The organism is Abiotrophia sp. (assembly GCF_057275535.1).
The window spans coordinates 1-57,381 of the sequence record NZ_DBHIRJ010000006.1 but is presented as its reverse complement, the minus strand read 5'-3'; the positions used below and the strand labels follow the sequence as shown (position 1 = coordinate 57,381).

Below are 57,381 nucleotides of genomic sequence, written 5' to 3'. Positions count from 1 at the left end.
ATGAAGAAACGGCTTTTGCCCTTGACTACTTCAAGGCTCAAGCACCTCGTGTGATTGAATCAGCGGCAGGAACAGGTGCCCATGTGGCCCTAGTGGACCACAATGAAGCCAGCCAGTCTATTGATGATTTAGCTGAGTTAACAGTAGACTATGTCATTGATCACCACCGTATTGGCTTTGAGTCTGCACAGCCTTTGTACTATCGTTGTGAGCCAATCGGCTGTACTGCTACTGTCCTTTACAAGATGTTTGGCGAAGCAGGGATTGAAATTCCAGCGCAAATTGCTGGTCTCATGCTGTCTGCTATTATCTCTGATAGCTTACTCTTCAAATCACCAACTTGCACGCCAGAAGATGTAGATGCAGCACAAGCTTTAGCAAAACTGGCGGGTGTTGATGCACAAGTCTATGGTTTGGATTTATTGAAGGCTGGGACTAACTTAGCAAGCAAATCCGAAGAAACCTTACTCAACTTAGATGCTAAGAGCTTTGACATGAATGGCCACCAAGTACGGATTGCCCAAGTCAATGCCATTGGTTTTGCTGATCTCTTGGCTCGTAAAGAAGCCTTATTAAAGGCTATGCAAGCGGAAGTTGAGGCAAAAGGCTATGAACTCTTCCTCTTAGTAGTCACAGACGTCTTAGATAGTAACTCCTTTGGGTTAGTTGTAGGCCAAGATGTATCTGCTTTGGAAGCCGCTTTTGGTCAGAAGGTAGTGGACCAAGAACTAGAACTGCCAGGGGTAGTATCACGTAAAAAACAAATTGTACCACCATTAACAGATAGCTACGCAGCTCGCTAGTTATCTGTCGAAAGGGAGTTTTTATGAACAAAGTTAAGAAATTGCTTTATCCAGTCCTAGTCATTTTAGGATTAGTAGTGATTGGGACTAGTATCTGGCTAGCCAACCAATTGAATCAAGAACCTGCTTCAGTGGCAGTGTCTACTAGCTCATCTGAGGAATCGAGCTCACAAGTTGCCAAGGCTGATTCTTCCTCTAGTGAGGCGGCAAGTTCCACGTCGTCTAGTAGCCAGGCCGTACGTGGGGTCAACAAGCCTGAACGTAAGGGGACGCCTGCTCCTGAAACTAAGTTGGTAGATGAGCTTGGAAATACCATTGACTTATCATCAAAATTTGGTAAACCAACTATCATCAATATTTGGGCTTCTTGGTGTCCACCTTGTCGGGAGGAAATGCCTTATTTCTTAGAAGCCTACCGCAAATACGGGGATAAAGTTAATTTTGTTATGATTAATGCGACTGGTAGCCGTCCAGATGAGACAGCAGAGAAGGCGCAAGCTTATTTGAAAGAAGCTGGCTTGACTGACCTACCAATCTATTATGACGATCAACGTCAGAACCAAATTGCTTTCAACGCAGTCAGCCTGCCAACAACCTATATTCTCAACGCTAAAGGAGAAATTCTTAAACGCGGCCAGGGTTCTGTGCCTCGGGAAGAACTCTTCAAAGTACTAGAGCAAATGGTGGCTGAGCAGTAGTTTAAGTGACTAAAAGTAAGAACAGTGCCTAGGGCGCTGTTCTTTTATTCAAGTAATTAGAGAGGATGTGATGGGATGAGTTTTGATGGTTTTTTGACTCATGCCTTGGTTAAGGAGCTAGGTAGCCACTTAATAGGGGGGAAGGTTGCCAAAATTTATCAGCCTTTTGAGCAAGAACTGCAACTTGTTATTCGATCTCAACGCCAAAATTTACGTCTTCTGGTTTCTATCCACCCTCAATACTATCGCCTACATTTGACGGACGAGCGTCCCTCTAACCCGGAACACGCGCCAATGTTCTGCATGCTCTTGCGTAAACATCTGGAGCAAGCCGTGCTACTAGATATTCAACAAGTCGAGAATGATCGGATTGTTGAGCTGCATTTTACGGGACGAGACGAGTTGGGGGATAGCCAGGTTTATCGCTTGATTATTGAACTAATGGGGCGGCATTCTAATGTGATTCTGGTTAATGGCCAAGGTCGCATCATTGACTGTCTTAAACATGTACCTATGGCTTTTAATTCCTATCGCTTGTTGCAGCCCGGTGCTGACTATCGCCGGCCACCTCAAGATGAGAAACAAGTCAACTTGTTTAAGCTCAGCCAGGTGGATAGAGCAGAACTAGCAGAACGATTAGCTAGCGCGACTAGCCCGGGTCAGGTTCAAGCCCACATTCAGGGCCTAGGCCGACTAGCCAGTCAATCCTTCTTAGCCCAAGTCCAATCAGGGAAAAAATGGGAGGCAGTTCTAGCTGATTTCTGTCAGGCAGTAGAAGCAGGGGGCGCCTATTTCTTAGAAGCTGAGAAACCTGATTTTTATATGACGCCTTTAGTAGGCGTGACTGGCCAGTGGGTGCCCCATCAGACATTGTCAGGCTTGATTGCCTTCTATTATGCGGAACGCGTTCGATTAGATCGAATTAAGCAAATGACGGGGGACTTGAACCAACGTTTGCAACATTTGATTGAACGTAACCAGCTTAAGCTAGCTAATTTGGATCAAGATCAAGCTGTGGCATCTCAATCAGAAAGCTATCGCATCAAAGGTGAATTGCTTTCTGCCTACGCCTACCAAATCCAAAAGGGGCAGAGTCAAGTCTCTTTACCAAATTATTATGACAATGACCAAATGATAGAAATCGACTTGGACCCGCGTAAGACGGCAATTGAAAATAGCCAGGCTTATTTTAAACGCTATACCAAGTACCGCGATGCTCTCAAGCATATCGAGCTCCAAAGGCAGCTTGCACAAGAAGAAATTGCTTATTTGGAGTCTGTCCAGGTACAACTTAGTCGAGCTGATCTCCAGGATGTGGCGCAAATTCGCCTAGAACTAGCGGAGCAAGGCTACTTGAGTGCCAAGCAACAAAATCTCAAGAAACGCCGTCAGGACAAGGGCTTGGGTCCACGGCTCTATCAAGCAAGTGATGGGACACGAATCTTAGTAGGGCGTAATAATCTCCAGAATGATCAGCTCAGCCTTAAACAGGCCAATAAGAACTTCTGGTGGCTACATGCTAAGAATATTCCTGGCTCACATGTCATTATTGAATCTGAACACCCTTCAGATTCTAGCTTGACAGAAGCAGCCATGCTAGCAGCCTATTATTCCAAGTTTCAACAGTCAGCCAATGTCCCAGTTGACTATTTACAGGTTAAGTTTCTAAGAAAACCAAATGGGGCCAAACCAGGCTATGTTATCTACGAAGGGCAGAAAACGCTAAGTGTCACGCCAAGTCCGGAGCTTATCGAAGCCATGGAAGTCAAAAAATAAAAATTTTCCACATTAGTCTTGACACTGCTTGCAAACAAGGTTAAACTAGGATTATAAAATAATGAAAGGTTGAGGCAAATGTTTCAAAGTCAAACACAAGCAACAAAATACTGGCAATTCTGGCATAGATAGGTTGTAGACTTGGAACATTTCCAATGGATACAGCCCAGTTTAACATACTGCTGTATCTATGTAGCCTAACACCTCTGTTTACTGCATAGACACTGAGTCAAGACTATGCGTAGATGATCCAGAGGTTTTGAGATAGGACTTCTAATCCGACGCATAGCTGGCGTCGGATTTTTTGTTGCTAACTAATTCTTATCAGAAAAAAGGAGATTTATTATGAAAAAAGTAGTTAAATTTGTCGCACTATTCTTTGCTTTAATTCTTATTGCAGGCCAAGGCCTAGTGGCGCATGCAGCACCTGCCAAATTAAAAGTTGCCATCGTTCAACTTGTGACTCATCCATCCTTGGATGAAATTACCAGTGGGATTAAGGAATCCCTTGCTAGCCACGGCTACAAGGAAGGGGATAACTTAGAAATTGACTTCCAAAATGCGGAAGGCGATATGAACCTACTTCATAACATTTCGGAAGAGGTAGTGGCTAAGGAACCAGATTTGATCTTTGCCATCACCACTCCAGTGGCACAGTCTTTACAACAAGCCACCACAAAAATCCCAATCGTTCTTGCAGGTATCACGGATCCTGTCAGCGCCAAATTAGTGTCGGCTTTAGATAAGACAGATGGTAATATTACTGGGGTCAGTGATTTTGCACCTTTAGAAGACCTCTTCAAGCAATTCAAATCCCTTGATTTAGATGTTAAAACTATTGGGATGCTCTACACCACTAGCGAAGACAATGCTAAGGCTGAAGTAGAAAAAGCCAAAGCTATTGCTGAAAAATTAGGCTACAAGGTGGAAGTCAAGACCATTGACTCAACTAATGATATGGCTTTAGTTGCTGAGGAATTGGCAAGCAAGAGCCAGGCCATCTTCATTCCAACGGATAACACCATTGCGAGTTCGATTAGCACACTGCTAGATGTTACCGACAAGGCCAAGATTCCAGTCTTGCCAACTTATGAGAAGGCAGTCAAAGAAGGGGCCCTCTTATCAGTAGCCATCAGCCAAACTAATATCGGTAAGCAATCTGCAGATTTAGGTCTCAAAATTATTGATGGCACCAAAATTTCTGATTTACCAATCGAATTTGCCAAAGAAACAGTCAAAGTCTATAACGGTCAAACTGCTGAGAAGTTAGGTATTCAATTACCAAGTGATTTAACCTCTCAATTCAAGGACTTAAGTAAGGAGTAATTTCTATATGGGAATTTATTATAGTGCCATCGCTCAGGGGCTACTTTATAGCCTAATGGGGATTGGGCTCTACATTACCTTTCGTATTCTCAACTTTGCCGATTTGACCAGTGAAGCTTCCTTCGCGGTTGGGGCGGCAGTCGCAGTCAAGACCTTAACCCTAGGCTTACATCCTGTCTTATCCCTGTTCACAGCTTTTGTGGCAGGGATGCTGACCGGTTTAGTTACTGGGCTATTGATGACCTATTTCGAAATCCCATCTCTTTTAGCGGGGATCATTACCTTAACTGCCTTTTACTCTATTAATCTGCGAATTATGGAACGGGCTAACTTGAGTTTGCGCCAGGTTAAGACTCTCTACGATCTATTAACTGGCCTAATGGCAGATTCTACTAGTCGCATTTTCCTCGTGGGATCCATCCTAACCCTGATTGTCATTCTTTTGCTGGGTTATTTCTTTAAGACTGATTTAGGTCAATCCATGGTTGCGTCAGGGGACAATGAAGTTATGGCGCACAGTCTAGGGATTTCGGTTAAGTTAATGAAATGCTTAGCCCTCATGACTTCCAACGGAATTATTGCTGTAAGTGGGGCGCTGATTGCCCAACAGAATGGTTATGCTGATGTGGATATGGGGACTGGGACGGTGATCATCGCGCTATCTTCCATTATTATTGGGGAGATGCTCTTCAAACAGCTGACCCTATCTATGAGGCTATGTGCCATTGTCGTGGGTTCCGTCCTTTATCGCTTACTCTTGGTGGCCGTGCTCAAGCTAGGCTTTTTACCATCTGACTTCCGCTTGATATCTGCCTTAGTTTTAGCCATTTTCTTGGCTTTGCCAGCTATGCGTAAGAAAATTCAAGCTAAAAATTAAGATAGGAGGATAAGATAATGACCATACAACTGGATGTACAATCTATTAGCAAGACCTTCTATCGTATGCAGGATAGTCCCTTACAGGTACTAAGCGATATTTCTTTTCAAGTCCAAAAGGGCGAAATACTGGGCATTATTGGGACCAATGGAGCAGGAAAATCTACCTTGCTCAACTGCTTGACTGGCCATACGCCTGTGACCTCAGGTAGTATTCTACTGAATGGACAAGTTATTAGTAACCAAGCTGAAAGCAAAAATGCGGCCCTCATTAGCCGTATTTTCCAGGATCCGCGCATGGGGACCGCCCCACGTATGACGGTCTTCGAGAATCTTATGTTGGCCTCTAGGCGGGGCCAAAAACCTGGCTTTAAGCAATCACTTACTAAGGATAACTATGAGGCCATGAGAAATTTATTGAGTCAATTCCATTTGGAATTGGAAGATCGCTTAAATGTGCCGATTGAAGCCCTGTCTGGTGGCCAACGCCAAGCTATCGCTTTAATCATGGCAACACTTAAAAGACCAGAACTCTTACTCTTAGATGAGCATACGGCTGCTTTGGATCCGCGTACCTCCCGTCAAGTGATGCAAATGACCTCTGACCTGATTAAGAAGGAAGGGCTGACGGCGCTCATGATTACTCACCAATTGCCTGATGCCATTCAATATTGCGACCGTATTTTGCTGATGCATAAGGGGCAGATTCAGCATATTTATGACCAGGACCAAGTCAAGACTTTAACGGCGCCTGTCCTTTATCGACATCTGGAAGACTTGATTGAGGCTGAAGCCCAAGCGAGTCTCTAAGGAAAGGGAATTTCTTATGACACTTTTAAAAGGTCGCCATGTAGTGCTCTTAGGGTGTTCTAATGGTAAAGCCAAGACCCTGCAAGCCCAAGACAATCTGGATGCCTTAGTCAAGCTTTTGTCCCATCAATATGGTGCCAAGGTTACGATTAAGCCTAGTATTTGGCTAGATCAGGAAACGGGTGGTCACTGTCCAGCCGAGCTTAGGGCAGACTATTTGGCTAAGGCCTTAGCTGATTCTGAGGTCGACTGGATAATGGATTTAACAGGTGGGGACTTAGCCAACCAAACCTTAGCATCATTACCGACAGAATTTTTCAAGCACTTGAAGCGAGACAAGCCTGTTTATTATATGGGGTATAGTGACAATAGTGTGATGCTTAATGCCTGTTTGGCTCATGACATGATTATACCGGTGAATTTCTTTCCCCTAGCCTTGGTCTTAGATCCTACTTCGCGTGCTAACTTTGAGGCTTTCTTGCAAAATAAGCCTGGAGATAATTTGAAAGCCTTTGGCGGAAATATTCGTTGTTTTCTCAAACTAGCTGGTACCAGCTTCTGGCCACAAGATATAGCAGGGCGACGCTTATACCTGGAAGCTAGTTCAGGTTCCTTAGAACGAATCCAGTCTCTAATGGTACAGCTTAGTCAGCTAGTAAACTTGGATGATTTAGGCGAAATTTGTCTGGGACAATTCAATGAATTAGACGATAAGGGACAGCGACCAATTTTAGTGGACTATCTTAGTAGTATGACTGAGACAGCCATCACCGAAAATTTCTATTTGGGGCATCGTTTTCCACTAAAACCTTTCGATTACCATGGAATTAAGAATGAATTTACGGCTATTAACTAAAAATGATACTTGACTTCCCTCAAAATCACTGAACTTTTACTTGACTTAAAATAGGGAATGTTCGTGAGGTGACACTATATATAGTAGGTAAAATTTATTAAATCAAAAATTTTTACTAGATATAGATTGCCTTTTTCTCCTAATCGAGTTATGATAGTAAAGTAAATTCGAAGGGGGGATCCTACTTATGAACAAAATTACGGTATATTCCAAACCAAACTGCATGCAATGCGACTTTACTAAGCGATTCTTAGATCAACACAATCTAGAATATACAGCTGTAGACGTTATGCAAGACAGCGAGGCCCTAGCTCGTGTCCAAGAGCTTGGCTTCCAATCCTTGCCTGTTGTAGTTGCTGACGGGGTTGAACCATTCTTTGGTTTCCGTCCTGATATGCTAGAAAAATTAGCTTAAGCTAATAAAAAGACCCGCTAATCTCCCAAGTAGGAGTTGGCGGGTCTTTTATAATTCATTATTTGAGGAGCTGTTTGGCGTAATGAGATGGGCTCATACCGTATTCTTGGGTGAAAACACGTGAAAAATACTGAAGCGAACCGTAGCCCAAGGTTTCAGCAATCTCTGACAGGGTCAATTTTGATTCCTTAATTAAGAGCTTGCTACGTTTGAGTCGAAGCTGGTTAATATAGTTTTTAGGCGTCATATTGGCATATTTTTTAAATAGTAACTGTAGGGTAGAGCGAGATAAATTGAAGTGATTGACCAAATCATTAACTTGGTTTTCGGCTTCCACATGGTGGTGAAGATAATCCACGATGGATTGGAATAGCTCATTCTCGTAATTCTCGCGCATGGAAGTGCTAGGCTCATCATAGAAAGCCTGGTCGCTCTTAAGCATCTGAATAATGACAGACTTAAAGAGCGTAATCATTTCATCAGCATAGAATGGTGCGCCAGGGTGATTGGACAGTTCGACCATTTTTTCGATTACTTGGGTATAGTGATTACTGAGGTGGACAATTTTATGCTTGAGCTCGGGACTAATGCCACTAGCCTGAAACATAATGGAGAGATAGGTGGATACGCCGTCGCGTTTAACCATTTGACTATGACGCTGCTTAGGATAGTAGAGCATGCAATCATGGCGTTTAGCAGTGTGTTTGACACCGTCTACTTCGTGGACTAACTCACCTTGATCGACAATGGTCATCTCAAAGTAGTCGTGTTGGTCATTACTGAAGCGATAGGGCGCAGTCTTCACTTGGTAGAAGAAACCGTAGACTTTCTCAATTCTAATTTCTTCAACAAAATCACGTACCTTAAGTGCTTGTTTAGCAGGAACTAATTCTGGTTGGTGATTAAAACGTGGTTCTAAAATAATACTACATTCATCTGTAATAGAGAGAATATTAAAACAAATGTTGGCATGTAGTTCAATAGAGCCTTGAAGAACAAACTCCTGATAGGTATCTACTAGATAAGGATTATGGGTCATAATAATGAGGGCAATCCCGCTTTTAGCAGTAATAGTCACAGTATCAGGAAACTTAAGAAAACTATCTGACTTCTGGCGATTAATAGTCAAGGACTTCTTATGGTGCTTCTGACTATCCATGTCAAAATTAGTGAGGGAATCAAAATAGTCAGCATGAGCAAAGGCAGATGTTTTAATATACATAGGTTCACCCCTTTGTTTTTTCGGGCATTTACTCTTTTAGTATACCTCAATTTTGGCTATTAATCACTAAAAATGTCCTAAAAATTAAAAAGGATAAATTAAAAATGTCTAAGATTCCATCAATAGAGTTGTATCTAGCCTTAAATAGCATTATACTATTGATTGTAGAAAGTAATTAGTCATGAGAGGAAGGAAATCTCAATGCCAACAATCGAAATGGCCAGAGTTGATAATCGACTCATTCATGGCCAGATTTCAGTTCGATGGTGCAGTAAACTCGAAATCAATACAATCATTGTCGTCAACGATGCGGTTGCACAAAACAAGATACAACAAGGCTTGCTAGATATGGCTGTTCCAGATGAATATCATACACGCTACTACACCTTACAACAAGCCATTGACAAGCTGCCTAATCTGTCTTCAGATAAAAAAATGTTACTCATTTTTGAAAATATCCAAGACCTACGTAGCGTGGTAGCTGCAGGGGTTAAAATCCCATATATCAATATTGGTAACTTGGATATGTCGCCTGGTAAACGTCATATTGCAGCCTCAACTTCCTTAAGCCAAGAGGAAATGGATTGGCTGGATAGTCAAGCTCAAGCAGGGACTAAGGTTGAAGTGAGACGAATTCCGTCCGAAGAAGCAACCTATGTATTTTAAGCTTTAGAACAAGTCCAGGCCCTTGGTTTGGGCTTGTTTTTCAATCTTTGTAAATGTTAGGAAGTGCCCTATGATACGCCCAGCCCAGGCCAGTGATGTGCCTGCTCTCTATGATTTGATGGTCATTATCTGGCAAGATATGGAGTTTGAACCATTTGTGGCTTTAGATTCTCAGACTTTTAAAGAGGCTATGATTCAACATCTCTTAGATACTAAGCAAAAATATAATTACCAAAATTGCTGGGTTTATCAATCTAGACATACGGGCCAGATTCAGGGGCTAGTCTTAGGGTACCCGGGCCATTTAGAGCCTAGATATGATCGCCTCATAGAACAGCATTTTGGTGATCACACAGAGTTAGGAGATTTCTCCTTGACTCGCGAAAGTCGTGACGATGAATGGTACATTGATATGCTAGTCGTAGCTCCTCAAGCTCGGGGATTAGGTATTGCGACCGCCTTGGTTAAGCACCTTGAATCTGTTCACTCGGAGGGGACAGTTTTAGGCCTTAATTGTGACTTAGTCAATCCCAGAGCCAAGGCCCTTTACCATCGCTTGGGATTTGAAGTCAGAGACCGAGTCACTTTCTCAGGCCATGACTACCACCATATGCAAAAAACTGTAAAGCCCTAGGAGGATATATGAACTTTAAAGACTATACAAGCAAAGACTGGATTCGCTTAGTAATTGGACTCTTGATTCTAGTCCTAATCTGGTATTTCCGTCCTGGTGGCCTAGATAGCCCTAAGGACAAGAATCACAGCCCTGAGTCTAGCCAAGGAGCGCAAAATTCTGGCTCTACTAGTGAGAAGATTGATATCAAGGCTTTTACTGGGACCAACTATCAAGTCCTGCCAAAAGGCCAGAAAATTCCGGTTAACTTTGTCCGCATTGTAGATGGGGATACAGTTGTCCTCTCCTTAAACGGACATGAATTTCGGACCCGTTATCTGATGATTGATACGCCAGAATCGGTTAAGGAAGGTCTCAAGCCACAGCCATACGGTAAAGATGCTGCCCATCGCAACCAAGAATTACTGACCAATGCTAAGCAGGTTACCCTTGAGTTCGACAAGGGACCCTATGCCGATGATTATGACCGGGCGCTTGCCTATGTCTATGCCGATGACAAGTTAGTATCCCTAGAATTAGTCAAGGAAGGTTTGGCCTCGGTTTCCTATGTCAATCCTCCTAACAACAGTCAAGAAAAGACCCTGAGACAGGCTCAAAAGCAAGCAAAGAATGCCAAGAAGGGTATCTGGTCTATCCCCAACTACGTCAATGATAAGGGGAAATTTACTATCCAAGAATAAGAAAGGAATCGCCTATGCAGCTAAGAAATAAGCAAGCCAAGCAAGTATTCAAAATCAAGTTGAAGCGCAAACTTCTTTTAGTTATGAGTCTATTGACTTTATGGACGCCTCTGTCATTGGTTCAGGCTCAAATGACCATTGATAAAAATGAGTCAGCCATGCAGTCCGTAGGCCAAAGCAGTGAGTCGAGCCAAGAGGGGTCAACAGTCCGCGTGCGTGCTATTGGCGATATTCTCTTGCATGACTTTGTCTATGAACGGGCGCGAACTGCCAATGGCTATAATTTTGATAGCATGTTAGCGCCAGTCAAGTCCTATTTAGAAAATGCTGACATTACCGTTGCTAATATGGAAACTATTGTGGCAGGGGAGTCTGTTGGTTTAGGGACCTATCCCTTCTTCAATGCACCGTCACAGATTGTTGACAGCCTTAAAAATGTTGGGGTAGATATCGTCAACAATGTGTCCAACCATACCATGGATATGGGGGCACAAGGGGTATTAGCTTCCATTAAAGCCCTCAAACAACGAGACATGATGTATGTGGGTTCTTATGAGAGCTGGGAGGACTATAATACACCTCGCATCATTGAACGAAACGGCATTAAGGTTGGTTTTTTGGCTTATGCCTATGGCCTCAATGGTTTGGAACGCCCTCAGAATCAGCAGTATCTAGCAACACTGATCGACAAGCAGCTCATACCACTTGAAATCAAGGACTTGAATAGCAAGGTCGATGTTTCCATTGTTATTATTCAAAATGGTGAAGAGTATGAGACCATGCCGACGGCAGACCAAATAGCTACTCATCAATTGGCTCGTGATGCTGGTGCCAACTTCGTTTTAGGTGGTCATCCACACGTTTTAGAGCCTTTTATCTACTATAATGAATATCAAGCGGGACTCTTCTCACATGGTAACTTCCTGACTGGTCAATACGAGACAGCAACCAAGGTAGGGGGGATCACAGAATTTACTTATCGTAAGCTAAATGATGGTAAGGTGGTTCTAGATAGCATGCGTTTTATGCCAACTTATAATATTGGTCTACCAGAGTCTAGTGAATACCTGGTTGTGCCTCTTGCTGACTGGCAGAAATACAATATTTCCAATGGACAAGCCCTTATGGACGAAATCCGTCAACGTATGACGCGCTTTACTAACAAGGTTCAAGTCGTTGACTACCTGGATTAATCATACATATTTTATATAAAAGAAAAGCCTGATGGAATGGGCTTTTCTTTTTTTATGTCGATTTTTCGGATATATTTAGCCTATTTTGGGTATTTATATAAGAAGGAGGGGAGTAGTATGAAAGTAAAATTTAAGGGCATCTTGACAACTGGCTCCATACTAGTTGTCATGGTGGCTAGTCAGGTGGGGGCACAATCAGCCTATGTTTTATCTCAGTCTGTTAATAAGATACCAGTTGAGGCCTCAACTTGTGTCAGCCTTATTCGACAAATGACCCAAGCAGATGCAAACGACACTAGCAGTTCCCAGGACTTAGCAAGTCAGATGCGGGATCAAGAAGCTAGCTTAGCCAGCCTAGAAGATCAAGCCAAGCAAGTACAAGCTGAGCTAGCTAGCTTAGACGATAAAATCAAAACCCTACACGACCAGTTAGATCAAGTCTTAGATAGTGCCTATCAAGATTTAGTAAAAGAAAATCCTGAATTAGCTCAAGCTAGTGAAGACCAGCAGGCAGCCACTTTAGCCAATCAACCTCAAGTGGCCAGTTTGCAAGATGCTTTATCGAGTGCGCAAGCTGAAAAACAAGAAAATCAGACCAAGTTAGACCAAATCAAGTCAGATATAGCCAATTTGGATTATGAGCATGACCATAAAGAAGACCAATTAGAGCAATCCAAATCCAATAAGACGGCACTTAATGCCTGCTTGCTTTATCCTTACTCTAGTCACTATCTTAGTGCCGAGAGCCTAGCGCTCAATCCTGCTAGTGAGACCTTGGCTGACTATTTGGTACAGGTCAATCAAGTGCTCAAGCAGATTGTTCCCTTAGCCTATCAAAAGCTTAAGTACCAAGAGATTGAGACACTATTTTCACCTGAAACTAGCAATCTTGATGAGGTTAACAAGCTATTGGAGGGCAAACAGGACTTGCGACTTTCACCAGAAGGGGAGACCTATTATCAGTATGCGCAGGAACTATCGTTATTTGACGTAGAAATTTTGGCTAATCTAGCCCTGCGTCACTACTACCAATCAGGTGATAAGGCGACTTTGCAAGCAAAGTTCGATCAAGTCTACCAACTCAAAATCGGCCAATATCGTTATCTGACATCCATTAACAAAGAGGTTTTTCAAGCCCTTAAACAAGGTTTAGCCGACTATCTTAACGCCCACCACTATGGTGCTGAAGCCCAAGGAAAATTGCAAGCCTTAGTGGAGCGTTATCAATTACATTTAGTGAATTATAATGAGACGAGTCAAAAGTGGCAGCTAGTTGAAGATGAGGAGGAAAGCTTCCTGACGATACCGGATTTAATGTCAGAAGATCCTGAGACTAACAGTTCAAATAGTGAGTTGGGTAATAGCAACCAGGCTAATTCTACTAGAGATTGGACACCGTCCGACCATGATAGGCAGACAAGAGACCCTAGCAGTCAAGGGCATCAAGAAACTTCAAGCTCAAGTCAAAAGCAGTCAGAGTCTAGCTCGGAATCGTCAGCGGATAATAATCCCGAGACACTAAAGCGACTTAAGGAGCGACTCAATAAACGGCAGGCTAAGAATTCCAATCATCAGAGCAAATCCAAGCATCAAACCCCGTCTGGCCAATCTAAAAAGCAAGCTAAAGCAAAAGCCAATTCAAATCAAGCCAATGAGAGTAGTCAAGACAAGGGCAAGGGCAAGGGCAGTGTCAAGTTGCCTGATACAGGCGAGCAAGCCTTTTACATGACATTAGCCTTGGCACTTTGTGGCTTAGCAGCTGTCATTGTAGCTATCTATCTCTACCGGCGTTATCGCGAACGCAAGAAACTCAAAGACATTCATTTTGACTAAGCAAAGCATTTTGTGATGGGCAGGAAAAATCGTATAATAAAAGGGTAAAATGCAAAGGAGTGATTAATTCATGAATGAAGTAGCAAACTACCTAGAACAAGTCAAAGTATTCCAAGCTGTCAGCCCTGAAGAAGCCAAGGCAATGATGGACGCCAAAGATGGTGGCATCCTCTTTATTGGCCGTGAAAGCTGCCCATACTGCCGTCGTTTTGTGGCTAAACTTAGCCCATTGGCACAAGAAGCTGGCTTAAAAGTGGCTTATCTGCACTCGCAAAATCCAGAAACTTTGAGCCAAGTGCAACAATTACGCGATCAATGGCAAGTTCCAACTGTGCCAGGTTTCCTCTTTTCAGACAAAGAAGGGGTTCATGTTAAGTGTGACAGCTCCCTAAGTCCAGAAGAGATTCTAGCCTTTGTTAAGCGCTAGTTACTAAAATATTCTTGCTTCCTCTTAGCTGATTCTGCTATACTGAGACTAAGCAAAAAGGAGGAAGAAGATGTCTAAATTACCAAATTGCCCGCAATGTGATTCTGAATATACCTACGAAGATGGCCAGCTCTTTGTCTGCCCAATGTGTGCCCATGAATGGACCCAGGAAGACGAAGTTGCTCGTGCTGAAGCCGGGATTATTCGCGATGCCAATGGCAATCAACTTGAGAATGGTGACAGTGTCACGGTTATTAAGGATCTTAAGTTGAATGCGACGACAACGATTAAACAAGGGACCAAGGCTAAAAACATCCGTTTAATTGATGAGCCAGTTGATGGTCACGACATTGCATGTAAGATTGATGGCATTGGTAGCCTTTATCTCAAATCAATTTACGTCAAGAAATAACCAGCGTCTTAGGACCCGTTCTTACGTCAAGAACGGGTTTTTTGCCGATTAAATCAGCCCTTGGACTGATAAGGACGGACTGATCTTAGGTTACAATAGAAAGTGTTTAAGAAATCATGAAGGGGAGGGGAGACCATGCAGCAGACCATGCGACACTCATTGAAGCAATTGTTCTTGCTTTTATTTCGTCATTTGTTGAGTTTTGTGACGATTGCAGCCCTCCTCCAAATAGCCATTACCTATGTGGGAGGCTATCTTCTCAAACTGATTTTTCGCTTAGCTCTCGTTCTGGGCAACCAGACCCATTTAGATATTAATAATTTTTCTTATCTATTGAGACAACCCGACAGTCTACTAGCTTTTCTCTTGTTTGCCCTCTGTTTTGCGGCGCTTTTCTTTATCGAGTTATCGGTCTTGATTTATGTCATTTATGCTCGCCAGCTCAAAAAGGAAATATCCTATGGAGCTGTGATTCGCCAAGCCCTGGGTCGCTTAAGGCATTTGTTTGGCCTTAGTTTTCTCTATTTTCTTAGCTATGTTTTGCTTACCATTCCCATATCTGGTCTGGTCATGCAGTCTTCACTGACCAATGGCATCAGGGTGCCAGATTTCATTACAGGTGAGTTTCTTAAAACCTGGCAGGGGACAGTTCTTGTGACGCTCCTAGCTATTATTCTCTTCTATCTCAACTTGCGCTTGATTTATGCCATGCCACTTATGATGATTAAGGATCAGAGTTTTCTTCTTTCGCTCAGAGAAAGTTGGCAAATGACCCGATACAAGAAGTGGAAATTGCTTTTAATCTTCGCTATTTTCGGTTTTATCCTTGGCTTAATTAGTATGGGGCTGATTAGCTTATTCATTGAAGGGGCCATGTTCTTAGATCCATCCGGTAATAGTTTTATAGTCCAAGCGCTGCTCTTGTCAATTCTCAAGTTAATTGCCTTCACTGTGATTATCCTGTCCAAAGTCGGGACCTTAATCATTTTAGTGGATCAGGTAGTGGCGCCTGAAGTGACCAATTCGCTGCTCTTAATTGAGCCCAGTCATCGTCGCCACCGTCGCCGTATCTTCCTATTAGTCTTTAGTCTCATATTCTTTAAAATAGGGGAGAATGCCTTTTTACTAGCGGGTCAAACCAATCAGACTCATCAAGCTATTATTGGTCATCGGGGTTATGTGGAAAAGGGTGTAGAAAATACCATCCAAGCACTTGAAGCAGCCGCTGAAAATGGCGCCACCATGGTAGAATTAGATGTTCAAATGACTAAAGATCAAGGTCTAGTCGTTATGCACGACAGTAATTTACAGCGTTTGGCGGGCATCAATAGAGAAGTTTCGGATATGACTTATGATGAATTAGTGGGGCTGACGCTCAGTCAGGGAGACTATCAAAGTCAGCTGCCATCCTTTGAGGAATTTGTTAAGCGAGCTCAGGAGCTAGATATTGATCTTCTAATTGAGCTTAAGCCACATGGCAAGGAGCCAGATAATTATGCTCAACTGATCGTTGATAAACTCCAAGAATTAGGTATTACTAACCGCTATCCAGTCATGTCTCTCAATCATCAAGTCATTGATGACATAGAAGCCCTCAATTCGGAAATTAAGACAGGCTACGTTATACCGCTTCAATTTGGTGCTTTTGCCAAAAATGAGGTTGATTTCTATGTCCTAGAGGCTTTTTCCTACACTAGTGAACTAGCCAAACAAGCCCATCAGGAGGGAAAAGAACTTTACGTCTGGACCATAAATGATGAAGATGAAATCCAAAGCTTTCTCTATCAGCCTGTGGATGGCATTATTACCGACAAATTGGAAACACTCAAGGAGATCCAATACGGTATCTCAGACAATCAAACTTACTTCGAACGTGTATGGCAACTTATTGCGCCACAGTTCTGAAAGGATTAGATTATGACATTTCTCTTTTTACTACTACTTGTCTTGGTCAGCTCGCCATTCTTTTGGGTTTACTGGCATGATAAGCGAACCTTATGGTTGGGATTTTGGTTCTTGGTTTCGGGCTCATTAGCTGGTATTATTGGAATTTACTTGACCTTCGTACTAGAATGGCAATTCTTTGCTGTCATCTTAGTCGTCTTGGGAGCCCTCTTCATTTTGACTTTGATGTTGGCGCCTTTGATCAGCCTAATAGCGCTTTTTTATTCAGGCTTTACCTTGATTCGACGGGAAGGCTTCAATCTGGTCAATTCACTAGCGCTCATGCTAGGATTTGGCATGATTGGCTATATGGTTATCTGGCCTGTTCTAGCAAGTCGTTTGTCACTCAACTGGCCAATCTTTAACGTCATCTATGGGCTCATGGGAAGCACTATTTTCTATTTTGCCGTCTTGGTCGGCATCTTTTTCGTGACCAACATTCTCAACTTTATCCATTTTGTGCGGCCTCGCTATTCTTATATCGTAGTGCTAGGGGCAGGCTTGAATGGGACAGGAGTGACGCCCTTGCTTGCCAGTCGAATTGACAAGGCCATCAAACTCTGGCGCCGTCGCCCACAAGAAGTGACCCTGATTATGTCGGGTGGCCAGGGGCCAGATGAAGTCATCTCAGAAGGGGAGGCGATGAAAGCTTACGCCCTGCGACAAGGCGTGCCCCAATCAGCTATTCTGGTAGACAATCAGTCTCGTAATACCCATGAAAATCTTCAATTCTCCTATAAGCTAATGGAAAAGGGGAGAGAGGACTTTGTCATTGTCACCAACTATTATCATTTGTTGCGTGCCCTTATTCTGGCGCGGCGCCTAGGACTTAAGTGTCAAGGTTATGGCGCTAAAACCAAGCTCTATTTTTCAATTAATGCCTTTTTACGCGAATTTATTGGCTATTTGACCTTAGCCTGGCGCCTACATTTGAGCTTGATAGGGGGCTTGTGGGGGCTGACACTGGTTTTATATCTATTACATGGTTTATTTAACTAAGAAAGGAAGGCTCTATGCAAAAGAAAAAGTTGATTTATCTCATACTTGCCTGCAGCATGTTCTTGCAAGCTTCATTAGCTGTGCAGGCTAAAACAAGCTACAAATTACCTAGTTTAGAAGAAATACAAACAAGCAATAAAGATTTAAAAGTTCAGGATTTAATTGAAAAACTACCGGTGACCGCACATAGTGATGATCCACTGCTTAAGCTAGTTAATAAGAATAATCCTAATGATGATAAAAAAGAGCCAGAACTGGCTTGGGATAGCTACGGTAATATCTATCATCAAGACTTAGTCAAGCCCTTAGAAGACTTAATGGAAGCTGCTGCCAAGGATGGTTTCTATTATCGGGTTGTATCAGGTTATCGGTCTGTTGAAGAACAAGAAAATAACCGTAACCTTAGCATTCAAAACTATCTTGCTCAAGGCTTAAGTCAAGCCGATGCAGAGTCCGTTACCAATCAATATTTGGCGCCAGCGGATGCCTCAGAGCATACGACAGGCTTGGCTATTGATCTTTTAGGCACTGAATGGCTAGATAATGGTGGTGAGCTGGAAGCTAGCTATTCAGAGACAGATTCGGCCAAATGGTTGGCCAACAACGCCCATCGATTCGGATTTATCCTACGTTATCAGCAAAACAAGGAATCCATTACAGGTTATAACTTTGAACCCTGGCATTTTCGTTATGTAGGTAAGGTCCATGCGGGATTTATCCATGATAATGGCTTGACCTTAGAAGAATATCTGGCTTTATTGGCTAAGAAGGAGTCAAACTTGATTCCTTAAGTGGTTATCCTATAATGTATATTATGTTAACTCGTGGATATCAGAAAATATCTAGGTCTCTACTGACCCATCTCCCTTCCACTAGAAAGGATTTCTAATATGAATTTTGAATTTACCAATCAAGCAATCGACTTTATCCAACAAGCGCTATCTCAGCATGATAGCAAATCTTACCGCATCCTTATGGATTATGTGGATGGCAATAGCCCTTATAATGACGAGCCAGTTGGCTGTCACTGTAATGTTATGGGCAAGTATCGTCTGCTCATAGTAGCTGACAATGACCCCAAAGTGCCTTTTGGCCTTTATTCAAGCAAGTTTGAGACTAATTTCCAACCTATTTATCTCAATCCTCTCTATGACATGATGTTTGATCATCAACATAAGATTGGCTTTGATCCGGCTTATCCAGCCTTGACTTTATCAAGTGATGCAGGTCAGATTACACCTAAATTACCTTTAATTCTTGCCCTGCCGGCTTCGTGAAAACGATGACAAGTGGCCACTATCATGCTATAATAGAGTCACTTATAAGCGCAATATTTAGGAGGTTTCCTCTATGGATATTCAGTTATTTATTCAACGGCGCAAGTCATTAGGAATTTCACAGTCTGAATTGTGCCAAGGGATCTGTACCCAAGCCACCCTGAGTCGTTTTGAAAATCAAGGCCAAGTCCCTTCTGTTAAGATTTTACTGGATTTGTGTCAACGATTAGATATGAGTTTAGGCGAGCTCATCCCACGTCAAGATGTCCAATCAACCGAACTTTACCAGCATATTGAAGCGGCGGAAGGTGCCTTTGTTCGAGCGGATTATAAGTTAGCTAGCCAGGAATTAGCAGCTGTGGATGCCAAGCAAGTCACCACCCTATCGCTTAAAAAGCGGTATCTTTATCTCAAGGGTTTCTTGGCTGCCTTGGCCAAGGCTTCTATAAATGATAGTTTTTTCTACTTAAATCAACTAATGACCGATTTACATACCGATTTCGAGCCTCTCTATAGTTCCCTAGCTGCGGCCGGTTTAGGCTTGGCTTATGCTAATGCGGGAGAATCCGAACGGGCCCATCACTACTTCCAAAAAGCCCAAGATGGGCTGCTAGATTATGAGCCAGCTAATAGCCAGGAACTATGGCGCATTCTCAATATTGTCCTGCATTCAGCTAATTTTTATGCGACAGCCCAAGAATATGACCAGTCTAACCGCCTCTTGCTACATGGCATTAATCTTTCTAGCCAAGCTGCGGTTTCCCATTATGTCGATCGTCTCTACTTCCGCCTTGCCCAGAATGCGGAAGCTCAGGGCTTAGAAGTGGAACAGATCAAAGAATATTGCGCAGACGCTTTGGCCTTTGCTAAATTTAATGGTAATAGTCAGTTGCTAGCGCGTATTAAGCAATTCCAATCTCATATCTAAAGCAAAAATCCCATTATATCATATATGATATAATGGGATTTTTTGGTAGTCATAGGTTTTTACTGAAGGCTTTTTGGGTTTTGTAACAATCATAGCCAATGGACTGATAAAAGGCGTGTGCCCCAGTGCGATGGCTACCAGAATTGAGGCGAATGTGGTGGATGTCCTTTGAAATAGCTTGGGCCTCCAAGGCTTGCATCAAAAGCCGCCCTATTCCTTGGTGATGATAGGCCTGATCGACCGCCAGTGCCATGACATTATAGGCGGGGTCGCCATAAAAGGAATAATAGTAGCTAGCGTGGACAATGCCCAAGACCTGTTTAGGAGCTTCTTGAATGCAAGCCACCAGAAGAATCTGCTGGTCGTCCGCCAAGAGAGCTTGCAGTCGTTCTTGACAGGCTTCTAGCGGATAATCATAGCCTAATTCTTGGCTGGCGAGCTTTTGAAGGGCTGCCGCATCCTCAACTTGGGCTGGTCGAATTTCAATAGCAACAGCCATCTTATCACCCTTTCTGACTTGCTAAATTTTCAGCTGGTGATAAGGCTTGATCGGCCCAAGCCAGTTTGATATGGCAGTAGCCACCGGGGTGTTTATCTAAGTAATCTTGATGATAGTCTTCGGCTGGCACAAAGTGAGCTAATGGCACCACTTCAACAGCGGTTGGTCGCCCTGCTCTTTGCTCAAAAGTAGCCACTAAGTCCTTAACAGCTGCTTCTTGGCTGGCGCTGGTGGTGTAAATGCCTGTGCGGTACTGGCGACCGATGTCACCGCCCTGCTTATTGAGGCTAAAAGGATCAATAACACGGAAGAAGTGGCTAATTAAAGTCGCAAGATCGACCTGGTTAGGATCATAATGTATGGCTAGGGTTTCCGCATGATCTGAGCTTTTAAGACCTTGATAGGTGGCCTGTGGGCTTTTGCCGTTGGCATAGCCAACTTCCGTATCCACCACACCTGTCAGGCGCTTGTAATAGCCTTCCATGCCCCAAAAGCAGCCTCCTGCTAAATAAAGTGTTTCTGTCATCCTCATACCCCTCTCTTGGCTCTTGATGCTTCTATTATAACACAAGCCCAAAATAGACGTCCTCAAAAAAGCACCAAGTGCCTGGCACCTGGTGCTAATATAGTTAGCTACTTGCTATTATTTGATACGTCCTGGACGTTCTTTGTAACCATAGTAAGCGTCTTGGAGGATTTCCACCATGTCAGCTACCATTGGTAAGCGTGGGTTAGCTGGCGAACATTGGTCTTCGTATGCTAAGTAAGCAATTTCTTCGACTGTTGCCATATATTCCTTCTCATCCACGCCTTGGCCCTTGATGCTCATGTCGATCCCAACACGTTCACCTAAGTCGTAGACTGCTTTAGCTAAAGCGTCGACAGCCTCTTCAGGTGTTGAAGCTGGCAAGCCTAACATCTTAGCAATGTCTTGGAATTTAACATCGGCCTTGTAGTAGTTGTATTTTGGCCAAGTTGCAGCCTTAGCTGGACGAGTCCCGTTGTAACGGATAACGTATGGCAAGAGGATGGCGTTAGTACGACCGTGAACTGTGTGGAAGAAACCACCAATCTTATGGGCCATAGAGTGAGACATCCCTAAGAAGGCGTTGGCAAAGGCCATACCTGCCATGGTTGACGCGTTATGCATCTTCTCACGTGACTCAAAGTCCGCATTCTTAACAGAGCTTTCTAAGTTTTCGAAGACTAACTTGATTGCTTGTAGAGCCAAACCATCTGTATAGTCGTTAGCCAAGGTAGAGGTATAAGCTTCCACTGCGTGAGTCAAGACGTCCATACCAGTATCAGCAGTAACGGATGCAGGAACTGTCAAGACAAAGGCTGGGTCTACGATGGCGATGGTTGGTGTCAAGGAGTAGTCAGCCAATGGATATTTACGGTTATTCTTCTTATCAGAGATAACGGCAAATGGTGTTACTTCAGACCCGGTACCAGAAGTGGTTGGAATCCCAACGTACTTAGCCTTTTTACCCAATTCTGGGAAGCGGAAGGCACGTTTACGGATATCCATAAATTTCTGTACTAAATCACGGAAGTCAACTTGAGGTTGTTCGTAGAACATCCACATTACTTTAGCCGCGTCCATTACAGACCCCCCACCTAAAGCGATGATGGTATCTGGTTGGAATTCACGCATGAGGGCTGCCCCGCGTTCAACCGTTGTAATATCTGGATCTGGTTCAACATCTGAGAAGATGGTGTAGGTAACTTTCTTAGGACGGAGGGAGAGTTGTTCGATGACACGGTGTACGAAACCTAATTTGAACATAGCATCATCCGTAACAATCATAACTTTCTCTACATCCTTCATCTTTTGCAGATATTGGATGGAGTCACGTTCGAAGTAGATTTTTGAAGGTACTTTAAACCATTGCATATTATTTCTACGTCTCCCCACTTTTTTGATGTTTAACAAGTTAACGGCGCTGACGTTGTTGCCAACAGAGTTGCGACCATAAGTCCCACAACCCAAGGTTAAGGATGGCAAGAAGGCGTTATATACGTCACCAATTCCCCCGAAAGTAGATGGCGCGTTCCAGATAACACGAATTGCCTTAACTTCACGACCGAAGTCTTTAGCCAGTTGCTCGTTACGTGTATGGATAGCAGCAGAGTGACCCAAACCATGGAATTCAACCATTTGACGAGACTTAGCAATCCCATCTTCCGTATTTTCTGATTTCAATACCGCAATAATTGGTGAGAGTTTTTCACGAGTTAATGGTTCTTTTGGCCCTACTTCACTTACTTCAGCAGCGAGAATGTTGGTGCCTTCTGGTACACTGAAGCCAGCTTGTTCTGCAATCCAAGCAGCTGGTTTACCCACGATATCGGCGTTCAATTTGCCTTCTGCACAGTTCTTGCTGTTAGCTTTTACGCCGAAGCAGTAGTTTTCTAACAAGGCTTTTTCTTTCTTGTTAACGAAGTAAACATGGTAAGACTCAAATTCTTTCTTGAATTCAGCGTAAACTTCTTTATCCACAATGGCAGCTTGCTCAGAAGCACAGACCATCCCGTTGTCGAAAGACTTAGACATGATAATGTCGTGAGCAGCTTGTTGAATGTTAGCTGTTTTTTCTACGTATGCAGGTACGTTACCAGCCCCTACCCCTAAAGCAGGCTTGCCGCATGAGTAAGCGGCACGAACCATGGCGTTACCACCAGTTGCTAAGATCGTCGCAATCCCTGGGTGATTCATAAGTGCAGAAGTTGCTTCCATAGATGGTAAAGTAATCCATTGGATACAGTTCTTGGGTGCCCCTGCTGCTACTGCCGCATCGTAAACCACTTTGGCTGCGTGAGCAGAAGATTCTTGTGCAGATGGGTGGAAGGCAAAGACGATTGGGTTACGCGTCTTCAATGAAATCAAAGATTTGAAAATCGCGGTAGAAGTTGGGTTGGTGGTTGGGGTAATCCCCGCTACAACCCCGACAGGTTCAGCAATCAAGGTTAAACCAGTCACATCGTCTTCTGAGATGATGCCAACTGTTTTAGTGTGACGCATGTTGTTAACCACGTGCTCGCAGGCAAAGAGGTTCTTAGTTGCCTTATCTTCGAATACCCCACGACCTGTTTCGTCAAGCGCGTGCTTAGCCAAGACCCCGTGTTGGTCTAAGGCTGCAACTGAGGCTTTAGCCACAATGTAGTCTACTTGTTCTTGGTCTAAGAGACGGAACTCGTCAAGAGCGACTAAGCCTTTTTGGACAAGCTCATCAACATGGGCTTGAGCCTCTAACTTCTTATCTTCTTTTTCAACCATGGATGTTCCTCCTAAGTTCTTTTTATTTACATCTTCATCATACGCTTTTGTTTTCAAAAAGTAAAGCACTTGTTCAAGTTCAAACGATAAAAAATTTTATATTGACGGTCTTTTTTTGTAAATGAGCATGTATGAAAACTAGGCACAATGTGAAGGTTGTTTTCAAAACGTTTTCAAATATTGACCTATCAGTATTTCAACTAAATGCTTATGTGAATAGAAAACCTTATCATTTTAAATAAAATACTCGGGTTACTCATATAAAATATTATATATTCTCTATTCGTTTTTTAGATTCACAAACACTTTGTGAAAATGAGTTTATAAAATAATCTTGATATATCGGCATTAATCCATGAAAAAAAGCCAAAGTGAACAAACTTTGGCTTTGGCTTGTTAAAATTGATTGAAGTCCCAAATTTGGTCGACCCAACCTTGATAAAATTCAGGTTCGTGGCAAACCATGAGGATACTGCCCTTGTATTCTTTGAGGGCTCGAGCCAATTCTTCCTTGGCATCGACGTCCAAGTGGTTGGTCGGCTCGTCCAAGATCAAGACATTATGGGGAGCATTCATAAGTAAGCAAAGGCGGACCTTGGCCTGCTCTCCCCCACTTAGGACTTGAATTTGGCTTTCGATGTGCTTAGAAGTCAGGCCACAACGCGCTAAGGCAGCGCGAACTTCAGCCTGGTTCATAGCTGGGAAAGCATTCCAAACAGCTTCTAAGGGCGTCTGACGATTACCTGAAGCAACTTCTTGTTCGAAGTAACCAATTTCCAAGTAATCACCCTGCTCTACTTGGCCAGCTAAGGCCGGAATAAGCCCCATGAGACTCTTGAGTAAAGTTGTCTTCCCAATCCCGTTGGCCCCGATGATAGCCACCTTCTGGTTACGTTCAAAGACTAGGTCCAGCGGCTTGGTCAGGGGCTGGCTATAACCAATTTCTAACTGATTAGCTTCGAAGATGAAACGGCCAGGGGTCCGTGCAGACTGGAAGTCAAATTTTGGCTTAGGTTTCTCGCCTTGTAGCTCAATGACTTCCATCTTATCTAATTTCTTCTGACGGGACATGGCCATATTGCGCGTTGCTACTCGGGCCTTGTTGCGGTTGACGAAGTCCTTGAGGTCCGCTATTTCCTTCTGTTGGCGTTCATAGGCCGCTTCTAGCTGGGCACGCTTCATGGCGTGGACCGCTTGGAAGTTCTCATAGTCGCCAACATAACGACTGAGCTTGAGGTTTTCCACATGATAGATAATGTTAATGACACTATTAAGGAATGGAATATCATGGGAAATTAAGATAAAGGCATTTTCGTAGTTTTGCAAGTAACGTTTAAGCCACTCGATATGTTCGGCATCCAAGTAGTTGGTCGGCTCGTCCAAGAGTAAGATGTCGGGCTTTTCTAAGAGTAACTTAGCCAATAAGACCTTAGTCCGCTGTCCCCCACTCAGTGAGGTGACGTCTGTGTCTAAACCAAAGGCGGTAATTCCAAGAGCACGAGCCACTTCTTCAATTTTAGCATCCAAGGTATAGAAATCGTGGACTTCCAGGCGTTCTTGTAGCTCCCCTACTTCCTTTAATAGGTCTGCCATGGTTTGGTCATCAGCGGTCGCCATCTCTTCATAGGCCTCGCTAATGCGGGCTTCAATGGCAAATAAATCATCAAAGGCCATGCGTAAGACATCGCGAATGGTTTGACCAGGCTTAAGGACGCTGTGTTGGTCTAGGTAGCCAGTTGTAACATACTTGGCCCACTCTACCTTGCCTTCATCTGGCACTTGCTTACCTGTTACAATGTTCATGAAGGTTGATTTCCCTTCACCATTGGCCCCAATCAGGCCGATATGTTCCCCTTTGAGTAGGCGGAAGGAGACATCTTCGAAGATGGCCCGATCGCCGAATCCATGGGTAAGATTTGATACGCTTAAGATACTCATGTCTTTCCTCCAAATTGACAGTTCCTTCCTATTATAGTCTATTCTGTCTGCTTTGAATAGGCCCTATTGACCTAGAAGCACTAATTGGCTGAAAACCTGCCCAATAGGAGCATGAATAACTAAATCTGCCCAGTCATCCTGAGGAATAGCCTCTTTGTTAATGACCACCAAATGCTTGCCCTTAAAGTATTGCAGTAGACCTGCAGCCGGATAGACGACTAAAGAAGTACCGCCTACTATCAAGGTATCGGCCCGCTGAATAGCTGAAATGGCCTGGTCAAAGACTTCCATATTAAGCGACTCTTCATATAGGGTAACATCTGGTTTAAGCACGCCGCCACAATGAGGACAGCGCGGAATGCCCTGACTATCATAAGCGTCAAGAAAGCTCTTAAGGTCATAGACTCTACCACATTCCTGACAAATATTACGATCAATGGTTCCATGAAGCTTGAGGACACCTTGACTACCTGCAGCTTCATGTAGGGTGTCAATATTCTGGGTAATGACAGCGTCTAAGTGGCCACTAGCCTCCAAACGCGCTAGAAAGTTATGGGCAGGATTTGGTTTAGCATGAGGGTAACTCAAATGCTTACGGTAAAAATCATAGAAAAGCTGGGGATATTTAAGATACATACTATGGCTAATCAGTTGTTCGGCTGAAAAGTTTCTTCCCAGATCTTGACTATAAACGCCCTGGGCACTGCGAAAATCAGGTATACCTGATTCTGTTGACACACCTGCGCCACCGAAAAAGACAAGATGCTGGCTATTATTAATAATGGTTTGTAGAGCCTGAATGGCTTCTTGCATAGGCTTACCTCCTATCTGCTCTTCTGATATAAAAAGTGACCGAGCCAAGGCCCAGTCACTTATAGTAAAAGCCATCCTTCTTAGCCTAGCTTTGTGGGCTAAGGTCATTTTCAATTAGGACCTTAATGGCATTATTCTTAGAGGCATCGCGGAAGACTTCATAAGCTTCTTCGATTTGAGACAATTTGAAGTAGTGGGTAACGAGTTCTTCAGGGTGAATCTTTTGCGCTTCTAAGGCTTGCAGCAGTTGTGGTGTGGTATTAGTTGACACCAAGCCGGTTGTCACGGTAATATTGCGAATCCAGAGACGGTCTAAGTCAAATTGTACAGGTACCCCATGGACACCCGCGTTAGCAATACGGCCGTCAACTGCAATAATCTTTTGGCAGAAGTCAAAGGATGCTGGAATCCCCACTGCTTCAATGGCCACATCAACCCCACGACCACCCGTTAAGTCAAAGATTTCCTTGATAGCTCTATCAGTATCGGAATTATTAACCTTATGGGTAGCGCCAAACTTGAGGGCGGTATCTAGGCGGTGTTCATCGATATCCACCATGATAATCTTAGCAGGAGAATAGAATTGAGCGGTTAAGAGTGAGCCCAAACCAACAGGTCCAGAACCAATAATGGCCACATTACAACCTGGCTCTACCCGACCTTTTAGGACCCCAATTTCATAACCCGTTGGTAGAATATCTGAAATCATAACCATGGCTTCATCACTAAGGCCTGCTGGTGGATTATAGAGGGTATTGTCTGCGTGTGGAACGCGGAGATATTCAGCCTGTGTGCCGTCGATTAAGTGGCCGAAGATCCAACCACCCTCATCTTCACAGTGGGCATAAATCCCCTTCTTACAGTAGTAACACTTACCGCAAGAGCAGACGCAAGAAACAATGACTTTATCGCCAGGCTTGAAGTTGGTCACACTGGAGCCAACTTCTTCGACAACCGCAATCCCCTCGTGTCCTAAAATCGTCCCACTTTGGACAGCTGGCACATCACCCTTGATGATGTGTAGGTCTGTCCCACAGATGGTCGTTTTAAGCATACGAACAATTGCATCCGTTGGCTTCAAGATGACAGGCTTTGGCTTGTCAACGAACTTTGCTAGGCCAGGTTCAACATAGGTGTATGCTTTCATAGTAGATCCTCCTTATTGTGAAATTTGTGAAATATACTACACTTATATTGTAAACCTTTTCTTGGGTGATTGCAAGCGATTTCCTAGTTATTCTGAGCTTCTTCTATACAAAAAAGCTCCCACCAAATCGGTTGGGAGCTTGATAGAATCTAATCTTCGTCCATTTGTAGGATAGCCATGAAGGCTTCTTGTGGAACTTCCACCGTCCCAATTTGTTTCATCCGCTTTTTCCCCTCTTTTTGTTTCTCGAGGAGCTTCTTACGACGGCTGACGTCCCCACCGTAGAGTTTAGCTGTTACGTCTTTACGTAGGGCCTTAATGGTGGTACGCGCTAGAATCTTATTACCGATAGCAGCCTGAACCGGCACTTCGAAGAGTTGTCGTGGGATGATGCCACGAAGTTTTTCTACTAATTCACGGCCACGACCGTAAGCAAAGTCCTTGTGGACAATCATGGAGAAGGCGTCAATCAGGTCGCCATTGAGCAGGATATCCATCTTAACTAGGTTAGATGGTTTGTAGCCAATTAATTCGTAGTCAAGGGATGCATAGCCTTTGGTATTGGATTTGAGCTTATCGAAGAAGTCATAGATGATTTCTGACAATGGTAACTCATAGACCACATTGACTCGGTAATCATCCAGATAATCCATGGTAATGAAGTTGCCCCGCTTACGCTGGCCGATATCCATGACCGCCCCAACGTATTCATTAGGCACCATAATGGAGGCCTTGACGTAGGGCTCGTAGATTTCATCGATGACGGTTTGATCTGGCATAGCAGACGGGTTATCCACGATGATTTCCTCACCATTGGTCTTTTTAACCTTGTAAATAACCGAAGGCGCTGTAGTAATCAGGTTGATGTCGAACTCACGTTCCAGACGTTCCTGGATAACGTCCATGTGCAGCAAGCCTAAGAAACCGGTACGGAAGCCAAAACCTAGGGCTTGAGAAGTTTCAGGCTCAAATTGTAAGGCTGCGTCATTAAGTTGGAGTTTTTCCAAGGCATCTCGTAAATCGTTATAGTCGTTAGACTCGACTGGATAGAGACCGCAGTAGACCATAGGATTGAGCTTACGGTAGCCGTCTAGTGGTTCTTGGGCCGGATTGTTGGCCAAGGTAATGGTATCCCCTACTCGCGTATCTTGAATGGTCTTAATGGAAGCCGTGATATAGCCCACATCCCCTACCATGAGATAGTCGCGTTGGACTGGTTTAGGACTGAAGACCCCTACTTCCACTACATCGAATTCTTTGCCGTTGGACATCAAACGAATCTTGTCGCCAGGTTTCACGACCCCGTTAATGACCCGGATATTCAAGACAACACCACGGTAGGAATCGTAGACAGAGTCGAAAATCAAGGCTTGAAGCGGCGCTTCTAGATCGCCCGGAGGGGCTGGTACCTTGTGGACGATTTGCTCCAGGATTTGGTCAATCCCAATACCGGATTTGGCTGACGCGAAAACGGCCTCACTAGCGTCAATCCCAATGACATCTTCAATTTCAACTTGAACACGCTCAGGATCAGCGGCTGGCAAGTCAATCTTGTTAATCACCGGCAGAATTTCCAAGTCGTTATCTAAAGCCAAATAAACGTTGGCTAGAGTCTGAGCTTCAATCCCCTGGGCGGCATCGACGACCAAGATAGCCCCTTCACAGGCTGCCAGTGAACGTGACACCTCATAGGTAAAGTCCACGTGCCCTGGGGTGTCAATTAGGTGGAAGATATACTCTTCCCCATCCTGAGCCTTATAGGTCAGTTCAACAGCGTTGAGTTTAATGGTAATGCCTCGCTCCCGCTCCAAGTCCATGGAGTCCAAGAGTTGGTCCTGCATTTCCCGGTCTGAAACCGTCTCCGTCAGTTGTAGAATACGGTCAGCCAAGGTTGATTTACCGTGGTCAATATGAGCGATAATGGAGAAGTTGCGAATTTTCTCCTGGCGGGCTCGGAGTGCTTGTAATTCTTGTGGATTCATAGGCTTCCTCTTTCGTACAAATTTATCTAGATAGGAGTGCCATCTGGCACTAATACACTGGTCTATTGTACCAAATTTTTGGCTCTAAGACTAGGGTTAAGCCAGGGAATGCTAACTAAAATTAAGAACAAAAAAGGCTGGAAGATTCCAGCCTTTAGACTTATTTGCCTTCAAACATATCAAGGTAAGGCCTAATTCAGACCAATACGGATAAACCTTTATATGACAGTGCTTCTAAAAGACTCAATCAGATACACAAAGATAAATGCTAGGTAAGTCTGCCCCATGAATGCCCCATGGAAGAACAGCGCCACAAAAGATTTTGCTGAGGTTAGCAAGTTAATTTTTAACTGTTGCATATTTTGCAACAGTTCGCGTATGCGCGTTAATGATTTTCATTTGGTAGCAATTCATCTTCTTCGCCATCGATGTACACCTCAGCAATCTTCATCAGTGTTGCAAGGGTTAAGTTTTCAAAGTCAGCTTTGCCTTGTCGATATCTTGAGATCGCGTTCCTTGAAATGCCTGTCTTTTGTTCGATAGAATAAGCAGAGATGCTGGTATCATCCAGCACCTCTTTTATTTTTTTTAGGTCTAGTGTTTTCATTATCGTTCTTCCTTTCTCTTAATATGACCAGTTTCAATTAAGATATCACCTCTTAAGTTAACTGTTCTCTCAATTGTAAACTCATAATTATCAATATCTTCCGGCTTCATAGTGTACTCTTTGTCAAAAGCTGTTAGTTTAACTAAAGGGGTGCCATCTTTTTTTGAATTGATATGTTCAACTTCCTTAGCAATTTCTATTAACTCTACAGTATTGTAAATAATTGATGTATAGCTGCATGTTTTCATTTCTTCTGTGATGTTTTCGGGGTAAGGGGCCAAGTCACCCACATATTTTAAGATGTACTCAATCACTTTTTTGATTTCTTCGTCCGAGTCTTTTCGACTGTCTAATTGATTATGTCCTTCCTTATGAAATTCTTCAACTATATCTCCATACACTCCGTAAAAATTTCCCCAGGAGTTTGACACACCTTGAATATTTCCTGTGCCTTTGTTAGCAAGAATCTTGCCATTCTTACCTGTGATGATGTAATTTACTTTTACTGGGCTTTTTAATTGTTCCATTACCATTTCAGATGTTAACATAATAAATCTCTCCTTAAATGTTTGATTATTTTTGTTTGTTTTTACTTCTTACGAATTGGTAGCACATCAATGATACCATCAATAATAACCATGCTTTCATCGTTCTGTTTGGTATGTTATAATTCAAGTGAGGACTAGGGGCTTTCGCCCCTTCCTCACTGAACAGCTATCTTCGATTCCTTTTGCTTGGTCGCTTGCGGTATCGTTTTGGCTGTTCTTTTTTGTTGCTTTTAAGTATCTCTATGATACTTGCTAGCCCCGCTAAGAACGCTCCGAGATAGCCAAGAAGTTCCATCGCTTCTTTCATACCTTTCTCCTTTCTTGTTTTGTTAAGGTCTTAATCAACCTTACAAACATATTATAACGTATATTTATGTGGACGTCAACTCTTTTTGACGAAAAAGTTTATTTTTATTCAAAAAAAAAGCCCCCAGGCAAAAGCCCAGGGGTGATGTCATAAAAAAGGTGGCTCATTACTTCATTGCTATTTTCTCTACCAAGGCCATCCGGCTAAGATAGTCGAGGCTTTCTACTTTGTTAGCTAAATCTTCGGCGCCGGGCATTTCTGTATCTCGGATGGAGTCCGGCAAATATCTAATTTTGTTACGATCAATAAAAGTACCTAATACGGCCTCACCTAGTATAACGAGGTCTCTTTCCGTTAACTCAATCTTTTCTGCTAACCCCATAAGAACGTTGTATCGTTCGATGGTGTCAGCCACCCTCCGGGAGAATGTTCTCCCGTCCGGGTTTTCGTACATATCTACCATCTGGTCACTTAGCCAGATGGTTTTTTTTCTGCTATTGCTCATTTTCTTCATCCTCTTCTAGTAAATCTTCTAACTCTTCAATCTTAGGAAATATAACATCGCAGATAAAATCGTCTTTTTCTTCGTCTGTTAAGTCATCTTTGATTCTACCGTCCGTATCTAGTAGTTCCCATTCTTGTAGGGTGTCACGCCAGTACTCTAATGATAGTGGAATTGTAAAAATCACTTCCTCCTCGTACTCAGAAAAACTCCCCTCTTGTCTAGTTCCATAGTTACCGTCGCGGAACAAATAAAACTCTGTTCCTTGTTGGGTCATTTCGTTAAATAGTGCGTTGGCAATTTCATTAATCTTTTCCATTTTAATTTCCTCCTCTGGCCCTCCTGGCCATCGCGATTTATTTGCAAGATTTACCTTACACTTATATAATAACTCAAGGTATGGTGTTTGTCAATACCTTTTATAAACTTTTTTTGGCTTTCTTGGAAAATATCCAAAACGTTGATACTAAGCTGTTTGCAAGGCATTGGAAGGCGCTTTGGAATTTACTTGGAAAATAAAAAAAGCTCCAGGTCAAAGCCTGGAGCATGTCATAAAAAGCGTTCGGAATACCGGACTTATTTTGTTTGGTCTAAAATATTAGACCTAGAATTTACCTACGATGTTGCCAGTTGCTTTTTCAATCAGAGAACCGTCTTCAGCAACTGTAATTTCAGTGTTCTCAAGCATTGACCCATCTTCTTTGACATAATAGAGCCGCCCATCGCCACCAGGAACATATTCCTTAGATGACATTTCGCCGTTATCTTCAAGATGATACCACTTGTCCTCGTATCGGACCCATCCGATAACCATTCGGCAGGCCTCGTCAAAGTAGTACCACTTACCGTCACGATACACCCAACGCTTAGCATAAGCATAACCGTCCTCGTCAAAGAGGTACCAGTAATCGTACAGTTTAAGCCATTGGTCTGCTGGCCAAGAGCCATCTTCGTTACGATACCACCAACCGGTATCGTTCTTAAGCCATCCGGTTTCTTTGACCTCGGAAGAGCCAACAGATTCACCGCTTAAGATAGCATTGACCTTAGCTTGGACTGCATTGTAGTCGTAACCGGAAGCTGTCAAGCGAGCTTTTCTATCTTCGCCAGACCCCCATTGGCCATTGATTACCTCTTGAGCTACCTCTGCAACTGATTTAGAGCCACTAGAAGATGAAGCGGAGCCAGACCCGTAGTTAGGTCTAGCATATCCCTTGATTTGCCAATGGTTCCAAGCGTAAGAGCGTCTCCGCACAGCGGAAGGAGAACCTGAGTTACCCTCGATGGTATTTACTGTGTTGCCACTAACAGACTCAACAATACCGATATGGTCTGCAAAACCGCCACCGTCCCAGTCAAAGGTGATAATGTCACCGGCTTGTGGATATGACTTCCCAATCCAGATTCCTTTTGATTGGAAGATGCCGATGTGTCGCTGTACACCACACTCTCCTCCGATGAGGTTCAATAGACCGGCTTTGATAAACGCAGCGGTAACAGTTGCATCGCACCAATCATCGTCATTTTTTAACCTGTATCCATCAGCCGGAAGTGGGTTTTGCGCGTTATACAGACGTACAATCTCGCCATGTACACCGCCATACATTTGCCCACCTAGCCAGTTTCTGAATACATTTAGCACATCTTGAGCACTTGCCATGTTGCTAGTTTCCCCCTTATCTATTTTATCCAGTGACCCATCTTCATTGAGGGCATCGTGGATATTTTTCATGCTGTTGTAGTAAGAATTAAAGACCTTCTCGGAATTACTTCCGTCACCTGCGTAGTCGTACTGCGCACCACCTAAGCGGAACAAGCCACGAGCGTAGTCCCATAGCGTCTTAGCTCCAGATGTCTTGTAGAAGCCACCATTGCGGAGCAGATAGCCATAGTCTTTGAGGAAGTCCTCGACAGTGGCATAATGGATATAATACCCACCTTCTACTGCCGGACGCTTGCGTCCTGGTGTAACCTGTACACCACTCTTGCGAGTTTTAGGATTGAGGTCATCATATCCCCAGGTCATTCCGCCCCAGTTATTGTCCTCTCGTGCTGAGATAGAATTAGGATGTTGGCCCCACGCTGTCTCATGACATAATTGGCAAATGACAAAAGAAGGGACTAGGTCATAATGCCTAGCCACCTTCTGCATCTTGCTAATCAAGTCATCCGAGAGTGTGTAATTACCGTATTTCAACATACGGTGTCACCCCTTTCTAGGACTCCTTAGGAGCCTTATAAGTTAACGCTTGAGCACTGTCCCCTAAACCTGCAGTTGTAGGATCTGGGATAAGGTTAAACGCATTGACGAATGTCAAGCCAATCAAATAAGGATTGCTAATCAAAGCAATGACTAGCTTGCCGAGTGTATCAAACGTAGTTAGGTCCTCTAGTTTCAAGTTTTGATAAGCCAATACAGGCATTAAAATCGCAATCGCGAAACGAGTCAAGAACGCTACGTTCTTTTTGTTAAATCTTACTTTCCAGTTAATGTTCATGATTATTTTTCCCTCCGTGGTAATTTTTTGTATTCTTCATACAGTGCATCAATGGCCCCATTGCCACCAGTGGCATGGTAGCCATCTACTAAGTTGACAACCTCTTGAAAGTTGTCATACGTTTCGTATCCGTTCTGAATTGCTTTCATCATCTCTTTCCGGATACGATAGCGCGTTAAATTTCTGTTAGCCAAACTATTGGCTTGTCCCACATCATGCAGGTCTTTCTGATTGATCTCCAAGGTGTTCATTCTGTCTAACACCTCAGAGATTTGTTTGGATATGTTCCGGTTTGATTGGACCATGTCCCAGATGATTTTGACCACCGCCCCAAACGCGCCAAGCACAGCGGTGAACTCAGTTACACTCATAGATTCACTTCCTTCAAAAGAAAAGAGCGTCCGTTAAATTAGACGCTCTTTTTATTTAGGTGATTACTCTTCACCTTGTTCTAATTCCTCAAGGCGTTGCTTGAGTTGTTCGAGTGTCATGAACTCCAAGTCAGCTAAGCCGAGGATTTGGAGTTGCTCACGAACGCCTTTCTTGTGCCGACGTGGCACCGATGCGAAAGTGCGTTTCGCAAGCTCAATGTGTCGAGCGTATAAGAAATGTAATTCCATAAATTTGTCACCTCCTCCCCACAAGTTCCGAACGTGGGTAGTTGCTGATAATGCCAATTCTTTAATTCGACTCAGCATGACCATCAGCCTCCTCTTTTTCCTCCTTGTCGGAGTGTCCGGCTTCTTTGTCAGTTTCGTATTTTTCCCGGAAAGAGTCCGGGACCTCGGTTGGAAGAGTGAAATTCATGCTCTTGGCCATTTCTTCAATTTGATACTTGGCGATTAGCAGATGTTCGCTTATATCTGCGTTATCATCAGCTTGCTCAAGCATGGCTCCGCTAGCTTTTTCAATCAGCTCTTCTGTTCTCTTAAGCTGCTTACGTTGCTCTTCTATAACAACTTGAGAGTCAGTAATAGTTTTCTTTAGGCCTTCAACCTGTTCCGCTGTTTGGTCCGCTTGTTTGATAGCGTCGCTCATAGCGTACTTTTGGAAGGTGTCTTTGTAGACCGCCTGCATAACTAATTCTGCTAAATCTAAGTCGGGGGTGCTTAAGTGGTTCCCCTCGATTTCACGCTCAAATGCTGTGTAGTCACCGTTCACCGACGAGATGTAGACGCGTGTAGCTTCACCGTCTCGCAGTAAGAAACGACTGTTAATTTTCATTTCCGGCATCTTGTTCACCTCCTGCTAACTCAATCAACACTGACAGTTGAGAGATAGATAACTCAAGGCTTTCTAGCTCTGTCATCGTCAGCGTTGGCAGGTCAATTGTTTGTGTTTGGGCCAATACTTCCTTGGCTTCTTCTTCGTTGCATCCTTCTAGAGCATCAATAATGATGCGTACAGAAGGCTCCAAGACTTGAAAAATCTTCAACAGTTTGAACTTAAGACCGCCCCTAATTGGTTGGTCCTTTACCTGGTTCATAACCGCTTGGAGCGTTAGTATTTCGCTATTCTTCAAATCGAGTACCTCCTTTAATAGTTAACGAATAACTGCGCTACAATTGGATAGTTGTAACGACTTCCTGTTCGTGCATTGAATACGTGGGCATAGCCAACCAGTGGCACCCTCGCGTTCTTGTAGTCTATCTTGTCCTGGACCACATAAGACACAGTACGCAACAAGCGCAAGTAACCTTCGTTATAGTCCGAACCGGCACGCCAAGTCTCAGTGTCAGAGATTGCTGCCTGGGCTCTGAATTGTTTACCTTTGTAGATGTCAGGTAACTGAACCCACTTATAACCGTCTCGAACACCGATGCTCTCACCGCCACTTTCGCGACCATCGTTTATGATGTCCGTTACGGTGATGACATCCTTTAGGTAAGAGGTCTTAAAGCTTCCACCTTGTTCTTCGTGATAGAGACCTTCAGCAGTTATCATGGTCTTGGACCCGTCGTTATGGATAGCGGTTATCCCTTTCCCATTGACCTCTACCACGCTAGTGGTATCTCGCCAAAGCGATTGAAGGAACTCTGATTTATTACCGCTTATCTTATTCACATCTAATTTCTGTGCGACGATGGAACCGAAGTTACCCATGACAGCTTCAATGTTCTCAGCAGACAGGCTCTCGGTGGTTAGTTTCTTAGCAAAAGCACTATCAATGTTGACGTCGCCGTCTAAATCAATGACTTTACCTTTGATACGGACACCTTCAGGTGTGAGGTTTAAGACACTCACTAAGGCATCCGGCTTGCCAGGCTGTCTCAAGGCGGCTAAGATACTGTCCGCTTGTTGCTTGTAGATAGACTCATAATTGTGCGATGTAACCTTGTCCAGGATCATACGCTCAGTCTGTTCTCTTAAACTACTTACTTTATCATCAGCAGTCGAACTCGCCTTGCTGAGTAACTTACCTGCAATACTTGCGATGTCAGTTCTGACATTGTTGTTATTGTCCACGAATTGAGCCAATAGACCAGTACGACTCAAGACAATTTGACTTTCAAGGTCACCTCGAAGTGAGGTGAAGTCCAGTCTGAATTGTTGTAAGTGATTAAAGATTTGAGCAATACGACTCGCTTCAGAAGTGTTCTTGATATATGGCCCAGGGTCTGAACCATGAACAAGTCTTAGTTGAGTCAGAATGTTATCCCCAAGCATATCCGGGAAGATGCTAGCGTTGTACAAAGTGATAACATCGTCTGGAGTCTTAGGAATAAATGTAATAGAGAAGTCCCCGTCACCTGCAATCAGCGTCTTGCGCTCAATCAGACCGCTCACTTCAATGTCTAGGTTAAGACTCATGTTCCATCACCCGACCTTACGTGAGGGCCCATTTAGTAAAGGCACTAGGTACCACACCGTCGACAATAGCATAGGCTACCTGGTAAGTCTTACCTTGCTCTCTCATGGCCCCAGTGAAGTAGATGTTGTTGTTGTCTACCTTTGTCACCGTACCGAAAGCACCGGTTGTAGAATCTTTGACCGGCACGCTACCGACTGGTACTGCGTTAGACCGTAAGTAGGCAGCGAACTGACCGGTTGATACTAGCGGAGCTAGTGGTTGGGATAGGTCGCGCCAGGTGCCAAATCGTCCATTTTCCAGTGAGTTAACCAAGAAACCGCCGTTATGACGTGGCGCAAAGCAATAAGCGTATGTATTAGAAGTTTTCCAAACGAAAACCTCTTTCATCGGCGGGTTGTTGTCCTTTACGATATTAAAACCGATAGGGACACTGCTGGATGAAAGGAAAGCGCCAAAGTTGGTACCACTAGGACAAGTGTTTATCGCAAACGAGGCACCCCATTCATCTAACCCAATTCTTCTCATAAATGCGGTCAGAACATTACCGTTGGCAACATCCGTTACATTCCACGCTTCAGCGTTTATCCGTTTTCGCACCCAGATGCGACCATTTGTGCCGTAGAATATCTGCCAAGTAAAGTGACCGTTTTGGCCCGGCGAACCTATACCATTAGAAAATACAAGGATAAAACCATAAGAACTAGATATTCCCTTAGACGCCATGTTTGTGGTGTATTGGTATATGCCAGGCGTAGTTAAGTTATCAACATCATTATTGGTTTTGACAATCTTACCTAGCAAAGCTCCCATATTTTCGGTGTTGATAAGCCTATCAAACTCACTTAATGTCCCAGTCTTAAATTTATCAACCTTGTTCGACACCCGATTCACCGAATCAGCAGTGGCCATGCCACTGATTTGAGTGTTAAGACTTACGGTCACTTCTCGATTGCCCACAATCTTAACCCTAAACGGTATCTTAACCGTCATTTGTTGTTGTGTCTTTGGCGGGAACACAAAGGCATTACCTTTGGCATAGTAGAGGAGCACATCGGCCCCTTCCCCTACCTTACCAAAGACCCCAACTTCTTGGATGTTCTTCTCTGCAGTGATGTCTAGAGCGATGTTATCAAACACGCCCTCTATTACCTGGTAATCACCATCTGTGGTTACCGTAGGTGTTACTTCACAGACTTTTCGGGCGAGACCACTTGCTGTGGCAACATCACCCATTTGACCGTCTCCCAGGGCTATTTTAGTCAAGACCAGTGCGCCACCCTTGGCAAGCTCCCTGGTCCCTGCGTTGGTTAGTTGTAATTGGCTAAATGCCATATCACCAGTCCCCCAATCTTATAGTTGTTTCCACATGAGGTAGCAAACACAAAGCGTATGCGTCTCTACCTGTGTGGGTGATTTTGTTTACTGTTCCGTCAACCTCAACGAGCTCATGTGCACTCGCATCATCTTGGCTAACTTTAACAGTAGTTGGTTTGTCGACATGAGCTTGATACACCCTTGGTACCTTGCCTTGAGTGATTGCTGTTACGACATAAGTGTCATGGTAGGCCTTTGGTATTTCTACGATACCACCTTGGCCGCCACGAGTAGGATATTTAACATTATTAGGCTTGGCAGTTACCGTCATTGGTAAGTTTCCAGTTACCGTAAGCTGACTATACGGACGCTCTACAAATCGGTTAATGCCTGCGAGCGTATAAGGCTGACCAGGAGTAAAACCAGAACCGTTGTGTTTGAAGCTTATCTTACCGTCTTCTACTGTGATAGTGACACCATGCTCTGTGTCAAACTCAACTGGGATACGGTTAGCAGAGAAGATTTGCTCTTTGTCGTTACCGATGATACCGACTGACAGTTTCGCCTGATCATCAAGAGCTTGAATCTTCTTGGCCATGTCTTCAATCTTAGTACCGTCGATACCGTCAAGGTTTTCTGTGATTTCATCGGCCCTTGCTTCCATTTCATCAATGGCTTCCTGAATACGTTCGGCAGTGTACATATTAATCTTGTCGACCCACGCCCCGTCCTCAAACACTTGAGTCGTGATATCTTCCGGGTGGTCTTGAGGATAGTAGAATCTTATATCCCCTTCTCGTGGTCTGTCCGGTTGTTCTGGTCCGAAGTAGACCCGATTGCTACCGTTGGCCGCCATAATAGACGCTACTTGCCGTTCTACCGCTTCTTTGACCTCAACCTTATCAGACACTGTCTGAGATAAGGTCTCGGCCACAGTAGGTACGGTAGAGCCCATTTCAATGCTACGGTAGTTTCGATTGATACCGTCATAGTCATAGGCGATACATCTAATCTCCTCTTCCACATCATGCGTGAGGTATCTCAGCATGACAGTGTCGCCGTAAGCAATAGGAGTACCGTCAATGATGTTGGTCTCAACCTTGATGCTGCGCGAAGGCAAGTCGACTTTCTCGTGAGTGAATTTAGCCATAGCCCAACGTATCAACTCGTCAGGGTCCTCAATCTCATTGTTCTCGTAAGACTTTTCATAGACCATGCTGTATTGGTCAATCAATGGACTGTCAACCGTTACCTCGATGATAGTAGGTTTCTTGGCTTCCTCTTTCTCCTCTTTCTTACGTTTCTTGTCTTCTTCCTTCTTCTTCTCGGATTCAAGTTTCTCTTTCTCTCGTTGGCGTTTCTGCGCTTCACGATAGACTCTCTTTTGATACTTGTTCAGACTCTTGTAATAAGCCTGCTCACGATCATGTTTCTCTTTCTTGAGCCGGGCCTTTTCTTTGGCATCCTCTTCTTTTTTCTTCTGCTTAGCTTCTTTTTCCTCTTCCGTATCATGGTGGTGGAACTCACTTCGTGCATGGATACGTGTAACAAGTGTCTTGTTAGAAGTCTTGTCCTCAAAGCTACTGATATTCTTATGCTCGTATAAAAGAGCCTGAGTGTGGTGGCCCAGTGCTTCTACGAGTCGGATATCATAACCATTTAATAATAGTTCAGCTTCCCACGTACCTACGATAGAGTGTTTACCACCCATGAACACTTCCATAGCAGGAAACTTACCTTTGTGCTCCTTGTCGGTATTAAAGGTCCGTCTCTTGTCAATGGCTGTGTGGAAGGTGAAAGGATGTCCAGGTCTCAACTGGTTCTTGAAAGAAGTCAGTGCATCTAGCATGGTCCCGTTGTTGATATTGATTTTGTCAATCTCATAGGTCAGCATGTCATAGATGACGTGCATAGCTTCTACTTGAATGTAGTCATTGTGCTTCTCAATATCCCAGATACGGAAAGCATCAAGACCATCAGGTGTATAGGTTCTTACAATCATCTCACGCTTGAGTTTCTTGTATTCTTCTGTGTCATCAATCAACACTTTGAAGGTAACGTAGAAAGTATCATCTCGTTTAACGTGGCAGTCATAGGCTGCATTGATGATGTCCCCATGATAGTTAAACTCTGTCTGCGTTGGTGGGTACAAGCTAATCACTAACGCCACCCCCACCGACAAGTAATTTCTAAATTGGTGATACCTTCGCCAAAGTTAACGATATGATCACCAGGATGAACAATAAAGAAATTACCTCTGACACGTTCGTTTAGTAACTGTTTACCGTTGGTGTAAGCATCTTGCTTACCTGGTGTACATTCAATAAAGACTGGTTGGCCCTCTTGCAACTCTTTCAGATACATCTTCTGTCCGCCAATCTGAACAAAGGTCTCAACGGTTGATTTACCAGTTACCTTAATCAGTGGGAACATTGGAGCATTGGTGTAGTTCGTTAACTTCTGACCGTTGGTCATTGCCTGCACTTGAGGTGTCTCCATGCCGAACGGTTGGCAGTAGAATACAAGCGTCACAGGATAGCCCATGACCTCATCTAACACTTCCCATTCAGTGTCCAAGCTGATGTAGTAGTAACGCAAGTCAGGCTCATCATAAGGTGTGAACCACCCTTCCTCTGATAACATAGCCTTGAGCTTGCGCAGCTCTTTCTTGCTGTCAGTCTTACACCATAGCTTGTAGGACTTCTTGATACCCTCATAAGCTTCGATAGATTGTTTAAGGTATCCGGTTACCCGCTCTTCCTCAAAGACCTTATCCTTTCGCTTAGCGTATCTGACCGCATCATTTTCTTCAACGGCCACTAAAAAAGGTAAGTCAGCGGTCGACTTACCGTTAATAATTAGCGCATTATCATGTAGCATGGCCTACCGCCACTCCCTTCATCATTAGCTTGTCACGCTTAAGTGCCTTAGTGATAGCCCCTTGGACCATATCACTAAGTCGTTCTAAGTCGGACTCTTGTCTTACTGTTGGTTGGTCAATAGTGATGTTGATAGTGATTGACTGTCCTGCCCCTTTGCCAGTGTTGCCAGTGGCTTGACGCACGACATCTTCAATACCTCTCATCTTCTCACCAGTACTCAATGGTGTAATAGTCACCCCACGTTTAGTTACTTGAAAAATCTCTGGACCTGCTTCACCCACAATACCTGTGTATCCAACTGGTACGTTACCCGCACCACCTGCGAACATAGGGATATGACCGCCAGTAGCATGTAAGCCAATGTGTCCACCCTTAGCATGGGCCCCGAAAGTTCGGTAAACTTTATCCACGTAAGTGGTTAAAGTCGATGACTTAGAATAGGTGCTGTTTAAGGCCCCTATCCACGACCATACCGCAGCGATGTTACCGAAGATGCCAGGCGTGTAAGTTGATGCAGTAGACGATGTACTACGCATCGCACCACTTGCTAAGTTATACCCCAAGATAGAGGTTGTGTTACCTAGCATCCCAGGAGTACTTGAGTTAGCAGTGGAGCTCGTGTTCTTCATCGCACCAGTCGCAATGTTATACCCTAAGATAGCCAAGGTGTTGGCCACCATAGAGAAAATATCGGTGGTAATGGTTGAAGACTTGCTCTCAACCCCGGCCGCCGCCAAGTTATAAGCATTGGTGTTCTGAGTTGCTTCAGGCACCCCAGGAGTCTCTGCTGATATCGTGGCTTTGCGTCCGTTGTAAGTCATCATCCCTGCGGTAGCTAAGTTGAGGTCTAAGAGATTAGTCTTAGCTGGCTCTGTGTGTGCTTCAGCAGTGATCGTGGCTTTTTTTCCGTTGACCTTACCGACTGTATCGTCTAAGTTATCTAACTCTTCGCTAGTCTCCTCAGCATTGGAGTCGGTTTGAAGGTTGACCGGTGGCAAGCCTTGAGTTTGAAGATACTCATTAACTAACGCTTGAATTTGCGCTTGAGCATCCGGACTGTTGGTATCAATCTTGATGAACTTAGCGAAGAACTCTTGATTGTTCCAAAGGTCAGCACCTCGAATTGCTTCAAGTAGTTGTTGGTTCGCCACCTGGGATTCCAAGTTGAGAATCTTTGTCTCCATTGGGAGTGTGTTCCAGTCTACTAATTGGTGCATCACGTTCTCGAAGTCTTCTGGACTCTTAATGTTAGTCACCAATTCTTTTTCTTCTGGTGTTAAAGAGTCCCACTTGCCCATTTCCTCAAGCATCTTCTGAGCAACATCCGCACCGCGTTCTTTTAACGCTAATAGTTTTTCTTCTGGTGTGAACTCGTTCCATGCTTTGGCGAAGTCTAGGGCTGCGGCCGCTTCGGAAGTATCAACGTTAACCTTAACTTCTGGTTCAACCTCATTGACTTTCTCCAAAGCTTCTTTGAGCATCTTAACTTTTTCTTCCGTACTACCAAGGTTAGCAATCGTCTTAGCAGTTGCTTCATCGATAATACCTTGTTGGCGTAAGAAATCTAAGCCAGTACTTGTAACAAGGATGCTTAAGTTGTTACCAAAGGTCTTCATCAAACCTTCAACAGAAGATAATGATTGACCTGCGCCTTCAGCGAGTTTTTGATACGACTTAATCATTGACAGTACTTCTGCGTCCGTCAGTTCTCGCCCTTCCTTGGCAGCGTTGCGAAGGATAGTTTGAATGCTTGCTTCAGCGTCAGTAATGACTTGTCGTTTTTGATCGTAAGCCGATTGGATTTTAGCCACTTCTTGATTGTACTTTTCCTCAGTCCAGTCAAGGTTTTGCTTTTGTTGCTTTAGGCGTTCAACATCAGCTTCTTGTTGCTTGTTGAGGTTTTCTACCACTGCCTTCGTCACGTTGCCGACAGCATTTATCTGGGCGTTGGCCCACCCTTCTGTAACAACTGTGTGATTTTGATAGTTAGAGATTGTATTGCTCAACGAGTTACCGAGCCAAGTGTTGTACTCAAGCATGGCACTTTTGACTCGTTGAACCTCTTCCTCAGCGACTACGCCTGCTTCTTTCATTTTGGCACGTAAGTCATCGAAGCGAAGAACTGTCGAGTTACCGTTAATATCAATCAGTTTCTTTGGATCGTATGTGAGGTTGTCCCACCAATTTTTGTTACTAAAAAGCTTATTACCAAGTTCTTGGATGTTACGGTTTGTGGCCATAACTTCTTTTACTTTCTCTTCATAAGCTTTTGTTGATTGGTCAGCATTTTCTTTCGCCGCTTGGCTTAGCCCCTCTAGGAGTCCTTTACCTGCGGTCACTGCTTCAAACCACTCTTGATACTTACCTTTGGTTGCTGTCACAGCTTGTTGATGCGCTGCAATAGGAGCCACTGCTTCGTTAGCTAAGTAAGCTACGAAACCTGCGACACCCGCAATGGCCACACCACCTGCTATTGACCAAGGACTGCTGAACAAGCTTGCGCTTGCACCTGCTCTGGTTGCTGCGCCTTCGACACCTTCTAATGCATTTTTAGCTCCTTGGATACCAGAAGGAGTCGTGAACTTACCTAATGCTTGGAACAATTTACCTACACCAGTAAACGCTAGCCCCGTCACCTTGGTTAAGTTGCCCAAGATTTTTAGCACTGGCCCTAAGGCGGCTAAGAACAGACCTGCCTTGATGATAGCGTTCTGTGTGGCAGGGCTTAATGACTCAAATGCCATTATCCAAGCTCGGACACCCTCTACAATTTTTAATACATGCGGTAGCAACTTACTACCAATTTCAATACCTAAGTCTTTTAGTTGAGCAGTTGCTTGCTTGAACTTAAACTCAGGCAGTTCTTTCATCGATTGAGCAATAGCTTCAGTGGCCCCTTTGGCCCCCTCGGCTTCTTTAGTCATGTTACGCAAGGCATCGCCACCCTGCATAACCAATGCGTTCATGGCAGTCTGTGCTTCAGTACCAAAAGCCATAGCTAAAGCTGCCGCACGCTGTTCATCTGTCCACCCTGCGGTGTTCTTCTTGATTGTGTCGATGATATCAGGGAGTTTGATAGTCCCTTTCTTGAAGTCCTCTACTGCAACCCCCATGGCTTCAAAAGCCTTGCGGTTTTGCTTAGACGGCTTCAAGAGTCGTGACAAGGCACCACGCAAGGCAGTACCACCTTTAGACGCTTGAATACCATTGTCACTCAAGATACCTAAGATAGATGCGGTTTCTTCCACACTCATATTAAGTGAGTGGGCAACCGGACCGACATAAGACATACCTTCCCCAAGGTCAGCAAACCCTGCAGAGGTGGCGTTGGCTATGTAGGTCAGTGAGTCAGTGACTCGTGTTGAGTTTCTAAGTGTCTCTTCGTAAGTCTTACCTCTAAGGTTAAACTGACTTAAGACTTGAGACGATACGCTCATGACATCGGCGAACTTGTCACCCGATGCAATCGACGCATTTAAGATGTTAGGCAACATACCTAGCACTTGTTGAGACGAGTAACCAGTACGGATAAGTTCCGCCATACCTTGGTTAATCTCTGAGGTGCTTGCACCATAGTCAATGGCCATGCGTCGGCTTGCTGAACCTAACTGGTTCATCTCTTGGCGAATTTCATTGGTGATTGGCTTACCACCTGATAACAACGGACCAAAAGCACCAACTTGAGAATGGAAGTCGGCAGCTGCTTTAGTGGCCGCCCCAAACCCTGCTAGGATAGGAGCTGTGACCCTAGATGTCATCGTGTTTCCTAGAGCGTTCATGCGCTCGCCATTTTGGATCAACTTACTACCGAAACCTTGAAGTTGTTGCGCCGGGTCAGCTAACCACCCACCTTTATCTCTCCAGGCCTTATGAAGTTGTTGCTGTTCGTTACGCAACTTATTCATTGACTCTTGAGCCTGTGCAAGTTTAAGTGGTAAATCACCTGCTTCTTTCTTAACTGATTCAAGTTCTTTCGTCAGTTCGTTTAATGACTGTTTGTAACCCTTGGTTGCGCTCTTTGACGCATCATAAGCAGCCTTTGCTTGTTGAGTCCTAGCACTGGCTTCACCTGTTGCGGTTTTAAGTTCAACCAACTTGGCTTTTAATTCTGCGGTCTTTTGCTTAGACTGCTCATAGGCAGTTTTAGCGGACTTGACCTCATCAGAGTTACGCTTGTGGGCCTGTCTCGCTTCGTCTAAGGCTGTTTTTAATGACTTAGTATCAGACAGTGAAGTCTTGTACTCAGCAGTGAGTTGTGACTGTGATTGTTTGAGTTGGTCTGAAGCAGTCTTAGTTTGAGCATAGGCCGTTTTTAGCGTGTCCTGCTTGCGTTGGCTTTCGTCCAAGGCACTAGCTGTCTTACGGATAGACGATTCTAATTGACCTTGGATAGCAGGAAGTAATTTCTGACGATTGGCTAAAGCATCCACTTTCTGACTGGCTAACTGATAACTGCTAGATAGACCTAGCATGTTAGCTTTGTAAGTAGCAGTGATGCCGGCATTGTTACCTAATGCTGCTGCCATCGCCTTGTGTTGAGCTTGGCTAATACGCAGTTGGTTGTTAATGCTCTGTAAGCCGGATAGGTACTCCGCCTTACCTTCGAGCGTCAGGGATAACCCTGCTTTTCTTAATGCCATAGTGTCCCCCTTTCTTAAATACTAAAGAATGACTTAGCGGATGTTTCAGTGAGCTTTTCCTCTTTCTCACTAGAACTCATACCATTAAACTTCGCATGTTTCTCTAGCAAGTACGCCACCGAATGGAGATCGTGTTCAAACATAAACTCTTCCTTGGTCATGCCAAACCATTCTCTGCAAAGGAAGTAGAGGTGGTCGTAGTCTACTTCTTCGCCTTTCCCTTTTTTGAGTCACCTTTTGCCTGCTCTTCAGCATCGGACAAGATGATGAGTTGGTAGTCGGTTAAGAAAGTTTGAATGTCGATAAAGGTTGTGTTCTCTAACACTTCTTCTAAGGTGGTTTCATACCCATTGGCTGCCAATACCGCAACCACGAATTTAGCACCGCCGATAACATTTTCTTTTTCATACTCTTCGCCCCATGACCCTTGAGTTAGACCAAATAACGATTGTAGATATAAATAGACCGCGTTGTTAACCTTGAGCTCTACTTCGTGGCCCAAAATTCTTGTTTTCATCTTTTTTAATTGTGTTTTGAAGATGCTCATTAATTTTCACTCCTATAAAAATGAAGGGGCCACTAATTGTGTGCCCCTCCAACTAATTTTTGTTATCCCCCTGGCACCACTGGCACCCCACCTGGACTTGCTCCAGGTGATGGTGATACAGGTGATGGTGAAGCAGGGGTCGTTACTTTTTTGCTGCGTCTAAAGTTTCAGAGTCGAACCAACCTTGTTGCAACAATTTCTTCTCGTCGTAGTAAGCAGCTGAGTCAGCGTTAGACAAGTCAACTTGGTGGAAGACATACTTGTCTTTGTGACCGTCAAGTTCTACTTCGAACGGTAAAGGTAAAGCTTCAATCTTGTACTGTTTGATTTGTTCGTTGTAGTCTTCACCTTCAGTTTCTGCGCTTTGCTCCACTGGAGTTAAAAAGCAGTAAGGGAAGTTGATAACCAATGAGTTGTTGTTCTCGTCAGTGAAAGGTACACCTAAACGGAAAGGAATTGGTTTAGGGTTGCTTGGCATAGCCCATGCACCTTTAGCCCCTACCTTCTTCATACCTTGAAGTTCTTCCGCTAAACCTTCTGGGAAGTAACCTGCATCAAGTGTAAGTTCTGCCTTGGTGATTTTCTTGATCAGTGTGTGGAGTTGGTTAGAAAGATAAACTTTCTTGTCCACGATAGTTAATGCTGTACCTAACTTCTGAACAGATGGAGTTGCGAATGTCTTTTCATCATAGGTTGGTTTTACAGATGAACTAACTAAATCGCCATTTGTCATCTTTTGTACGTGCATGCTGCCGACACCTGTCAGCAAAGCGCGTTTTACTGTTTCTAATGCCATAAAATTTTGTCTCCTTTATTAGTTGATTTTATTCACCGGCTAAATACCGTTGAATCTCTGCATAATACTTGCCCTCAAGTTGGTCCCATGCGGGCCTTAAATGAGGTGTAGGTGCTACATAAGTGGCTCGTGACCCTCGGTAAGACCGTTGTCTCTTGCCCTTGCTATCTCGCTTTATACGCTGCTTACCATGACGGTTGTCCAAAGCGTGAAAGCCAATCTCGTGAAAGTACAAGTGGAAGTTTGGCCGGTTGGCCCAACCAACATCGTATCCACTTCCTTTGTCCTCTTTCTCAATACCACCAACCCCTGCACCAGTCTTAAATAGACCGCGCGAGGTGGCGATAGATTGAGCCTTGGTTACAACCTGGTCAGCATATTCACCGACTTTTTGTTTGACTGTTCGTCCGCGCCTGGTGTATTTCTCAACATCACCTAGCGCAAGGTCAAACCCAAAACTATGAGACATCTACCACACCTCTATCATGTAACGATAGACTGTCTCTTCTGCCGAAGAATCAGTGTAAGGTGCTTCTTGCCACTGAGTGGCTCTCAGATGCTCTGTACGGAGTTTTGAACGTACAGTCGATAAAATACCTTCACCCTGTACATCAAGGGCTTGTAGACTGTATAAATCTAGTTGGTAGCGTGCTCTTGTATTATGTTCTTCATTACTGAGGTAAATTGCGTTCGATTCTAACAGTTGATACCGAACATAAGGCAGTTCTATATCATCTTGATAATCTAGTGCATAGACTACTGACAGACCCTCAATGTCTTTTAGAGCATCAAAGATGCGTTCCTTAGTTGTTGTCATGTCTTGCACCTACCTTCCGTTCCTTCGTCCTTGGCAGCACCAAGGATAGTTCGGTCCTGTCACGACGCTCTGAATAGTTGCACGAAAAGATTTCGTAGTCTATTCCACCAATCGTCGCAATCATGCTTGAGTCAATCTGTTGCTTACCATCTACCGCAATCTTTTTCGTTTCCTTTGTTCCTAACGATGCCATAGCGACCACTTCCTCAGACCGCATCCAGATATCCTTGAACCAATACTTGCGCCAGACTTTTTTTGTTGCCTGGCCACCAATTGGTGTGCCAAATTTATCCTTATTAGGCTCTTTAGTACTGAAGGTCACCACACCATCGTTGTAAACCTGGTGTATTGGTGATTGCATTTCTTTACTCCTTTGTTGCTAGCGTGAAGCCATACTGACTTAAATCGCTTGCGAATAGTGTGTAGAACAACTCAGTCTTGCCATGGTAGATGAACCGGACTTGTTCAAAGACCAAGTCACGACCAACTGGATCAGTTAAATCAAAATCGCCACACCAGTGTTTTACTTTGGCGTGGGCGATTTCAATTAAACTCTTTAAGTTGTCATCGTCATCATCATGTAAGATGTGAAGTCTACGTTTTAGCTCCTGAAGATAAGTCTCCATTCACTATCACCCTCCCGGTACTGGAGAAGGTGAAACCGGTGCCCCAGGTCCTGCCGGGGCATTAGCTGGGAATCTTGATGTCGTAAACGTGCGCTGCATCTGCGTTAGTTGGTCGGCCATTACCCAACAACTTAGTAACGTAGAGTGTAGCGTCTTCCAAGATGAAGCGTTCTTCTGATTTGCGGATGCTGTCTTTCATCGCAACATCAGCGTTGTACTCACCTTCAACGAACGCAATCAACTTGCCTTTTGGCACGTAGGTTGATTCGATGATGTGATCAGCAGGGATGAATGGTAAGTTCGTTACGTAAGCCCCGTTGACATTTTGAACAGTAGCGCGTGCCACGATGTCGTAGTAGTCAGAAGGGTTCACGATTAAATGAACTTTACCATCTACTTTCCGGATTTCATCAGAACCGGTAGTGTCATTTGAACCAATGTAACGTTTGTAAGTTGACAAACCTTTCATCAATGCAGCGAACTCTTTGACGATAGTTGCAGAGTCTTTGAAGGTTAAGTCACCTTTCTTCTCTTTGGCAGGGAACACACCGCCAGTATCACCAGAAGTTTTACGCATCAAACCAAGTGGCTTGTCTTTACCGTCACCGTCGATAATTGCTTCTTCCCAAGCCTCAGAGATAGCTTCAGACAAGCAGAGACGAACGTAGCGGTCAATCCATCGAGCACCAAGCGCTAAGGTGTCGTTAGAGATAAGCATGAAAGCAGTCAACTTAAGTTGAGTGATTTCTTCTGCACCGAAGTCAGCATCTAATTGCCCTTCGATATCCTTGTGGAGCTTGCCCCAAACCGCTTTACCTTTGCGACGAGAACGGATAATTTTCTCTTTTGCTACACCCAAGCCAAAGTTGATTAACTTAAGTAATGGGTGTTCTTTTTGCAAGTCATCAAACACACGCTCGATGATTGTTTCAGGCAAGATAGTGTCTGAATTGAAGCCACCGCTCTTAGAAGCTTCGTTATAGAACTTAGTTTCTTCAGCGGTCAACACATGGATACCGCGTGCAGCTAAGATAGCTTCGTCTTGTACGTGGCCAAGTTCAGCATACTCTGCCTTCACTTGTTTTGCGCTGCTCTCAGCGATTGAGAACATGTTCTCCACGATTGCGTCCACTTGGTTTTCTAAAGTAGCATCAGAGTCTTTCAATGATGCGCGCAACTTATCCTTGATTTGTTCAGGTGTTAAATTAAATTTTTCCATAAAGTTATAGTCCTCCTCTAAGTTTAGACATTAAGTTTCGAGGTTTTGCGACAGGTTCCTCAGCCTGCTTTAGTGTCTTAGACTTGATAGCATCTTCGATGCGTTTCGTTAAGTCGTCGAGACGGTCAATAATTTTGCTCGTATCCACATTGAGCACGACCTTGTTATTAACCTTTTCTTCTTTCTTCGTCTCGCCTTTTGGCTCTGCCTTTGGTGCTTTCCGCACTTCGTCAGCGAACCCCTTTTCAACCGCTTCGTCAGCAGTCATCCAGGTTTCTGCCTTAAGTAAGTCGGAAATTTCTTCTGCATCCAGTCCAGTGCGTTCCACATAGACCGCGACAAGTGAGTCGTCAATCGTCTCAAGGGCGTTGAGCGTCTTTTGGATATCCGACTTGTTACCAAAGGTCCAAGTAGATGCTTCATGGATCATCAGCGAAGTGCCTGTGTTCATGATGATGTTGTCCGCCCCCATAGCGATGATAGAAGCAGCGGAAGCAGCCACACCCATAATCTCAACCGTCACCGGTTGCTCGTGATTCTTGATGTAGTTGTAGATTTCAATTCCCTCAAACACATCACCCCCAGGGGAGTTGAGTTTGATTAAGATTGGCTTATCCACCCCGTCTAGAGCGTCACGCACGCTCTTAGCATCAACCACTTCGTCATCTTCCCAAAATCGCTTGCGAACGGCCCCGCTCAAGGTCAGCACTTGCTGTGTCTCCGTGGCTTCGTTCATAAACTCAAACGGTACTCGTTTCAGCTTTGACATCCTGTTCCTCCTTTCTTTTCAGACCACAAAAATAGCCCTAGCTAACCGTTAATCGGTGCGCCAGTGCTTTCATCAAGTGGTGCAATATTCTTCGTCAGATATCGACGAGTTGTGACAATTGTGTTCTCTCGTGGCTTACCTTGGATCTCCAAGGCATCATCGATAGTCCACACTCCAGACCCTATCATCTTCTCTACATGAGACGCCATTTGAAGTTCAGAACTGTAAAGGACCTCTATCAAGTTGACCTTCACGCCTTTGCCCTTGTTCAAATCTGACTCAGTAAAGAATTTTGCGTTAATCTCAGTCGCAATCAAAGTCATCAAAGGTTTGATACACCAACGAACCATGTTCTCGCTATGCTGACTGACATCCGCCAGGTCACCACTAAACATTGGCGTTGGCACTTGCAGTGCCTTGGCCACTTGAGCGATGTACATGTTCTCAATGACTCCGACTTCTTCAACGTTCCGTCCAAGGTGGTTTTGAGATTTTTCTTCAATGTCGTAGTCATCCCCTTGTCGAGGAACCACAGCAACTGAAGATTGTTCCAACTCCCGTTTCATCCCTGCTAAGAACTTTGTAAAGACATCAACGTTTTTCTTCGCATCATCATTTAGGTTTGATTTTGATTTCATACCCTTGAAATTAGCGTAGACCCGAATCTGCTGCTCTCTCATGTGGACCTCAATCATACGTTGAAATAACTTAGCGTATGACTCGTCTAGGTTTTTGAGATACTGATTCAGCTTATCGTTGTGATACTTGAAGTGGAAGACCTCAGAAGAAGTGAACTCTTTGGTCAGGCTCAACTGCCCTACAGACACTTGCTTGTAGGTTCTTTCTTTGGTCACAGAACCATCTGCCACCCACCCGTCAGCAATGAATAAGTCGTTGCCTAGCTTAACCACTAAACACTCTCCATCGCAAAGCAGCCGCTTAATCAGCTCCGCTCTGAACTCTTGCGCGTTTTGGTTTGGGTTAGGCTTAACGTTCAACTTCCGGTTTAAGGTCTCGTCCTTCGACCTAAACTGTACAAGCGAACTCATCGTGATGATCTTGCCGATAACAATGTCAACAGCCGATTGCTTCAAGTGAGTTGTCTTGTAGACAGACTTAAGTTCGTCCCAGTCCAAGACATCAAAGTCTTGATTGCGTCTAAGAATAAAATCTAATAGCCCAATAATTGTCACCCCTTTTCCGCCCCTTTTTACGACTTATGACAGGTCAAAAATTTATCCACCATAAAAATCAGAGAACAGGAACTCTTGCGGTTGCTGATACTCTGTGATGTTTTCGTTGAACACATACAAAGCATGTATGAACGCCATGAACCCGTCAGTCTTACGCTTGATAGGTTCTTTCTTTTCGTATCGTGGGTTACCGTCTTTATCACGCTTTACCACGACATTGAACGTGTACCAACGCATCATCGTTGGGTCACCAAAGATAATTTGCTCATTGGCGAATAGCGACTCTAGCAATGTACCTATCATCGCTTGTACACCAGGCGAGCGTCTGATAACCTCAACCTCAAACCCTCTGTCTTCTAACACAGGACGCAGGACACTAGCCCTGTAGCTATCAATGACGATAGTGTCAAAGTCGAATAGAGAAGATTGTTCATCGAACCAATCAGCAACGATTGTCTCTGTGATGAGTGGCCCATCTACAATGGTCAGCAACCCTTGCTTCTCCCATTCATCAATTGGTGCAGCCAAGGCTTCACTGTCCAGGAACTCTTTAAGCACGAAGGTATGAGTGTACCAGTTGTAGTTCTCGTCATCATCCAAGTAAAGTAAGCCAACGGCCGTAAAGTCTTTAACACTGGATAAGTCGACACTACCAATACACTTGTGCCCTTCGTGTGATCCGTAAGGACGCGCTGCCTTGATAATCTCTTCTTGTGTGGCCACGTTACTAGACTGCTTGATACCTAGCACGTTCATCTTCTTGGTTAGCCATCTAGCCTTGTCACCAATACCAAGCTTGAGTTTCTGCCATTGACGCTGTGTTTTAGTAAACAGTGTCTTTGCATAATCACTCATCTCGCCATGGAACATCGGGTTAGCTTTCTGCCACATGTTCTCGTCTTCAACTTCATCAGGTGAATCGAGCGTACACACGAAAGGAAACATGTGGTCTATCAACTCTTCCGACTCTACAATGTCTCTAGCGCGTGAGCACATGTCATCATAGACAGAATCACGAACAAACCCATTAGTACCAATGTAGAAGGTTCTTGAATTCTTACGTTTACCAAGACCGGAAGTCTGAACATCAATCACGCTATAATCTTCAAACTGGTGAATCTCGTCAAAGAACAAGCAACCGTCTCGGAACGAGTCTTGAGTGGCAGCGTTGTTGGCCCGATAGACAAACTCGCTTTGAGTATCCAAGCCAATAATCTTAGAAGTACCATTCTTGAAGTAGCCACTGTCCGTAAGGTCAGGGTTTCGCTTCAGCATGTTGTGCACTTCTTTGAATGAGGTCATGGCTTGGTTCTCACTGTTGGCAGTGATAGCCACGTTGTACTCTTGGATGCCATGCAATGGGCTAATGAAGTAGTTAGCCATCACACTGATGAACCCGTTCTTACCATTACCACGAGCCATAGTAATGAAGAACTCATCAAAAACGACCTCCCCATCAGCATAGAAGAGGAAGACGTTGGCAATGAGATATTTTTGGAATAGGTCAAGCTTGAAGAAATACTTCTCTGCGAACTTGATGCAGTTCTCTATCTGCTCCTCATCGTAGTAAGCACCCTTTAACTTAAGTACGACCTCTTTCATCCATCGGACTTCCAAGAGTCGATGTTCGTTTACGACATATCGGCAGGACTCTATTTCTCTAATATACGCATCAACATATTGCTGACGAAGCATCTAGACCAGCCCCTGTCGCGCCTTAGGTTTTGCCTTTGCGGTTGCTTCCGCACGCTTACCTAATTCTTTCTCCATTTTTGCAATTTCCTTTTCCAGGTCACGCAATTCTTTCAAGAGAGGGTTAGGTTTGTTGAATGTTTGGCTACCATTCTTGACCACAATTTGAACACCTTGCTTGTTGATTTCAGTTTGCAGCGAACGTTGGTTCTTGATGAACAAAGAATAGCGTTGTACCAACAATTGTGCCTGGATATCGTTAGCATCAAACTGGTCTAACCAATATTTCTCTATCTTAGTACGAGGAATAGCATTCACGCGTCTTCCCTCCCTTCTTTTGTAAAAATGAGTTAATTTTTGCCGGAGTCGACTGGACGCCCGCTGAAAGAGATTTCTAAAAATTCAAAAATCTTTTGAGGGGGTCCAAAATTAAATTTTCATTAGATTTTTCACAGCTTACCACCACTCGTCACTGTACTGGGATACCAGTCCATGCACCTTGTTATGACAGTTTTTACACAGAGTCACCAGGTTGTCCGCATCGAGTCGAAGCAATGGATAGTACTCTAGCGGTTTGATGTGATGAACCATTAGGTTATCAAGTGTAAGTCTACCCTCACGCTTGCACAGCTGACACTCGTGATGGTCACGCTTGAGGACTGAGTGCTTCAGCTTCCTCCATTCGCTTGACCAATAGAACTGGTTGCGCTTTGTCCGACTGTTGAACTCTGTCTCCATGTCTTGCTTGCGTGCTAGATGAATTAGCTGATCTAAGTCATGTTCCATAACCTCACCACCTAAAATAAAAAGCCACTAGCATAGGCCAGTAGCTTCTTGTGTAATCTTTTGACATTACCATCATACCTCATAAGATTCAATGGAACCATGCACAGAAAGTGTGCACTTTTATTGCACCTAAGATTTAGGTCACATCTTTGTAGATAGTTTCTAACTCGTCGTGATACTTGTGTATCTTACGTATGTAGTCTGAGATAAAACAGATATTCCTGCGTATCTCAGCATGGCGATGCTTGATGTGCGACTCGGAGTAGCCTAGTGTCTCAGCGATAGCTTCCAATGATAGTCCCTCGATATACTTGAGTCGTACAATCTGTTGGTCAACGCCTTTGAACGTTTGAATCAGTGAGTTGAGTTCGTCCTGTTCAGCAGAAAGAGTGTCGAGCTCATTAGCTAAAAGGGTAATGTTATTTTCCAAATTCGCAGAAAGTGAGCCCTGGGTCAATCGTACATTTTGCAAATCTCCATCGACCCATCTAGCCAATTCAGCTTTTGACTTGGCCAGGTTCCACTTGAGATAAGTGATACGTTCCTCACGCTCTATGTAATCTCTTAACCATTCGAACTTAATGCTACTCACCTTCTTTCTTCTAGTGTGCTAAAGTCATCGATGCTCAAGAGCCTCGATTCGTCGTTTGTTGCTATCGATGATTTTTTGTTGGAGTTGGTCACACTCCAGTAGGTCGTCTCCTAATTTGTCTATACACTCAATCAAGTAATCAACCACTGCCCACAACCACACGATAGCAATCGCTTGGATAATTACGATGATCCAAATCATTTACTCTCCACCTCACTTACCGTCGGACAAATTAACTCAGCGCACAGGTCAAACTTCCTGGCCTCACGAATAAGCTGATTATATCGTGGCACGTTTGTATACATGTGCGAGATAGCTAACTTGCGATATTGAGTGGCTTTAGACTTGAGGAAGTCGCGCTGCTCCTCTCTGACTCTTAACTCTAACTCTGAAGGCTTAGACATTTGCTTCATGCTCCTCGTATTCGCGCAGGCGTTTAATACAATAAGACGCTTTGTCCAGGTCCTCTGTTCCGTTCTTGTCCTGGTAACGGTGGAGATACTTGGCGATGTGAGACTTCATAATCGCCCGAAACTCATTAAACGGATAGGTTAGATACCAGGTCTCGAATAGGTCAACCGAACCTTGGCGGTAGTGGTTAGGTTGGACAGGGTCAGTGTCGGGTGTGTCTTCACTCGTATAAACCAACTCACCGCCCAGATAAATCTCCTTCTTCTTCTTCATCCTCAATCACCATCCCACATCGCCAGCCGAACCAAAGCAGGCACGCTATGTCCGGACCACGCAGACTCGAAGTCATTGATAGACACCACCGGTAATTGTTGGTAGCCATGCTCTTGAATCAAATTTAAAGCAGCCGCATCCACCGTCACATCAACGTAGTTGAACTGGATGTCTTTTACCTTAAGGTAAGCCTTCGTTAAGTCGCACTGCGGACACCCTGGCTTACCGTAGACTGTAATATTCTTTTCCATAATTGATACACCTCTCAAAACTCAAATAATTCAATTCTAAGGCGCTTTAAGTTAAAGGCAAGTATTTATATTACTTCAATCTTAAAACACCTAGCTCCTAGCAAATTTTTAGTTGTCCTTGACGAATACGCCATTGACTAACTTTCCGGTCCGGTCTTTGATTTCGTTATAAGACGATTCCAGGCATTGCTCTAGTGTCAAGCCACGCTGTAGGCAGTAGCCAATTAACACAACGGCGATATCACCAATCGCATCCACCTCAGCACCGAAGTCGTTGACGATGCGTGCTTCAGCCAGCTCGTAGACTTCTTCATGCAGTTTCTGCAACTGACCTAATCCATCGCCAAAGGCTAGGTTGCGGTCTTGAAACCAGTCGTTTACCAAAGGTACTAATTCATCTAATGTTTTGTTCATTGTTGGTTGTCTCCTTGTTCTGATTTATTTTCGAGGGCTTCCACGCGCTCCAGAAGCTCAATCATACCTTCCGCTAGGTCAGTGCTTGTCTCACCTAAAATAGCAATGCTACGTTCAATCTTATCTCGGTCTTGCTTGCGTCTGATCACATGACATACGATACGGTCTAAGCCGACCGCAGCCAATAGAATGAGTGCCACGATTGTGGCGATTAAAAATACGTCTAACATGTTTCATCTCCTAACTCTAACTCAATAATTTTCGCCATGGTCTCTTTCCTAGCTTTCCGCTTATAGAACGGATAGACATAGCCATGGTGATGCTTGTAGTTCTCATTCATAAGATGAGCACTTGCTTCACTCTCTGTCTTAAATACCTTAGTATCCACAGTGGGCCATTCAGCGCCAGTGTCATAACGGTCTATGTAAAGTATGCTGTATAGTTTCATCGTCTGTTCTCCTCATACATTTTTCCAAACACAATCCATCTAGTCTTTCCTCTTTGGTCTCCAAATAGTGGTTTGATTGGTAACTCGTTTAGCACTTCATTGATATTAGCTTGGACATCGGCCCACTTGAACACCAGTGTTCCATTAGGCTTCAAGACTCTCATGCACTCGGTGAAGCCTTTGATTAAGTCCTCTTTCCAAGTTTTCTTATCAAGTTGGCCATATTGAGCTTTCATGATTGATTTAGGTCCTGCCCACAGTAAGTGAGGTGGGTCAAAGACTAACAGGTCAAACTCACCGTCTTTGAATGGCATATCTCTAAAATCTCCAATAACATCCGGCTTAACATTTACCTTCTTGCCATGGATTTCAAACTGTTCTTGCCTCTTATCCATGAATGTTGTATGTGGCTCATCCTTTTGGAACCAAAACATTTTAGATCCGCAACAGCAATCAAGTATTTTCATGAATTCCTCTCCTCATACATTTTGGCAACGAACGCAGGTAAGTTAAAGCCTGTTTCGCTCTCGATAAGGCCAATCATGTCCTCAGCAGTAGCATGCTTGGATGTGATGTGGCCCACCTGGGTGGTGATTTCTCTCATCGTGTTCTCCAACCGCTGCTTGCCAAAACCGTATTTGTCACGAAGCACCATCATGGTGGCGCCCAAGTAGTTATACAGGGCTTGCTCCATCCGGTCAGCGCAATACTGATGGATGAATTCGCCATGCTTCTTCAGTACTTGGTTCTGATAATCGTAAGCAGGTGTTTTCTTGATTAACGACTTAATTCTTTTCTTGTGGTTCATAATCAACGAGCCTCTTTAGCTTTCTCAATTAGCTTCAGTATTTCCTCCGAAGTCTCTTTTACTTTGATAACTTCTCCGTCAATTAATATCCTCGTATTATCTCCATCCGGGATAAACGTTTTGATAAGCGAGACATTAATATATACCGCTGTGTCTTTAAGTGTCACTTTGATAAACATTAATCCACTACCTCCA

64 protein-coding genes (1 of these 64 only partly in view) are annotated in these 57,381 nt (G+C 44.0%); 20 read left to right on the top strand and 44 right to left on the bottom strand.

Annotated features, from left to right (window positions below; genetic code table 11):
- From ACO53F_RS05945 to nrdH, 8 genes are all read left to right on the top strand, one after another.
- Positions 1-803 carry the 3' portion of a manganese-dependent inorganic pyrophosphatase gene (locus ACO53F_RS05945; protein ID WP_485137704.1) on the top strand. Its footprint begins 127 nt before the window's first position, so the window shows 803 of its 930 coding nt (coding positions 128-930); its start codon lies beyond the left edge, outside the window; it ends in the stop codon at positions 801-803.
- A 23-nt stretch (positions 804-826) separates the two neighbouring features.
- Positions 827-1,501, top strand: a complete 675-nt coding sequence (locus ACO53F_RS05940; protein WP_485137703.1) for a TlpA family protein disulfide reductase — start codon at positions 827-829, stop codon at positions 1,499-1,501.
- A gap of 75 nt (positions 1,502-1,576) precedes the next feature.
- The gene (locus tag ACO53F_RS05935; protein WP_485137702.1) at positions 1,577-3,277 is read left to right on the top strand and encodes an Rqc2 family fibronectin-binding protein; all 1,701 of its coding nucleotides are present in this window, start codon (positions 1,577-1,579) and stop codon (positions 3,275-3,277) included.
- 345 nt (positions 3,278-3,622) lie between these two features.
- Positions 3,623-4,603, top strand: coding sequence for an ABC transporter substrate binding protein (locus ACO53F_RS05930; protein ID WP_485137701.1), 981 nt, complete (start codon positions 3,623-3,625; stop codon positions 4,601-4,603).
- 7 nt (positions 4,604-4,610) lie between these two features.
- Positions 4,611-5,480 carry an ABC transporter permease gene (locus ACO53F_RS05925; RefSeq protein WP_485137700.1) on the top strand — a complete coding sequence of 290 codons (870 nt, stop codon included), beginning with the start codon at positions 4,611-4,613 and terminating at the stop codon, positions 5,478-5,480.
- Between the two features lie 17 nt (positions 5,481-5,497).
- Complete coding sequence (locus ACO53F_RS05920) at positions 5,498-6,289, top strand: ABC transporter ATP-binding protein (RefSeq protein ID WP_485137699.1); 792 nt, start codon at positions 5,498-5,500, stop codon at positions 6,287-6,289.
- 16 nt (positions 6,290-6,305) lie between these two features.
- The gene (locus tag ACO53F_RS05915; RefSeq protein ID WP_485137698.1) at positions 6,306-7,145 is read left to right on the top strand and encodes an LD-carboxypeptidase; all 840 of its coding nucleotides are present in this window, start codon (positions 6,306-6,308) and stop codon (positions 7,143-7,145) included.
- Between the two features lie 187 nt (positions 7,146-7,332).
- Positions 7,333-7,560, top strand: coding sequence for a glutaredoxin-like protein NrdH (gene nrdH / locus ACO53F_RS05910; protein WP_485137697.1), 228 nt, complete (start codon positions 7,333-7,335; stop codon positions 7,558-7,560).
- Positions 7,561-7,618: 58 nt separating this feature from the next.
- Here the strand turns inward: nrdH and ACO53F_RS05905 are convergent, their stop codons facing one another.
- Positions 7,619-8,782, bottom strand: a complete 1,164-nt coding sequence (locus ACO53F_RS05905) for a helix-turn-helix transcriptional regulator (protein ID WP_485137696.1) — start codon at positions 8,780-8,782, stop codon at positions 7,619-7,621.
- A gap of 201 nt (positions 8,783-8,983) precedes the next feature.
- Here ACO53F_RS05905 and ACO53F_RS05900 point away from each other — a divergent pair, with 201 nt between their 5' ends.
- From ACO53F_RS05900 to ACO53F_RS05845, 12 genes are all read left to right on the top strand, one after another.
- Positions 8,984-9,448 carry a PTS sugar transporter subunit IIB gene (locus tag ACO53F_RS05900; protein ID WP_485137695.1) on the top strand — a complete coding sequence of 155 codons (465 nt, stop codon included), beginning with the start codon at positions 8,984-8,986 and terminating at the stop codon, positions 9,446-9,448.
- Between the two features lie 70 nt (positions 9,449-9,518).
- On the top strand, positions 9,519-10,082 hold the full coding sequence (locus tag ACO53F_RS05895; RefSeq protein ID WP_485137694.1) for a GNAT family N-acetyltransferase: 564 nt from the start codon (positions 9,519-9,521) through the stop codon (positions 10,080-10,082).
- Between the two features lie 8 nt (positions 10,083-10,090).
- A complete protein-coding gene (locus tag ACO53F_RS05890) occupies positions 10,091-10,762 on the top strand; it encodes a thermonuclease family protein (protein ID WP_485137693.1) in 672 nt (223 codons plus the stop codon).
- Between the two features lie 14 nt (positions 10,763-10,776).
- Positions 10,777-11,955: a CapA family protein gene (locus tag ACO53F_RS05885; protein ID WP_485137692.1), complete on the top strand. Its 1,179-nt coding sequence runs from the start codon at positions 10,777-10,779 to the stop codon at positions 11,953-11,955.
- Positions 11,956-12,072: 117 nt separating this feature from the next.
- Entirely contained in the window at positions 12,073-13,788 is a 1,716-nt protein-coding gene (locus ACO53F_RS05880; protein WP_485137691.1) for a hypothetical protein, read from the top strand.
- A gap of 70 nt (positions 13,789-13,858) precedes the next feature.
- Positions 13,859-14,215: a DUF6568 family protein gene (locus ACO53F_RS05875; RefSeq protein ID WP_485137690.1), complete on the top strand. Its 357-nt coding sequence runs from the start codon at positions 13,859-13,861 to the stop codon at positions 14,213-14,215.
- Between the two features lie 70 nt (positions 14,216-14,285).
- Positions 14,286-14,627 (top strand): zinc ribbon domain-containing protein YjdM, encoded by a 342-nt coding sequence (locus tag ACO53F_RS05870; RefSeq protein WP_035364310.1) that lies wholly within the window; start codon positions 14,286-14,288, stop codon positions 14,625-14,627.
- Positions 14,628-14,762: 135 nt separating this feature from the next.
- Positions 14,763-16,532: a glycerophosphoryl diester phosphodiesterase membrane domain-containing protein gene (locus tag ACO53F_RS05865; RefSeq protein ID WP_485137689.1), complete on the top strand. Its 1,770-nt coding sequence runs from the start codon at positions 14,763-14,765 to the stop codon at positions 16,530-16,532.
- A gap of 12 nt (positions 16,533-16,544) precedes the next feature.
- Positions 16,545-17,570: a YdcF family protein gene (locus ACO53F_RS05860; RefSeq protein WP_485137688.1), complete on the top strand. Its 1,026-nt coding sequence runs from the start codon at positions 16,545-16,547 to the stop codon at positions 17,568-17,570.
- 14 nt (positions 17,571-17,584) lie between these two features.
- Positions 17,585-18,361 (top strand): M15 family metallopeptidase, encoded by a 777-nt coding sequence (locus tag ACO53F_RS05855; protein WP_485137687.1) that lies wholly within the window; start codon positions 17,585-17,587, stop codon positions 18,359-18,361.
- 99 nt (positions 18,362-18,460) lie between these two features.
- Positions 18,461-18,847, top strand: coding sequence for an iron-sulfur cluster biosynthesis family protein (locus ACO53F_RS05850; protein WP_485137686.1), 387 nt, complete (start codon positions 18,461-18,463; stop codon positions 18,845-18,847).
- Between the two features lie 73 nt (positions 18,848-18,920).
- Positions 18,921-19,775: a helix-turn-helix domain-containing protein gene (locus ACO53F_RS05845; protein ID WP_485137685.1), complete on the top strand. Its 855-nt coding sequence runs from the start codon at positions 18,921-18,923 to the stop codon at positions 19,773-19,775.
- A gap of 49 nt (positions 19,776-19,824) precedes the next feature.
- On the opposite strand, the gene ACO53F_RS05840 is transcribed toward ACO53F_RS05845, so the two are convergent.
- The 43 genes from ACO53F_RS05840 to ACO53F_RS05630 all read right to left on the bottom strand — a co-directional run.
- The gene (locus ACO53F_RS05840; protein ID WP_485137684.1) at positions 19,825-20,274 is read right to left on the bottom strand and encodes a GNAT family N-acetyltransferase; all 450 of its coding nucleotides are present in this window, start codon (positions 20,272-20,274) and stop codon (positions 19,825-19,827) included.
- Positions 20,275-20,278: 4 nt separating this feature from the next.
- Positions 20,279-20,800, bottom strand: a complete 522-nt coding sequence (msrA, locus tag ACO53F_RS05835; RefSeq protein ID WP_485137683.1) for a peptide-methionine (S)-S-oxide reductase MsrA — start codon at positions 20,798-20,800, stop codon at positions 20,279-20,281.
- 117 nt (positions 20,801-20,917) lie between these two features.
- Entirely contained in the window at positions 20,918-23,554 is a 2,637-nt protein-coding gene (adhE, locus tag ACO53F_RS05830; RefSeq protein ID WP_485137682.1) for a bifunctional acetaldehyde-CoA/alcohol dehydrogenase, read from the bottom strand.
- 396 nt (positions 23,555-23,950) lie between these two features.
- Positions 23,951-25,492, bottom strand: a complete 1,542-nt coding sequence (locus ACO53F_RS05825) for an ABC-F family ATP-binding cassette domain-containing protein (RefSeq protein ID WP_485137681.1) — start codon at positions 25,490-25,492, stop codon at positions 23,951-23,953.
- A gap of 63 nt (positions 25,493-25,555) precedes the next feature.
- Complete coding sequence (locus tag ACO53F_RS05820; protein WP_485137680.1) at positions 25,556-26,305, bottom strand: NAD-dependent protein deacylase; 750 nt, start codon at positions 26,303-26,305, stop codon at positions 25,556-25,558.
- Between the two features lie 85 nt (positions 26,306-26,390).
- The gene (locus tag ACO53F_RS05815; RefSeq protein ID WP_485137679.1) at positions 26,391-27,452 is read right to left on the bottom strand and encodes a zinc-dependent alcohol dehydrogenase family protein; all 1,062 of its coding nucleotides are present in this window, start codon (positions 27,450-27,452) and stop codon (positions 26,391-26,393) included.
- Positions 27,453-27,601: 149 nt separating this feature from the next.
- The gene (gene lepA / locus ACO53F_RS05810) at positions 27,602-29,434 is read right to left on the bottom strand and encodes a translation elongation factor 4 (RefSeq protein ID WP_485137678.1); all 1,833 of its coding nucleotides are present in this window, start codon (positions 29,432-29,434) and stop codon (positions 27,602-27,604) included.
- 385 nt (positions 29,435-29,819) lie between these two features.
- Positions 29,820-30,041: a helix-turn-helix domain-containing protein gene (locus ACO53F_RS05805; RefSeq protein ID WP_485137677.1), complete on the bottom strand. Its 222-nt coding sequence runs from the start codon at positions 30,039-30,041 to the stop codon at positions 29,820-29,822.
- Positions 30,041-30,589: a hypothetical protein gene (locus ACO53F_RS05800; RefSeq protein ID WP_485137676.1), complete on the bottom strand. Its 549-nt coding sequence runs from the start codon at positions 30,587-30,589 to the stop codon at positions 30,041-30,043. The genes ACO53F_RS05805 and ACO53F_RS05800 overlap by 1 nt, the downstream gene beginning before the upstream one ends.
- A 166-nt stretch (positions 30,590-30,755) precedes the next feature.
- Entirely contained in the window at positions 30,756-30,896 is a 141-nt protein-coding gene (locus ACO53F_RS05795) for a hypothetical protein (protein ID WP_485137675.1), read from the bottom strand.
- A 166-nt stretch (positions 30,897-31,062) separates the two neighbouring features.
- Complete coding sequence (locus tag ACO53F_RS05790; RefSeq protein WP_485137674.1) at positions 31,063-31,401, bottom strand: hypothetical protein; 339 nt, start codon at positions 31,399-31,401, stop codon at positions 31,063-31,065.
- Positions 31,391-31,717 carry a hypothetical protein gene (locus tag ACO53F_RS05785; protein ID WP_485137673.1) on the bottom strand — a complete coding sequence of 109 codons (327 nt, stop codon included), beginning with the start codon at positions 31,715-31,717 and terminating at the stop codon, positions 31,391-31,393. Before ACO53F_RS05785 ends, ACO53F_RS05790 begins: the two co-directional genes overlap by 11 nt.
- Before the next feature lie 285 nt (positions 31,718-32,002).
- Positions 32,003-33,598 (bottom strand): glucosaminidase domain-containing protein, encoded by a 1,596-nt coding sequence (locus tag ACO53F_RS05780; RefSeq protein ID WP_485137672.1) that lies wholly within the window; start codon positions 33,596-33,598, stop codon positions 32,003-32,005.
- 16 nt (positions 33,599-33,614) lie between these two features.
- Entirely contained in the window at positions 33,615-33,896 is a 282-nt protein-coding gene (locus tag ACO53F_RS05775) for a phage holin (RefSeq protein ID WP_485137671.1), read from the bottom strand.
- Positions 33,897-33,898: 2 nt separating this feature from the next.
- Positions 33,899-34,267: a hypothetical protein gene (locus ACO53F_RS05770; protein ID WP_485137670.1), complete on the bottom strand. Its 369-nt coding sequence runs from the start codon at positions 34,265-34,267 to the stop codon at positions 33,899-33,901.
- Between the two features lie 63 nt (positions 34,268-34,330).
- Positions 34,331-34,516, bottom strand: coding sequence for a hypothetical protein (locus ACO53F_RS05765; protein WP_485137669.1), 186 nt, complete (start codon positions 34,514-34,516; stop codon positions 34,331-34,333).
- Between the two features lie 61 nt (positions 34,517-34,577).
- Positions 34,578-35,129 carry a hypothetical protein gene (locus ACO53F_RS05760; protein ID WP_485137668.1) on the bottom strand — a complete coding sequence of 184 codons (552 nt, stop codon included), beginning with the start codon at positions 35,127-35,129 and terminating at the stop codon, positions 34,578-34,580.
- Complete coding sequence (locus tag ACO53F_RS05755; protein ID WP_485137667.1) at positions 35,110-35,418, bottom strand: hypothetical protein; 309 nt, start codon at positions 35,416-35,418, stop codon at positions 35,110-35,112. The genes ACO53F_RS05760 and ACO53F_RS05755 overlap by 20 nt, the downstream gene beginning before the upstream one ends.
- 14 nt (positions 35,419-35,432) lie before the next feature.
- Positions 35,433-36,707, bottom strand: a complete 1,275-nt coding sequence (locus ACO53F_RS05750) for a gp58-like family protein (RefSeq protein WP_485137666.1) — start codon at positions 36,705-36,707, stop codon at positions 35,433-35,435.
- A gap of 16 nt (positions 36,708-36,723) precedes the next feature.
- Complete coding sequence (locus tag ACO53F_RS05745) at positions 36,724-38,040, bottom strand: pyocin knob domain-containing protein (RefSeq protein ID WP_485137665.1); 1,317 nt, start codon at positions 38,038-38,040, stop codon at positions 36,724-36,726.
- Between the two features lies 1 nt (position 38,041).
- Positions 38,042-40,183: a phage tail spike protein gene (locus ACO53F_RS05740; RefSeq protein ID WP_485137664.1), complete on the bottom strand. Its 2,142-nt coding sequence runs from the start codon at positions 40,181-40,183 to the stop codon at positions 38,042-38,044.
- Positions 40,183-40,902, bottom strand: coding sequence for a hypothetical protein (locus ACO53F_RS05735; RefSeq protein ID WP_485137663.1), 720 nt, complete (start codon positions 40,900-40,902; stop codon positions 40,183-40,185). The genes ACO53F_RS05740 and ACO53F_RS05735 overlap by 1 nt, the downstream gene beginning before the upstream one ends.
- Complete coding sequence (locus tag ACO53F_RS05730) at positions 40,892-45,544, bottom strand: phage tail tape measure protein (protein ID WP_485137662.1); 4,653 nt, start codon at positions 45,542-45,544, stop codon at positions 40,892-40,894. Before ACO53F_RS05730 ends, ACO53F_RS05735 begins: the two co-directional genes overlap by 11 nt.
- Before the next feature lie 202 nt (positions 45,545-45,746).
- Positions 45,747-46,091 carry a hypothetical protein gene (locus ACO53F_RS05725; protein WP_023392134.1) on the bottom strand — a complete coding sequence of 115 codons (345 nt, stop codon included), beginning with the start codon at positions 46,089-46,091 and terminating at the stop codon, positions 45,747-45,749.
- A 142-nt stretch (positions 46,092-46,233) separates the two neighbouring features.
- Entirely contained in the window at positions 46,234-46,887 is a 654-nt protein-coding gene (locus ACO53F_RS05720) for a hypothetical protein (RefSeq protein WP_485137661.1), read from the bottom strand.
- A 28-nt stretch (positions 46,888-46,915) separates the two neighbouring features.
- Entirely contained in the window at positions 46,916-47,356 is a 441-nt protein-coding gene (locus ACO53F_RS05715; RefSeq protein WP_303764813.1) for a hypothetical protein, read from the bottom strand.
- Positions 47,357-47,704 carry a hypothetical protein gene (locus tag ACO53F_RS05710; protein WP_023392131.1) on the bottom strand — a complete coding sequence of 116 codons (348 nt, stop codon included), beginning with the start codon at positions 47,702-47,704 and terminating at the stop codon, positions 47,357-47,359.
- Positions 47,691-48,065, bottom strand: coding sequence for a hypothetical protein (locus ACO53F_RS05705; RefSeq protein WP_023392130.1), 375 nt, complete (start codon positions 48,063-48,065; stop codon positions 47,691-47,693). Before ACO53F_RS05705 ends, ACO53F_RS05710 begins: the two co-directional genes overlap by 14 nt.
- A gap of 4 nt (positions 48,066-48,069) precedes the next feature.
- Positions 48,070-48,330, bottom strand: a complete 261-nt coding sequence (locus ACO53F_RS05700) for a head-tail connector protein (protein WP_023392129.1) — start codon at positions 48,328-48,330, stop codon at positions 48,070-48,072.
- A 61-nt stretch (positions 48,331-48,391) separates the two neighbouring features.
- Entirely contained in the window at positions 48,392-49,549 is a 1,158-nt protein-coding gene (locus ACO53F_RS05695) for a phage major capsid protein (RefSeq protein WP_485137660.1), read from the bottom strand.
- A gap of 4 nt (positions 49,550-49,553) precedes the next feature.
- Entirely contained in the window at positions 49,554-50,318 is a 765-nt protein-coding gene (locus ACO53F_RS05690; RefSeq protein ID WP_485137659.1) for a head maturation protease, ClpP-related, read from the bottom strand.
- A gap of 41 nt (positions 50,319-50,359) precedes the next feature.
- Complete coding sequence (locus ACO53F_RS05685) at positions 50,360-51,511, bottom strand: phage portal protein (RefSeq protein ID WP_485137658.1); 1,152 nt, start codon at positions 51,509-51,511, stop codon at positions 50,360-50,362.
- A 42-nt stretch (positions 51,512-51,553) separates the two neighbouring features.
- Entirely contained in the window at positions 51,554-53,113 is a 1,560-nt protein-coding gene (locus ACO53F_RS05680; protein WP_485137657.1) for a terminase TerL endonuclease subunit, read from the bottom strand.
- Between the two features lie 93 nt (positions 53,114-53,206).
- Positions 53,207-53,521 (bottom strand): P27 family phage terminase small subunit, encoded by a 315-nt coding sequence (locus ACO53F_RS05675; protein WP_023392124.1) that lies wholly within the window; start codon positions 53,519-53,521, stop codon positions 53,207-53,209.
- Between the two features lie 138 nt (positions 53,522-53,659).
- On the bottom strand, positions 53,660-53,941 hold the full coding sequence (locus ACO53F_RS05670) for an HNH endonuclease (protein ID WP_035364698.1): 282 nt from the start codon (positions 53,939-53,941) through the stop codon (positions 53,660-53,662).
- A 184-nt stretch (positions 53,942-54,125) separates the two neighbouring features.
- Positions 54,126-54,581 carry a sigma factor-like helix-turn-helix DNA-binding protein gene (locus tag ACO53F_RS05665; protein ID WP_485137656.1) on the bottom strand — a complete coding sequence of 152 codons (456 nt, stop codon included), beginning with the start codon at positions 54,579-54,581 and terminating at the stop codon, positions 54,126-54,128.
- A gap of 396 nt (positions 54,582-54,977) precedes the next feature.
- A complete protein-coding gene (locus ACO53F_RS05660; protein ID WP_485137655.1) occupies positions 54,978-55,265 on the bottom strand; it encodes a DUF3310 domain-containing protein in 288 nt (95 codons plus the stop codon).
- Positions 55,266-55,267: 2 nt separating this feature from the next.
- Positions 55,268-55,516, bottom strand: coding sequence for a glutaredoxin family protein (locus ACO53F_RS05655; protein WP_485137654.1), 249 nt, complete (start codon positions 55,514-55,516; stop codon positions 55,268-55,270).
- Positions 55,517-55,624: 108 nt separating this feature from the next.
- Complete coding sequence (locus ACO53F_RS05650; protein WP_485137653.1) at positions 55,625-55,930, bottom strand: MazG-like family protein; 306 nt, start codon at positions 55,928-55,930, stop codon at positions 55,625-55,627.
- Positions 55,927-56,160, bottom strand: a complete 234-nt coding sequence (locus ACO53F_RS05645) for a hypothetical protein (protein WP_485137652.1) — start codon at positions 56,158-56,160, stop codon at positions 55,927-55,929. The genes ACO53F_RS05650 and ACO53F_RS05645 overlap by 4 nt, the downstream gene beginning before the upstream one ends.
- Before the next feature lie 214 nt (positions 56,161-56,374).
- Positions 56,375-56,845, bottom strand: coding sequence for an SAM-dependent methyltransferase (locus ACO53F_RS05640; protein WP_485137651.1), 471 nt, complete (start codon positions 56,843-56,845; stop codon positions 56,375-56,377).
- Positions 56,842-57,186, bottom strand: coding sequence for a hypothetical protein (locus tag ACO53F_RS05635; RefSeq protein ID WP_485137650.1), 345 nt, complete (start codon positions 57,184-57,186; stop codon positions 56,842-56,844). Before ACO53F_RS05635 ends, ACO53F_RS05640 begins: the two co-directional genes overlap by 4 nt.
- Positions 57,187-57,188: 2 nt before the next feature.
- Positions 57,189-57,381: hypothetical protein (locus tag ACO53F_RS05630; protein ID WP_485137649.1), on the bottom strand; the 193-nt coding region annotated here is incomplete at its 5' end.

Coding starts and splice junctions, on each gene's coding strand:
- ACO53F_RS05940 (WP_485137703.1), top strand. CDS start 827: ATGAACAAAGTTAAGAAATTGCTTTATCCAGTCCTAGTCATTTTAGGA.
- ACO53F_RS05935 (WP_485137702.1), top strand. CDS start 1,577: ATGAGTTTTGATGGTTTTTTGACTCATGCCTTGGTTAAGGAGCTAGGT.
- ACO53F_RS05930 (WP_485137701.1), top strand. CDS start 3,623: ATGAAAAAAGTAGTTAAATTTGTCGCACTATTCTTTGCTTTAATTCTT.
- ACO53F_RS05925 (WP_485137700.1), top strand. CDS start 4,611: ATGGGAATTTATTATAGTGCCATCGCTCAGGGGCTACTTTATAGCCTA.
- ACO53F_RS05920 (WP_485137699.1), top strand. CDS start 5,498: ATGACCATACAACTGGATGTACAATCTATTAGCAAGACCTTCTATCGT.
- ACO53F_RS05915 (WP_485137698.1), top strand. CDS start 6,306: ATGACACTTTTAAAAGGTCGCCATGTAGTGCTCTTAGGGTGTTCTAAT.
- nrdH (WP_485137697.1), top strand. CDS start 7,333: ATGAACAAAATTACGGTATATTCCAAACCAAACTGCATGCAATGCGAC.
- ACO53F_RS05905 (WP_485137696.1), bottom strand. CDS start 8,782: ATGTATATTAAAACATCTGCCTTTGCTCATGCTGACTATTTTGATTCC.
- ACO53F_RS05900 (WP_485137695.1), top strand. CDS start 8,984: ATGCCAACAATCGAAATGGCCAGAGTTGATAATCGACTCATTCATGGC.
- ACO53F_RS05895 (WP_485137694.1), top strand. CDS start 9,519: ATGATACGCCCAGCCCAGGCCAGTGATGTGCCTGCTCTCTATGATTTG.
- ACO53F_RS05890 (WP_485137693.1), top strand. CDS start 10,091: ATGAACTTTAAAGACTATACAAGCAAAGACTGGATTCGCTTAGTAATT.
- ACO53F_RS05885 (WP_485137692.1), top strand. CDS start 10,777: ATGCAGCTAAGAAATAAGCAAGCCAAGCAAGTATTCAAAATCAAGTTG.
- ACO53F_RS05880 (WP_485137691.1), top strand. CDS start 12,073: ATGAAAGTAAAATTTAAGGGCATCTTGACAACTGGCTCCATACTAGTT.
- ACO53F_RS05875 (WP_485137690.1), top strand. CDS start 13,859: ATGAATGAAGTAGCAAACTACCTAGAACAAGTCAAAGTATTCCAAGCT.
- ACO53F_RS05870 (WP_035364310.1), top strand. CDS start 14,286: ATGTCTAAATTACCAAATTGCCCGCAATGTGATTCTGAATATACCTAC.
- ACO53F_RS05865 (WP_485137689.1), top strand. CDS start 14,763: ATGCAGCAGACCATGCGACACTCATTGAAGCAATTGTTCTTGCTTTTA.
- ACO53F_RS05860 (WP_485137688.1), top strand. CDS start 16,545: ATGACATTTCTCTTTTTACTACTACTTGTCTTGGTCAGCTCGCCATTC.
- ACO53F_RS05855 (WP_485137687.1), top strand. CDS start 17,585: ATGCAAAAGAAAAAGTTGATTTATCTCATACTTGCCTGCAGCATGTTC.
- ACO53F_RS05850 (WP_485137686.1), top strand. CDS start 18,461: ATGAATTTTGAATTTACCAATCAAGCAATCGACTTTATCCAACAAGCG.
- ACO53F_RS05845 (WP_485137685.1), top strand. CDS start 18,921: ATGGATATTCAGTTATTTATTCAACGGCGCAAGTCATTAGGAATTTCA.
- ACO53F_RS05840 (WP_485137684.1), bottom strand. CDS start 20,274: ATGGCTGTTGCTATTGAAATTCGACCAGCCCAAGTTGAGGATGCGGCA.
- msrA (WP_485137683.1), bottom strand. CDS start 20,800: ATGACAGAAACACTTTATTTAGCAGGAGGCTGCTTTTGGGGCATGGAA.
- adhE (WP_485137682.1), bottom strand. CDS start 23,554: ATGGTTGAAAAAGAAGATAAGAAGTTAGAGGCTCAAGCCCATGTTGAT.
- ACO53F_RS05825 (WP_485137681.1), bottom strand. CDS start 25,492: ATGAGTATCTTAAGCGTATCAAATCTTACCCATGGATTCGGCGATCGG.
- ACO53F_RS05820 (WP_485137680.1), bottom strand. CDS start 26,305: ATGCAAGAAGCCATTCAGGCTCTACAAACCATTATTAATAATAGCCAG.
- ACO53F_RS05815 (WP_485137679.1), bottom strand. CDS start 27,452: ATGAAAGCATACACCTATGTTGAACCTGGCCTAGCAAAGTTCGTTGAC.
- lepA (WP_485137678.1), bottom strand. CDS start 29,434: ATGAATCCACAAGAATTACAAGCACTCCGAGCCCGCCAGGAGAAAATT.
- ACO53F_RS05805 (WP_485137677.1), bottom strand. CDS start 30,041: ATGAAAACACTAGACCTAAAAAAAATAAAAGAGGTGCTGGATGATACC.
- ACO53F_RS05800 (WP_485137676.1), bottom strand. CDS start 30,589: ATGTTAACATCTGAAATGGTAATGGAACAATTAAAAAGCCCAGTAAAA.
- ACO53F_RS05795 (WP_485137675.1), bottom strand. CDS start 30,896: ATGAAAGAAGCGATGGAACTTCTTGGCTATCTCGGAGCGTTCTTAGCG.
- ACO53F_RS05790 (WP_485137674.1), bottom strand. CDS start 31,401: ATGAGCAATAGCAGAAAAAAAACCATCTGGCTAAGTGACCAGATGGTA.
- ACO53F_RS05785 (WP_485137673.1), bottom strand. CDS start 31,717: ATGGAAAAGATTAATGAAATTGCCAACGCACTATTTAACGAAATGACC.
- ACO53F_RS05780 (WP_485137672.1), bottom strand. CDS start 33,598: ATGTTGAAATACGGTAATTACACACTCTCGGATGACTTGATTAGCAAG.
- ACO53F_RS05775 (WP_485137671.1), bottom strand. CDS start 33,896: ATGAACATTAACTGGAAAGTAAGATTTAACAAAAAGAACGTAGCGTTC.
- ACO53F_RS05770 (WP_485137670.1), bottom strand. CDS start 34,267: ATGAGTGTAACTGAGTTCACCGCTGTGCTTGGCGCGTTTGGGGCGGTG.
- ACO53F_RS05765 (WP_485137669.1), bottom strand. CDS start 34,516: ATGGAATTACATTTCTTATACGCTCGACACATTGAGCTTGCGAAACGC.
- ACO53F_RS05760 (WP_485137668.1), bottom strand. CDS start 35,129: ATGCCGGAAATGAAAATTAACAGTCGTTTCTTACTGCGAGACGGTGAA.
- ACO53F_RS05750 (WP_485137666.1), bottom strand. CDS start 36,707: ATGAGTCTTAACCTAGACATTGAAGTGAGCGGTCTGATTGAGCGCAAG.
- ACO53F_RS05745 (WP_485137665.1), bottom strand. CDS start 38,040: ATGGCATTTAGCCAATTACAACTAACCAACGCAGGGACCAGGGAGCTT.
- ACO53F_RS05735 (WP_485137663.1), bottom strand. CDS start 40,902: ATGCTACATGATAATGCGCTAATTATTAACGGTAAGTCGACCGCTGAC.
- ACO53F_RS05730 (WP_485137662.1), bottom strand. CDS start 45,544: ATGGCATTAAGAAAAGCAGGGTTATCCCTGACGCTCGAAGGTAAGGCG.
- ACO53F_RS05725 (WP_023392134.1), bottom strand. CDS start 46,091: ATGAGCATCTTCAAAACACAATTAAAAAAGATGAAAACAAGAATTTTG.
- ACO53F_RS05720 (WP_485137661.1), bottom strand. CDS start 46,887: ATGGCATTAGAAACAGTAAAACGCGCTTTGCTGACAGGTGTCGGCAGC.
- ACO53F_RS05715 (WP_303764813.1), bottom strand. CDS start 47,356: ATGTCTCATAGTTTTGGGTTTGACCTTGCGCTAGGTGATGTTGAGAAA.
- ACO53F_RS05710 (WP_023392131.1), bottom strand. CDS start 47,704: ATGACAACAACTAAGGAACGCATCTTTGATGCTCTAAAAGACATTGAG.
- ACO53F_RS05705 (WP_023392130.1), bottom strand. CDS start 48,065: ATGCAATCACCAATACACCAGGTTTACAACGATGGTGTGGTGACCTTC.
- ACO53F_RS05700 (WP_023392129.1), bottom strand. CDS start 48,330: ATGGAGACTTATCTTCAGGAGCTAAAACGTAGACTTCACATCTTACAT.
- ACO53F_RS05695 (WP_485137660.1), bottom strand. CDS start 49,549: ATGGAAAAATTTAATTTAACACCTGAACAAATCAAGGATAAGTTGCGC.
- ACO53F_RS05690 (WP_485137659.1), bottom strand. CDS start 50,318: ATGTCAAAGCTGAAACGAGTACCGTTTGAGTTTATGAACGAAGCCACG.
- ACO53F_RS05680 (WP_485137657.1), bottom strand. CDS start 53,113: ATGAAAGAGGTCGTACTTAAGTTAAAGGGTGCTTACTACGATGAGGAG.
- ACO53F_RS05670 (WP_035364698.1), bottom strand. CDS start 53,941: ATGGAGACAGAGTTCAACAGTCGGACAAAGCGCAACCAGTTCTATTGG.
- ACO53F_RS05660 (WP_485137655.1), bottom strand. CDS start 55,265: ATGAAGAAGAAGAAGGAGATTTATCTGGGCGGTGAGTTGGTTTATACG.
- ACO53F_RS05655 (WP_485137654.1), bottom strand. CDS start 55,516: ATGGAAAAGAATATTACAGTCTACGGTAAGCCAGGGTGTCCGCAGTGC.
- ACO53F_RS05650 (WP_485137653.1), bottom strand. CDS start 55,930: ATGAACAAAACATTAGATGAATTAGTACCTTTGGTAAACGACTGGTTT.
- ACO53F_RS05645 (WP_485137652.1), bottom strand. CDS start 56,160: ATGTTAGACGTATTTTTAATCGCCACAATCGTGGCACTCATTCTATTG.
- ACO53F_RS05640 (WP_485137651.1), bottom strand. CDS start 56,845: ATGAAAATACTTGATTGCTGTTGCGGATCTAAAATGTTTTGGTTCCAA.
- ACO53F_RS05635 (WP_485137650.1), bottom strand. CDS start 57,186: ATGAACCACAAGAAAAGAATTAAGTCGTTAATCAAGAAAACACCTGCT.